The sequence below is a fragment of the Neotabrizicola paludis genome (assembly GCF_044142105.1).
Classification (GTDB): domain Bacteria; phylum Pseudomonadota; class Alphaproteobacteria; order Rhodobacterales; family Rhodobacteraceae; genus Pseudogemmobacter.
The window spans coordinates 1-47,271 of the sequence record NZ_JBGTYM010000015.1; the positions used below are offsets into that span (position 1 = coordinate 1).

Consider the following 47,271-nt stretch of genomic DNA (forward strand, 5'->3'; position numbering starts at 1 on the left):
CCGCCACAAGCCTCCCTGTGCATAGCGTATATCCAGCGCACAGCGCCACATCAGCAGGGACATGGCTATTCGGCCCAAATAGGACATCCACAGTCCAATCCCAGTTTCGCCCGACCCAGGCAGTCCGAAAACATGGCGCAGGGCCGCGTCCAGGCCAAGAACGAGCAAAATCAGTCCCCAAGGGGGCTCTGGCATACGGCCGATTTGCAAGCCAAGCACCAGCCCGATGGTGTAGAATACGAGGATTTGCGGACGTAGCAGCAGTAGACCACCCGTTCCAACCTCTGCGGGAATCAGGATAAGAAGCAGTATCCCCGCCAAGACGGGCATCTGGCGATAGATTCCAATCACGATAATGCCGATGACAGCCGATACAAAAACATCACGCAAGAAAGCGACAGGGATATTGGCCGGCGGGGCCGTCACGGAAAACAGCGCATTGATCCAGCCCATCACTCCATGCGGCATATCTGCTCCATCCCCCAGGATCAGTGCGCGTGCCAACACAAGAACCAAAACCAGCGCAGACCAAATCACCATCGGCACCAGAAGAGCCCAAGCCTTGCTCCGGATCATTTCCTGTGAAGACTTTCGCCCCAGAGAACGGGTCAAGAGAAAACCCGACACGACGCTGAGCAATGGCACTGATCCGCGGCCCAGGTAATCAATCAGAACCAGATAAAATGCATGAAGCACTGGCCCAACATCAGCGCCCATGACCTCTGAGGCACCAGGCCAGACATGGACGGTGGTCATGAATATGATGCACAGCACCCGCGCCACGCGGATCGCATCCGATGCCTCGCGGCTCAAGCGGCTCCCGCGAAAACTTTGACCTGTGTTGGAAATCGCTCGCATGGCCGGACAAATGGAAAGATTGCTGCGCCGCAGTATAGGACACCTCTGCCAGATGCCCAGACCCTATCGGCCCGCTTTGCGTGATACGGGCGACCAGCGGAACGGATAGGCCTTGGGCCGCACCAGATGCAACAGCGGCGTCAGGGGCAGGCGCAGCACGTATTTGCGGGTCCGCGCATCGTAAAGCCGTCTGATATTGCGGAAATAGAGCCGATAGGCCAGGCCGGGATGACCTGCGGCAAAGGCGGTCCTGATCGAATAGGCGCAGGAATTGGCCAGGAAGCTGGCCACAAGCCCTGCCTGGCCGACATAGCGGCCCGACGGCGCCTGCCCGATCAACCAGCGATAGCCCCGGGCCACCTCCAGGGCATTTCCCGTCAGGCTGTCATGGCCGCTCCGGCGCAGCCCCACCAGGACGGGCGCCGCGACGAACAGGACGCGGCCCGGCACGCGCAGGAAAAGATCGGTATCCTCGGCGCAGCGCAGACTGGGTTCGAACCCGCCCAGATCCAGAAAGGCCCGGCGGCGGATGGCGGCATTGCAGGCCCCATAGCGCGAGGCGGGGTTGCGCTGGACCGCGGTGACGAAATCCTTGTGCAACGCGGTGCTGGTCCTGTCTTCGGAAAGGCCTGCAAGCTCGGTTGGATCGGAGAAGTTGCGTCCGGCCAGGAAGGCGAGATCGACCTCGGGCGCCGCCGCAGAGAGCACATCAAGCACCGCCGGCAGGGTCCAGGGCAGCCAGAGATCGTCGCTGTCGAGAAAGACCAGCCATTCGCCCCGCGCGGCCTGGGCGGCCCGGTTCCTCGCCGCACTGGGCCCGGCATTCTGCTGTTCGATCAGCGTCACCCGGTCAGCAATACCCAAGCGCGCGGCCGTCTCACCGACCTTCGCGACCGAAGCATCCGTCGAGCCGTCATCGACGATGACAAGCTCGGCCCCTTCCCTGCCCAGACTGATGCTTTCCAGACAGGCTTCGATACACCAGGCCCGGTTGTAAAGCGGCATGATGATGGAGATCCGGGGGCTGGTCACGGCCCGCTCCTGTCCTGATGGCCACATCCCGGAACCCGGCAAATGTTTCGCATGCGAAACATCAAGCCTCCCTTCCCGGCAGGCGGCGCTTGCCCACGGGCTGGGCCGGATTGCCCGCCATGATCGTGAAGGGCTCCACCTTGCCGCGCACCACGGCCCCCGCGCCGATGATCGCGCCCTCGCCGATCTCGGCCCCGGCCAGGATCACCGCGCCATAGGCGATCCAGACATCGCGGCCAATCAGGATATCGGCTTCCTTCATCGCCTGATCGGTGACGGGGCTCCCGTCGTTGAAGCGGTAGTTCGAGGCCGACATCATCACATGCGGCCCCAGCATCACATCCTCGGCCAATACGATCCGCCCCGCGCCGGGACCGGCCCAGAGATAGCAATTCGCCGCGATCCGGCAGCGGTCGCCCAGGGTGATGTTCTGGCCATTGGCGAAATTGGCCAGCGGGCTGATCACCACCTTCCGGCCTCGGGTCACTTTGCGCAATTCGGCGACATGGGTGTAATTGAAATAGTTCACCACCTTGACCGCATGGGCCCAGGCCCGGGGATCGAGGAAGGACAGGATCAGCCGGCGAAACCGCTGGGCGCGGCTCAGCCGGATCTTGTGGACATGCTCCTCGGTCATCCCTCCCGCCCCTTCACCGTTTTACCCGCCGCGCGCCCATGGCCCAGAGCATCCGGCCGAAGGGCAGGAAGCGGCGGCGATCCACCCCCATCTCCAGCAGGATATAGGCCAGGATGCCAAGGGGAACCCCGATGGCAAGCCGCAGGTAATGACTCGCGCCCGCGCCCGCCAGCCAGAGATCCATGGCCCAGACGATCCCCGCCATGCAAGCCGCCGAGACAAGAGGCGGCAGGGTGACAAGAAGCCGGTCCTTCAGCGGCATCTGCACCAGCCGCACCGCGAACCAGCTGTTGACCGGCACCAGAACCAGGGTCAGGGCCAGTCGGGCCGCCGCCATGGCGACGATCCCGGAGGAGACCGTCAGAAGCAGCACCGCGACATTGGCCAGAAGCGAGACGACGGACCACAGGAACTGGAACCGCGCATGGCCGCGGGCCGAAAAGATGATGGCATTCACATCCGTGTAGACGGTGAACAGCGCCGTCAGCGTCGCATAGCCCATCAGGGCCGCGGCAGGCTCCCATCCCGGGCCAAGAAGAAGCCGCACGATCGGCCAGGCCAGCGCCCAGAGACCGAAACAGACCGGTGCCATCACGACGACCATGCCATATTGCACTTCCAGCAGGCCACGGCGCATCCGCTCCAGATCGTCCTGGATCGAGGCCATGATCGGGAACATCACCCGCCGCACCATCGTCACCACGATGCGCATCGGCACCACGACCATCTGATAGACGACCGAGACATAGCCGACATCCGCAGCACTCAGCCGATTGCCAATGATCGGCCGGTCGATCGACGTGGCGAAGAATTGCAGCATGGCCGAGGCCGTCACATAGCGGCCATAGGCGAGAAGCGGCCGCAGCGCCGCCATGCTGAACTGCGCCTTGGGCCACCAGCCGGAGAACAGGATCGACAGGCCCGCCCCGAGCACAGCCGTCACCATTTGCTGGGCGATCAGCGCCTCAAGCCGCCAGCCCGCCACGGCCATGCCGACCGCCACCAGGGCGCCTGCCAGGCTGGACAGGATCTCGATGGCCGCGATGCGCGAAAAGGCGAAACGTCGCTCCAGCATGGTCGTTGGCAGACCCTGCATCGCCACGACAAGAAAGATCGGCGCCACCCAGCGCAGGGGGGCCGCGACAGTGGCATCGCCCAGAAGCGCCGCCATCGGCTCGGCAAAGATCAGGGTGATGGCGGTCGCCACGATTCCAAGCGCGATGTTCGACCAGTAGACGCTGTCTTCCTCGATCCGGGTGATCTCCTGGCGCTGCACCAGCGCCACCCTGGTCCCGAAATCCGCAAGCATCTGCGCGAAGGCGATGACAAAGGCGACCAGCGCCGCCGCGCCGAACTCGGCCGGGCCCATGAAGCGCGACAGGATGCCAAGCGCCAGCAGCGACATCACCGTGCGCCCAAGGCGCGCGGCCACCGTCCAGCTTGCACCACGGACCGCTGCGGCCTTCAGGCTCATGCGCTATGTCCCCTCAGAACCCGTGCCGGACCTGGTCCAGCACCGCGCGGTAGCGCGCCTTGGCCGCCTCCAGCGCGGCACGATCCGAAAGCTGCCCCTTCGACCTTGCCAGCGTTCTCAGCCGGGAAACCGCCATCTGCCGTTCCATCGCCATGCGGGCGCGCAGCTTGAACGGCAGCTTGCGGGCCGCCCCGGCAGGGCCGGAACCGGCCTTGGCTTCCGTCGGATGGTCCCCGGCGGCGCGCTTCTTCTTCGGCAAGAGCGCCGAGATCCGATCCATCAGCGGGAACATCGGCTGGACCTGCAGCGCCAGCCCCAGACTGTCGGCCCAGTCCTGCCATTTGCGGGCATGGAAGAGATAGGAGATCGACACTGCCTGCCAGGGCGTGCCGAAGGCATCGGCGATGATCGCGCCATGCATGGATTCCGTCACCACCAGCGGCGCCCCGGCCAGGCGGCGGATCACCTGATGCGCCTCGCCCTCGGGCGAGACATAATCCAGCCCGGCCCGGGCGCAAAGCGCGGCCCAGTCGGCCCGGTCGATCGAGGCGATATGCGGCACGAAGACCGGGCGGCCGCCGCGCGGGATGTTCTGGAACTCGGGCAGGTCGGGCAGCATCACCGCCGGGTCGACAATGCCCTTTTCCGGCGGCAGGCCCAGGATCCGCGCCGAATGCGGCCCGCGCACGGCGGCAAAGGTGCATTCGGCCAGCAGCGCCGCATCCGGCACCGCGCCATAGCCCGCACCCGATCCCATCACCAGCTTCGGCATGCCGCGCGGCAGCTTGTCATTGATGATGGTGCCCACGCCGACCAGAAGATGCCCCGGCATCGCCTCGCGCCAGCCGGGCAGAAGCGCGTCCCAGAGCCAGAGATTCAGGTCATCGCCGAAATTGCCGCGCGGGGCCTGGTAATGATAAAGATCCAATGGCCTGCACTTCTTCCTGCTTCTCTGCGGCGCAGAAGATACCAGCCGCTGGCGGCTCCGTCGATCCCCGCGCGCGGCGTCGCGTTGCGAAACGCTGCTCGACCTGAATGGCCGAGAGCCAGGCCATCGGCAGTGCCAGCGCGAAGGTGAACAGCGTCAGCGCCGCGAGATAGATTTCCCGCGGGAGGCCCGCATGGTTCAGCAAAGACATGCCGAGATAGAGCGGGATCATGTGCAAGAGATACAGCGAGTAGGACAGGCCACCCAGCCATTGGAAAGGCGGGAAGGCCAGCCAGCCGATCGCCACTTGCCCGCGCCCCTGATCGCGCTTCAGGACCAGCCAGCCCAGCACGAAGGTCCAGATCCCCGCCGACATGTCGGCCAGCAGGAAGATCGCCCCGGCAAGCCCCGAGACAAGAAGCGGATTGAGACGGCGCCGGTCGCTCCAGTCCTGCCGCCAGAGGAGGAAGCTCAGGATGCCCAACAGGAAATAGGGCGCATATTGCGCCAGATCCGCCGGATTGGGCCAGTTGCGCAGCAAGACCCAGAGCAAGAGGCAACTGACCGCCACCGCTCCCCGCCGCCAGACCGGCCCGGTCGCAAGGCCCAGGAACAGCAGGGGGGCCACGAGATAGAACTGGGCCTCGGTCGAGACATTCCAGGCCTGGCCCAGGAAGGCATAGGCTGCCGAGGGCAGCCAGTCTTCCGGGATCAGCCCATGCAGAAGGGTCAGATGCGCCAGGATATGCTCCGGCATCCGGGCGAAGCCGTCTTCGAACAGGGTAACGCGCGCGATCAGGCGCGCCCCCTGGAACGGCGCCTCGCGCGCCGCGTCCAAGGCCAGGCCCGCCGTCAGCACAGACAGGGTGAAGGCCAGAAGATAGGCCGGATAGATCCGCCGCAGCCGCCCGGCCAGGAAGGGGCCATAGGCCTCGGGCCGGCGCGATTGCATCAGGAAGATCACGAAGCCGCTGAGGATGCAGAAGATCTGCACCCGCATATGCTCGCCGAACAGGGGGGCGAAGAAGCCGAAGCTCTTGGGCGAGACGCCGACCGAAGCGAGCAGATGCACGCAGACCACCCAGACCGCCAGAAGGCCGCGCAGACCGTCAAGTTCCCGGATTTTGCCCACACCGGTCTCCGGTTGAGGAAGCCGCCGAAAATTCTCGTCACCTCCCCGCTAGCCCGGAAAACCTTAACCACCCGTTAACAAGGCAGATCTCTTCAGAGACAGGCCTGTCTCTGCGGCAGAAACCCCGCCATATCTGCCCGTTTTGCAGTCCCTCTCCCTGCGAAAGGGCTTCAGCCCGCCTGCCCGCGCAGCCAGGCCGCCAGCCGGTCGCGCAGGGCTGCATCCACCGCCTTGCCGGTCAGACGCAGCTCGCCCGACCGGAACTGCAGCGACAGTCCCGGCAATACGTCCTTGATGGGTATAGTGGCCGGGGCAGGGCGGCCACTCCCACGCAGGGCCCGGGACAAAAGCGCCTGTTCCGCCGCGGCATCGGACGGCGGCTCCGCGTCCAGCCGGGCCGCGACCTCGGCCGCAAAGCCGGGCGCCTCGCCGATCCGCATGGCCAGGGCCAGGCCCAGCCGTTCGGGAATGGCGGCGGGAAAGCGCAGCGCCTCTCCCAGCGCCTCATGCAGGGTCAGGAACGAGCCGATCTTCGACCGGCGCGCCCGGCTGGCCTGGGCATAGAGCCTTTGCAGAGCCTGTTTCGGCGTGGCGAAGACCCCGGCCTCGACCGCCTTGGCCGCGATGCGGGCGCGCTCGTAATAGGACAGCCCGGCCCGGATCTCGTTTTCCTCGACCATGGCGACATAGGCATCGCCTGCCGTCTCGGGATGGCGCAGCACCGCAAGGACGGTCGCGAAGCGCGGCTCGCCACTGTCGCGGTGCAGATCGCGCAGCGCGGTGAGGCGTCGCCAGCCGGAGATCAGCCCATAGCGCGGCCGGATCCCGGGTCCGTGATCCACGACCTCGATCGCCATGCGCTGGCCATGGGCCTGCAAAGACTGGCGCAGGGCCGCCAGTTCATCGGCATCGACCGTCAGGCGGTCGCGGACCAGCCAGCCCTCGTCGATCTCCTGCAGCGGCAATTGCTGCGCCAGACGGCCATCGCTGCGGGCCAGATCGATTTCATCGGCCAGTTCCTGCAGGGCCGAAACCGCCGCCGCATCCTGCGTCTCGCGCGAGATCGGCGCCGCCGCGACCCCGAAGGGCCGCATCGCCCCCAGCTCGGCCGCCTCTTCCCGGGGCAGGGCAGGGAAGCGCGTCAGCGGCGCCTGGTCCGACAGGGTCAGTCTCTTGCGTTTGGCCATGCCTTGCTCCCCATGTCTTGCTCCCCGTGCCAAAGTTTCGCGCGCGAAACATCTCGCCGCCCGGACCACAGGCCGCGGCTCATTCCCCGGCCTCGTCCCGCATCGCCAGCTCGTCCCGCCGCCAGGTGCCGATCAGCAGCTTCTTGAAGGCGGCATAGGTCGCATCAAAGGTCTCGCGGCCGCGGATATAGGTGTCGCGGTTGAAGTCGCGGTAATCCGCCTCGTAAATGCCGTTCACCTGCTCGCCGGCCTGGCCGATCAGCGCGGTAAAGCCCTGCCGGGCGGGCGAGAGGGTGCGCCCCAGATAGGCCTGCATCAGCCCGGCCAGTTCCGCCTGCTGCATCCCGTCATAGCGGGTGATCACCGCCCGCACCGCATCCCATTCGAAGGCCAGTTCCGCCCGGCCGAGCGCGCGGGCGGCGATGTTCTCGCTGTCCTCAATGCTGGCGAAGGTCGAATGCAGCATGTCGAAGAACCGGCCCGTCGAATCGAACTCCAGGAAGGAGGCCCCCAGCGGCACCAAGAGAATATCCGCCGCCGCGAGGCCGTTGATCGTCAGATAGCCAAGCGCCGGGGGCGTATCGATGAAGACCAGGTCATAGGCGTCGAGGATGCCGTCTTCGGCCAAGCTGTCGCTCAAGGCATCCCAGAGCTTCCAGCCCCGGCCCTGCATCCGCCAGACCGGGATCTGGAACTCGGCCCAATAGAGGTTCAGCTGCGCCCCGATCAGATCGATATTCGGCCAATGGGTCTTTTGCACCAGGTCGGGCGCCTTGACCTTCAGCGCCTCGGACAGCGTGTCGTCGATCGGCACCGGCGCCTCGCCGCGTTCGATCCGGCCCTGGTTGGTGGCGCGCAGGTGGCGGGCGTAATGGCGGGCCAGAAGCGGAAAGACCGTCTGCCATTCATCCGCGACCGTCCCGCCGAAGATCGAGGTCATCGAACCCTGGCTGTCGAGGTCGATCACCAGCACCCGGTAGCCATCCAAAGCCGCCGACATGGCCAGATGGGCGCAGGTCGAGGTCTTGCCGACCCCGCCCTTGAAATTCGCCACCGCGACGATCTTGGCCGGCAGAGCCTTCGGTCGCCAGGGCAGGTATTCCTTGGCCTTCGATCCTTCGGCGGCAAAGAAGGCGCGCAGGCGCAGCACCTCGTCCAGTGTGAACCATTTTGCCCCGCCCTCGGTTTCCGAGGCGCCCTGCGGCAGGGCCGGGTTCTGTTTCAGCACGCGGCGGAAATGGGCTTGGGCGACCGGGATCAGATAGCGGGTGATTTCCCAGGTCGAGAACAGCCGCAGGCTCTTGCGCCCCTCCTCATTCAGCCCCCGCCCGATCAGATCGGCCCGGCCGCGCCCGCAGGCCTCGGCGATCCGGGCGAAAGCGGCGCTGGTGGCGGGGTCACCCAGATCGGCCAGGGCGGCATCGGGCGAGATGTTGAAATAGGGCGGGGGAAGATCTTCCGACACGGGAATCCTGCCATGAGATGCATTTTTGGCAAGATATCACAAAAGGGATGACATGAAAGATAAAGCAGAACATGTCAGGGCAGAGCCTTGATTATTCTATGCATTTTCTTTGGTCTGGCAGGGGAGCCTGCGCTTTCCGAGGCGGGGCCCTGAAAAATTTTCGCTGTTAGATGATGTTATCTTATTAGTTACGGCTCTAGGGCCTTTCATGAAACCCCTTCTTTGCAAGGCCTTGCGCCGTCGTTTCTGGCATGAAGTGAATCTGATCCCACGTTGCGGCGACTCTGATCCCCCGAAGCTGCGACTCTGATCCCCCGAAGCGGGCGGTGGACGGGACCTGTGGATAACTCTAGGCTGGGCGTCAATGAAACCACGAAACGAGTCGGCCCGCAAAACCGCATGAGCAGGCGGGGGCACGACCGTCATGAGGGCGGGCGAATGGCGGCAGAGGGGATCGCGGGCCGGGCATGGCCGGCAAGGACCAGGGAAGATGCGAAGGGCAGGGGGCTTCTGCCCGACCGCCATCCGACCGCAGATTTCTTCGTCTGCGACATTTTCGATGCGCTGCCGAAGGATGATCTGGCCTCGATGGAACATCCGATGTTCTCGCTGGCGACCCGGCCTGACCTGCGCATCCTGCGCTATGAGCATAATGGCACTGGGATCACCGTCACCCCTTCGGTGCGCGGCCTGGCCACGATTCATGACAAGGACATCCTGATCTATTGCATCAGCCAGCTGATGGCGGCGATCAACATGGGCCGGGCCGTCAGCCGGGTGTTGCATCTCAAGGCACATGACCTGCTGGTCGCCACCAATCGCGAGACATCGGGCGATGGGTATCAGCGCCTGCGCGAAGCCTTCGAGCGGCTGGCCGGCACGCGCATCACCACCAATATCGTCACCGGCGAGGTCGAGACCACCACCGGCTTCGGCCTGATTGAAAGCTGGCAGATCCAGCGCCACAGCCGGGCCGGGCGGATGATCAGCGTGATGGTCACGCTCTCGGACTGGCTGTTCCGGGCGGTGCTGGCGAAATCGGTGCTGACGCTGTCGCGCGATTATTTCCGCCTGCGCAAACCGCTGGAGCGCCGGGTCTATGAACTGGCCCGCAAGCATTGCGGCCGTCAGGCGGAGTGGCGCATCTCGGTCGAGGTGCTGTTGAAGAAATCCGGCTCGGCCAGCCCGCGCCGGGTGTTCCGCAAGATGATCCGCGACATGATCGCGGCCGACAGCCTGCCGGATTACCGGATCGAGGAAGAGCCGGGCGACATCCTGCGCCTCTCGCCGCGCCGCGCGGCCGGCGGGCTGATCGAAGGCGCGCCGCTTCTTTCCGCTGATGCGCTCGAGGCGGCCAAGGCCCTGGCGCCGGGCTGGGATGTCCATGCGCTCGAGGCGGAATGGAAGGCCTGGTGGGCCGGATCGGGCCGGGCGAAGCTGCGTTCGGCCGACCGGGCTTTCCTCGGCTGGGTCAAGGTGCGGGTGGGGTGATGCGGACATTCGGCTGGGCCCTGATCGCGGCGGGGCTGGGGCTTGCCGCGATCTATGGCCTGCAGCGCGGGATGGGGTTGGCGCTGCTGGGTCTGGCTGTCGAGCCCGCGACGGTGATCGCCGCCGCCCGGGCCCCGGCCCCGGTTCCGGCGGAGCGCCCTTTCCGGCTTCTCCTCCTGGGCACCAGCCTGAGCGCCCAGGGGCAGTGGCCGCGCGAGCTGGAGCGGCGCCTTTCGGCCTGCCGGCCGGGGGGCGTGACGCTTGAGCGTCTGGCCCGTTCGGGGGCGAACAGCGCCTGGGGCGCTTCGGCGCTGGCCGCGCGCCTCGGGGCTGGGGCTGCTGACCGGCCGCCGCCCGATCTGATCCTGGCGGAATTCTCGATCAACGACACGTCGCTCTGGCGCGGGATGCGCCTGGCGCAAAGCCGGGCCCGCCATGACGAGATCCTGGCCACGGCCGGGCAGGTGCCGGTCTGGCTGGTGACGATGAGCCCGGCCTTCGGACGCGACGCCTGGGAGCGCCCGGGCCAGGTCGCCTATCGCGCGCTCTATGCCGATCTGGCCCGGGAACGGGGGGCTGGCGTGATTCCCACCATCGCGCCCTGGCTGGCGCTGCCGCCAGCCGAACGCCGCATTTCGATGCCGGACAACCTGCATCCGACCGATGCGGCGGTCATCGCGCTGACCGTTCCTCTGCTGGAACAGGCGCTGCGCCCGGTGATCTGCCCGGATTGAAGGCAGCTTTCCGCGGCTGGCCATTTGCTGCCAAGCAGAAACGCGCCATTCGCGCGCGGAATCCGGCGGGTTTTCGCACGGGAATTTCCCGATCCGCATGAATATGCAGAAATTTTAAGCGATTGTTTCCAAATCCGGCGGGAACCTGCTGGCACCCTGCCGAATTGATAATGGCCAGGCCATGCTGCATGTGCTAATCAACCTGAGACATTGTTTTTCCTCAATCGCGGGACGCTCCCATGATGCTCTTCAAGTCTCTTGCGGTCGCCGCCGCTCTGGCGCTTCCGGGGGCCGCTGCTCAGGCCGCAACGATCAACGCCACGGAAGTGGTCAACTACACTCCCGGCACCTTCAAGAAGGTCGAACCCGGTCGCGCAGACGCCTCCTCGGCTCTCGGCGCGGCGGATGGCAGCTTCGTCTCGCTGGGTCTGGGCGGCTCGATCGTGCTGGCTTTCGCCACGCCCTTCCGGGCGATCGGCGAAGTGGTCGAGATCACCTACAACAACAAGAAGAACCATAAGGAATCGGCCGATATCTTCGCTTCGGTCGATGGCATCACCTGGACCCTGATCGCTTCGGTGAAGAACTATCTCAGCACCGGCTTCAGCGCCTCGGGCGTCTATTCCTTCCTGAAGATCGTCGATACGACCGGGCCCAAGGGCGCCTCCTTCGACGGTTTCGACATCGACTCCGTCTCGGTCACCCCGGTTCCTGTCCCGGCCGCGGGCCTGCTGCTGGGCGGCGCGCTTCTCGGCCTGGGCTCGCTGCGCCGTCGCAAGACCGCGGCCTGATCCCCTTCACGGACTGTTGGGTTTTCTAAGGGGGCGCCTGTAGGGGCGCCCTTTTTCCTTTTCGTTCCAACCATCTATGCGCCATGATGGGAGAACAATGGCAGCGCGCCCTGCCGGGTTTTCAAGCTGTGGGCCTGCGGCTCCGGCCACGATTTATCGAGTCGTCGCAAGATCGCGGTTTGAAAGCTTCGCAAAATGTGGAGTTTTCTAAGCATGCCGTGCAGAGGCGTGCCTGTTTTCTATTTTGGTGCCAAGCGCTTATAGGCCGCCAGCAGCGGCGCGACCGAAGCACCCCAATGCAGGTCGTTCGAGACGCGGGCCTTGCCATAGGCGCCCATGCGCTTGCGCCGTTCAGGATCGTCCAGCAACTCTTCCAGTTTTGCGGCGAAATCCTGCGTGTCATTGGCTCGGGCATAAAGCGAGGCATCGCCCGCGCTGACCCGTCCCTCGGTGACCTCGAACTGGACGATGGGTTTTTCCAGCGCCATGTATTCGAGAATCTTGTTCATGGTCGACTTGTCGTTCATCGGGTTCACCCGGTCCGGGTTCACGCAGATATCCGACGTCGACAGGACCTCGAGCAACAGCTGGTCCGGTGCCCGGCCGGTGAAGGTGACGTAATCGGCCAGGCCCATGCGCCGCGACAGGGCGCGCAGATTGTCGAGTGCGGGTCCGCCGCCCACCAGAACGAACTGGATGTCTTCGCGGCCCCGATCGACCAGATGGCGCACGCTTTCAAGGAGCAGGTCGATGCCTTCCTGCTCGCCCATGACCCCGACATAACCGATCAGATGGCGGCGACCGTTCTTCAGGCTTTCATTCGGCGGCACGGCGCGGATCCGCGACAGATCCGGGCCCGAGCGGACGACGAAGACATCCTCTGGCCGCTTGCCGCCGCGCTCGATCGCGATCTGACGATAGCTTTCATTGGTCGAGATCACCACCCGCGCCGCCTTGAAGTTCAGCCATTCGGCCCAGAGCAGCATTCTCCAGAAGAAGCCGCGCTTGCCGAATTTCGCCTCGAACAGCTCGGGGTTGATGTCGTGATGGTCGAAGAGATAACGCCGCCCCAAGAGCTTGAAGGGCAGAGCAACCAGAAAGACCAGATCGGGCGGGTTGCAGCCATGAATCGTGTCGAAGCCATGCCGGAAGAAGATCTTCCAGGCCAGCCGGGTTTCATGGAACAGAGCGGCGGCATATTCCTTGAGATATCCCGCAGCGCCTTTGCCCTCGGCAAGGGGGTGGCGGTAGATATGGATGCCGTTCAGCTCTTCGTAACGGGATTCATAATCCTTACCGGTCGGGCAGATGATGGCGACCTCGGCCCCTGCGGCCTTCAGGGTCTGGGCCTCCTGCCAGACCCGGCGGTCGAAGGGCAGGGGCAGGTTCTCGACGATGATCAGGATCTTCCGCCCCGCCAGGGCGGAGGGGTCGATCCCGAAACGTGCGCCATAATTGCTCATCTGAACCGCGGCATCCGTCATTCTTCTTCCTCAGCTCAGGCTTCCGAGGTTCACGATGTCCTGCCCCGGGGCCAGCTGTAGCTTGTTGCCGGTGGCATTGGTAACGATCACCCGGTCCCAGGTGCCGGCTTCTGCGGCTTCCTTGGTCACAAAGAGCCGGTTCAGCTCCGGCAGGGTCGAGAAGGCATAGCCCAAGTTTGCCCCGACCAGATTCTTCGGCTCGACCGCAGGGTCGAAGACAGAAAGCTGATAACCTTCGCGCAGAAGGTTGCGCGCGAGATCGATGTTCGGGCTTTCGCGCAGATCGTCCGTATCGGCCTTGAAGGCGATCCCCGCCAGCAGGATCTTTGCCCCCGGTTGCAGGCCGCGCGCCGCCAGCTGGAACAGCCGGTATTTGTGCGAGGCGTTCGAGTTCAGAAGCGAATTGATCAGCTGGGTATTCGCCCCCGCATCATTGGCGATGTATTGCATCGCGCGCACGTCCTTGGGCAGGCAGGAGCCGCCGAAGGCGCCGCCCGGGCGCAGGTAATAGGGCGAGATGTTCAGCTTGGTGTCTGAGACGAAGATCTCGTGCACCGTCTTCGCCGAGAGGCCCAGCTGCAGGCAGATGCGGCCGATCTCGTTGGCATAGGCGACCTTGACCGCATGCCAGGTGTTGTCGACGAATTTGGTGATCTGCGCCTCGGCGAAGGGGACGTTGAAAACCGGCGCGCCCAGCCCGTCATTCAGCTGGTCCATCCGGGCCGAGGGGCTGCCATCCCTTGTGCCCACCACGATCTTAGGCGGGTGGAAGTAATCTTGGATGGCCGTACCTTCGCGCAGGAATTCTGGATTATAGACCAGCTCGACCTGGGCCGCAAAACGCTCGGCGCCCATGATGGATTCGAAGATCGGCGAGATCAGGTGCTCCATCGAGCCGGGCCGGATGGTTGACCGATAGGCCACCGTGATCCTGCGGTCGCTGACCGGCAGGGCGGCGGCGATCTGGCGCGACACTTCAGCGATATAGGACATGTTGTGCGACCCGTCCGGCGCCGAGGGCGTGCCGACGCAGACGATGGCCATGTCGCAATCGGCCAGATGATTGCCGATCGAGGTCTGGGCCGAGATCAGCCCCTTGGCCAGGCCCGCGCGATGCAATTCGCCGATCCCCGGTTCCGTGATCGGCGGACGGCCTGCATTGATGGCATCGACCTTGGGCGAGGAGACGTCAAACCCCACAACCTCATGTCCTTGGCTGGCCATGCAGCACATGCCGGTAAAGCCCACATAGCCCAGGCCAAAAACCGCGATCTTCATCAGTCGTCCTTTCCGCACCCAGGCGGTCAGCCGCGGGCGTAAATGTCTTCGTAGCGGATGATGTCGTCTTCGCCCAGATAGGCACCCGTCTGCACCTCGATCAGCACCATGGGCACCCGGCCGGGATTCTCCATCCGGTGCACGGCGCCCAGCGGGATATAGACCGACTGGTTCTCGGTCAGCAGGCGCACCTCCTCATTCACCGTGACCTTCGCCGTGCCGGAGACGACGATCCAGTGTTCGGAGCGGTGGAAATGGCTTTGCAGCGACAGCGAGGCGCCGGGATGCACCACGATGCGCTTGACCTGGAACCGATCCGACAGGGCCAGCGTCTCGAACCAGCCCCAGGGCCGGTGGTCGCGCGGAAAGGTTTCCGCCTGCCGGGCCTTGCGCGCCTTCAGGGCCGCCACGGCCTGCTTGACCTCCTGCGCGCGGGCGCGGTCGGCCACCAGAACCGCATCGGGCATGGCCACGACCAGCATGTTCTGCAACCCGATCCCCACAACCTCCAGATCCGGGGATTCCGAGCGCAGCAACGTGTCGGTGCAATTGAGCGCCGTGGCCGGGCCGCTGGTCGCAACGCCGCTTTCATCCGGCCCCATCTCGCGCCAGACCGCGTCCCAGCCGCCCAGATCCGACCAGCCGCCCGAGAAGGGCACGACAGTCAGGTTGTCGGCCTTTTCCATCACCGCATAATCGATCGAGATGTCGGGCGCCTTGGCAAAGGCGGCCGGGTCCAGCCGCAGGAAGCCCAGATCCGGCTTGGCCGCGGCCAGGGCGGCGCGCATGGAGGCAAGCACTTCGGGGGCGTGCAATTCGAAGGCGGCGATCAGGCGCGCGGGGGTGAAGAGGAAGATCCCCGCATTCCACAGGAAAGTGCCGGCTTCCAGCATGGCCTCGGCCCGCGCCGCATCGGGCTTTTCGACGAATTGCGCCAGCGCCACCGGTGCCCCCTCCGAAGGCGCGGCCAGTTCCAGCCAGCCATAGCCGGTCTCGGCATGGCTGGGCGTGATGCCGAAGGTCACCAGCCGACCCGCCAGCGCCGGTTCAAGCCCGCGCTGCACCGCTGCGGCAAAGGCCGTGCCATCGGGGATCACATGGTCCGAGGGCGCAACGAGCATCGGCTGATCCGGGGCGGTCTCGGCCAGATGCAGGGCGGCGGCCAGAACGGCGGGCGCGGTGTTGCGGGCCTGGGGTTCGATCAGGATCGTGCCCGGATCGACGCCGATCGCGGCCATCTGCTCGGTGACGATGAAACGGAAATCCGCGCCGGTCACCACAACGGGCGCGGCAAAGCCCGCCCCGGTCAGGCGCTGGACCGAGGCCTGGAACAGCGAGGTCTCGCCGGTCAGGGGGACGAATTGCTTGGGATAGCTCTTGCGGGACAGGGGCCAGAGCCGGGTGCCAGCGCCACCGCAGAGCAGAACGGGAGTGATCATCGACAAGGCCTCGGAGAAACGGAGCGTAAGGATCGGGCTAAGACTATGACAGCGGGTTTGGGAAAAGATATGGCAGACATGGGGTTGCATTCGGCTTGCCAGAGGGCGGGGGTTCTGCTGCGCTGCGGCGAGGGGGAGATTGCACAAGTTCGGCGGGGGAGGGAAGGGAAATGTCCCAAGCGACTGCCCGCCATAGGCGAAGCTCTGCTCCCGATCCCTTCTTGTCGGCGCTTGGGAACTACAGGGCGAAGCGCATCGGAAGGGTGGCCAATCCCGCGCGCCTGGGGCAGGGCATCAGACCTGCACAACTCTGTTTCGCTGCGGCGCAACCACGTTTCATACCGCTCTCTGGCGAGGTGCAGACCCTCCCGGGTCAATCTGCATGCCTTGGCCATTTTGAAGTTAACGTTCCTATTTCTTGCCAAGATCGTACAAGCCCGCCGACTCCCAGCACAAGCGGAGTTGGCGACAAGGGCTTGTACGCCTTTTTACAACCGCGCCGTAGGGGCGGTTTGACGTCCTCTGCGAAACGTGGTGCGCATCGCGCCCTCTGGACTGCGTTTTCGGCAGAGGGCTGGATGTCATCTGCTTCCCGCATCGCGTTTGGTGTTTCCGGTCCCCTGCGTCCCGCATCCCGCCCCGTGCCTCGCGCCATGTGGCAAGCGGGGAATGCCGCCCGTCTTCTGGGGCCTGCATCGGGAAACCCGGATAACGTCTTCCGCTTCCCGTCTTGTGCCTGCTGCAGGATGCGCCGCGCCCCGTGCATCGTGGCTCTCGTGTTCCGCGTCTTCCGCGAAAAACACCTGTTTCTCGTGAGTGACGCGCCGCGGCAGAGACGCTTGGGTTTTTCCCAGCCCAAATTCATGAAAAACCCGCAATAATCATTTGCCGACAACATATGCGCCGAATAGGTTTATCGTGACATGAGGGGCGATTGACCATGGGCCTGATCGGCTATGCGCGGATTTCCACGGTCGAGGGCGCGCAGATCCTGGACCGCCAGCTCGATGCCCTGAAGGCCGCGGGCTGCGAGCGCATCTTCGAGGATCGCGCCTCGGGCGCGCGGAATGACCGGCCCGGTCTGGCCGCCTGTCTCGATTTCCTGCGTAAGGGCGATGTGCTGGTGGTGCTGGATCTCGACCGGCTCGGCCGTCTCGCGGCCGAGCTGATCATGCTGATCGACCAGCTCGAGAGCCGGGGTATCGCCTTCCGCGCGCTCAACGCGCCGATGGACACGACCACGCCCTCGGGCCGCGCCTTCCTGCAGATCCAGGCCGCCTTTGCCGAGATGGAGCGCAACATCATCCGCCAGCGGGTGAGCGAGGGGCTGGCCGCTGCAAGGGCGCGGGGCAGGCGGGGCGGGCGGCCGCGGGTGATGACGCCTGACAAGCTGCGCTATGCCCGCCATCTCATGGCCGACCGCGCCCGCTCGATCCCGGAGATCTGCAAGGAGCTGGGCGGGATACGGTCCTCGACCCTTTACCACTATCTGCATGCGGACGGCAGCCTGAAGGCGGCCGGCCGCGAGCTGCTGGAAAAGACGGGACTTGACGGCAAGGCCCCCTGAGGCGGCCTTGCCGATCTTCAGCGGCCGGTCATCCGCACCACGACCCGGGCCGTGCCCATCAACAGCCTGACATCCTGGCCCAGGGAGGCGTTGTCGTAATAGCCCTCGTCAAAGCGGATCCGGTCGACGAAACGGGTGGCCGAACGGCCATAGACCTGCCATTCGCCGGTGACGCCGGGGCGCATCAGGAAATAGGCGCGGCCGCCGGCGCGGGTGTAGAGGTCTTGCTGCTCGGGCAGAAAGGGGCGGGGGCCGACGATCGACATGTCGCCCACCAGGATGTTCCACAGCTGCGGCAGTTCATCGAGGCTCGACTTGCGCAGGAACTGGCCGATCCGGGTGATGCGCGGATCATTGGCCAGTTTCTGGTTCTCGGCCCATTCGCGGGCGATCTTGGGATCGGCCTCGCACAGCTCGCGCAGGCGCTCTTCGGCATTGACCGCCATGCTGCGCAGCTTCCAGCAGCGGAAGGTCCGCCCGTCACGGCCGATGCGCGGCTGGCTGTAGAAGCCGGGTCCGCCGTCCAGCCGCACCAGAAGCCACATCAGGGCGACGACCGGCAGCGCGACCGGAATCATCATCGCCACCAGAAGCAGGTCGAAGACCCGCTTGCGCAGCCCGAAATACCTGTTGGGCCGGACCGGCGCCTGCGCTTTTGCAAGCTTGGAGGGGAAGCCGACGAGGGTCGCCGGCGAGCTTGATTCATAGGCCATCAGAGATCTCTGCGCCGGGGGGAAGGCAGCTGAGTTGCCTGCCAAACACTCTTAAAATCAGACATATTCATGACTAGACCCGGCTAAATTATACCGCAAGCGCAAAGGTTATGCTGCAGGTGCGAATGCATCCCATATGGCCCCGGAATGTGCGGCCTGCCGCCGAAACATAAGGCGGCTGGCGAAACTTCGCTAGTCTTCTGTGCATAATGTTCATTTTTCATCAAAGGTTTACGAGAATCATCCTGATTGTCGCCGCCGCGGCGTCGCGGGTCAGCTTTCGGGAAAATTCCCCCTGCAGGGGGCTTGGGCGCTTCGGGGGTATTCTGCGCGGGCACAGTGATGGCGCGGGGCGGGTATTGTTTCCAGAACGGCCGACAATCTGGCGGCAACCGAGCCGGATCGCAGCCTGTCAGCCGGTGATGGAGCGAATCTTGGGTGGGGATCCGGCCGGATTTTCCCGGTCCTCGCGGGTCTGGATGAAGAGATTGTCGGCCAGGACTTCGCGCACCGTCTCATTCGTGACCACGGGCCGTGATTCGGTTGCGGCATAAATCAGGCACAATTCGCCGATCTTGTTGATCATCCGCGGGATGCCCTGGGACATTTCATGGATCGCCGTGACGGCGCGGGCGGTGAACTCCTGGCCGGTGCCGCCGGCATGGCGCATCCGGTGGGCGATATAGGCGCCGGTGCCTTCCTCATCCATGCCGGTCAGATGGAAGCTCGCCGTCACCCGCTGGGCGAACTGGCGCAGCTCGGGCTTTTCCACCATCTCGCGCAGCTCGGGCTGGCCGATCAGGATGAGCTGCAAGAGCTCGTCCTTGTTCGAGTTGATGTTGGTCAGCATGCGCAGCTCTTCCAGCGCCTCGAAGGACAGGTTCTGCGCCTCGTCGATGACGATGACGGCATGGCGGCCGGCGGCATATTCGGCCAGGAGGAAATTCTGCAGCTCCTGGAACAGCCCGACATAGTCGAGCGTGCGGTCATGCGCGACGCCAAAGGCGTTCAGCGCCCAGCGAAGCAATTCGCCCCGGCCGCCCTGCGCATTGGAGATCAGGCCGATCGTGGCCGTGTCTTCCATGGATTTCAGGAGATGCTGCAGGAGCGTGGTCTTGCCCACCCCCACTTCGCCGGTGATGACGGTGATCGGCGCGCGCGACAGGATGCCGTATTCCAGCACCGTATAGGCGCGGCGATGCGGCTTGGTCCAATACAGGAAATCGGGATCGGGCAGCAGCGTGAAGGGCCGCTCGCGCAGATTGAATACCGTGGCGTAAAGACCGATGATCGACAAAGTACATCCCTGTTTCCGAGGGCGGCGGCCCTCCTTCATCCGATCTTCCGCCGCGGATCGCAACGGCTTTGCCCGGCAGGCGGGCGCGGCGGGGCCAGCTTCGGCCATGACGCGGGCAAGGGCAAGTCACGCGGCAGAGAAGACGGATCCGGCTCCATTCTCTGCATCAGTTCCGCCGCAAGCGTGACGAGATAATGGCATTTTCACGCAATGTTGCGAAGGCCTGGCCCGGGGCAGGGCAGGGGCTCAGTCAACCTCCTTCAGCCGCAGGGCCAGGATCCAGCCCGCGACGAAGCCGCCGAGATGGGTTTCCCAGGCCAGCTGGCCGTTCATCGCCCACCATAGCACAAGATTGAGCGCCACCAGCCCAAGCAGCGCGCGCCAGACCGGGGTCAGGCTTTCCGCGCTGGCGCGGCGGATGCGCCAGTTCAATCCGACATGCGCCCCCGCCAGCCCGAACAGCGCCCCGGAGGCGCCGACCATGGGCAGGGGCTGCGAGGACAGAAGCGCGAAACCCGCCGCGCCGCCCACGGTCGAGACGGCATAGAGCAGGATCAGCCGTGCCGGGCCGAAGCGCTCGCCCAGGGGCGGGCCCAGCGAGAAGAGCGTCATCATGTTCACCGCGAAATGCACCGCCCCCGCATGCAGGAAGCCGTAGGTCAGGAACATGGTCCAGGGTTGCAGCGCATAGTTCGGGCGCCAGTTGTGCAAGAGGCCCGACCAGAAGCCGGCATTCTGAAGCGCGAGGTTGCGCCAGCGCGGCGTGCCCCAGAGCCCCCAATCGGCGCCCGAGAGCAGCAGTTCCGGCAGAAGGCAGAGCAGGAAGATGCCGATCACCACCGGGTCGCACCACAGGGGACGCGCCATGGCATCCTCGGGCAGGTCTTTCTCTGCGCTCCGCCGTGGATCGTCTTCTGTCGCCTCGCCCACGCCGTCCCCCCTTGCCCCTGCCGGGTCCGAAGATATCGCGACAGGGACCCCGCTGTGCAACAGTGGACCCTCAGCCGCGGGTCACGCCGGGTTGCGGATCACAGCGGCACATAGCGCGGCAGCACCGGCAGAAGGTCGCGCATCAGCCGCTGCAGGCGCGCCTCGGCCTCGGCCTCGGTCTCGTTGGTGTTGATCGGCGTGGTGAAGCGCACCAGCGCGCCATCGGTGCGGCCGATGGCGATGCCATCCCAGATCACGCTGGCCTTGGCCATGTAATCATTGGTCATCCGCTTGCCGCGCTGCTCGAACCAGTAATAGACCAGCTGCTTGGTCATGCCCTTCTGGATCACCGCGCGGTTCACCTCGAAACTGCCATAGGGCGTGTCGGGCATGTCGATGCGCTTCTGCTCCAAGGAGAAGATCTCCCAGCCGCCGACCGGCAGGCAGACCTCGGGCGAATGGATGCCATCGCCATTGGTCTGGTTGGAATAGAAGGCCGAGAAGAAATGCACGAAGTCGCGCTCATCCGGGGCCTTGAAGGCGACATTGGCATAATCCGTGGCGGCGAGGACCCGTTCGATATCGGGTTCCAGCGCCGAGCCCGAGCCCTCCCAGAGACCGACCTTGCGCGGAAAGACATTGAAGCTTTCGCGGGCGATCGGAACAGCCTCGCCCACGCCGCGCCAGGTGACGAAGCCCGAGAAGGCCACGGTCAGCGCCACCGCCACCGCCAGCGCCCGCGAGGGCGAAATCGTGAGGATCCGCCCGAAGATTCCGCCCAGGCCGCGGGTATCAAGATCGATCGCCTCGACCAGCGACAGCGGATTGGGTTGCAGCCGTTGCAGCACGACCGCCATCAGCGCGAGGATGCCGATGCACATCAGGAAGATCACCCAGCCCTCGAAGACATGCAGGAAACCCTCGGCCTGTTCGGTGCCGTAGGAATTGACCAGGATGCCGATCACCCCGATGCGGAACGAGTTCATCAGCACGGTCAGCGGCACGGCCGAGAGCATCAGCACCGCCTTGTGCCAGAAGGGGCCGCGATAGAGGATCGCCGTCAGATAGGTGAAGGACAGGATCGGGAAGAGGTAGCGCAGGCCCGAACAGGCCTCGGCCACCTGCAGCTTGTAGACGCCCAGGTCGATGATATTGCCTTCCAGGAAGACCGGCACCCCGGCCAGGCGCACGAACCAGACGCCGATGATCGAGGAAATCTCCTGCAGGAAGATGTTCATCTTCCAGTAGACGACCTGGGGCAGGGGCAGCATGAAGACCAGGTGGATCACCGGCAGCTGGTGGCGGATGCCGCGCTTCCAGCCGAAGACGGTCAGGACGACGCCGCCGATCCACAGGATCATGGCATAGGTGACGATATCGGGCACCCGCGCCATATTGCCCAGAAGCGCCACAACCAGCGCGACGGCGATCACCACAACGCCGCCGCGGCGGTCATGCGGCTCTTCGCGCGCGGGCGGCGCATGGCGCAGTTCGCGCAGGAAGAGATAGAGCGAGATGAAGGGGATCAGCGGGCCATGGCTGTATTCCGGTGTCGACCAGGCCTCGGCCAGCGAGACGAGGCCGATCCAGAACAGCGGCAGCGATCCCGCCACCAGGGCCGCGAACCAGAATAGTCCCGGCGCGTTGAAGCTGCGCTCCAGGGAGAGGTCCAGTCCGTTGGTTGCCGACATTGCCCTTCTGTCCCTTTCACCACAAACCCTGGGACCGTGGCGTCCCTGAAAATCACCGTTCCGCCCTGGGGCAAACCCAGCCAAGCCTAGCTTGCAGCCGCAGAAAAGGCGACGGCGAATCCAGCCGACGCACCGTGCAGGGCTGCGCTTTCACCGGCTTGTGAGCAGGAATGGTGGCAAACTCATGTCGCTTGCGGGGCCAAGGGCCCGGCCTGCGCTCAGGGCGAGAAGGTGATCGCTTTCTGCAGCGTCAGGAACACGGAATTCGACCGGGCCGTGGCTTCGCCCTCGCGATCGCTCTCGGTCAGGGCATAGCCGCCGCGCAGCTGCCAGTCCTGGCCCAGGTCATGGCTGTAGGTCAGGCTCAGCCGGCTGCGGCTGCGGTCGGCACCGGCCCTGTCGCTGTCCGTGTCGAGATAGTCGATGTCGAGGCTGAGGTTGCTGAGCGGGGTCAGCGCATGGGACAGGCCCAGGCCCAGACGCATCGTGTCGCGCGTGGAATCGTCGCTCGAGCTGATCTTGCGGCTGGCCGACAGGCTGAAGGCGCCCCGCGGCAATTCGCGGTCAAAGGCCAGCGTGCCCACGACGCCGGTCTCGCCCTCGCGGAAGCTCGGGCCCAGCGAGACCGAAAGCGCGCCATTGGGCAGCTCCATGTCGCGGCTGAGCAGCAGATCGGTCCAGGCCTCGCCATCGACGGTGATGTCATGGCTGAGCGACAGCCCGATCGAGCCATTGGCCAGGGCGCGGCTCAGGCCCAGGCTGGCATTCAGCCCGTCCTCCGAACTGCTGACCCGGCCAAGGCCAAGGCCTTCTTCGCTGTCGATCCAGGTCTTGCCGACCGAGAAGGACAGCGAGGTCGCCGGATCCAGCGCATAGCTGCCCCCGACCGAGGCGCGCCTTGTGCTGCGTTCGGTCTGCGGGGCATCCTTGGCGCTGTAATCGGTCTGCGACAGGCTCAGCCGCAGCGACAGCCGCTCATTGGGGCGCAGCGTCGCGCCCAGCGAAAGCGTGTCGCGGGTGGTGTCGTAGTAATCGGGATCGGTCGTGTCCTGATAGTCGCGGCCGTAATGGCTGGCGGCAATGTCAAAGCCCAGCGGCCCGGCGATCCCGGTCTCGAAGCGCAGGGATGCGCTGGTGGTCCTCCGGCTGCCGTCATCGCCGGCGGTCAGGTCGCCCTCGTCGATCGGGGTGCTCGGGTCATCGACCAGGCGCAGCGGATCGAAAAAGGCGATGTCCGAGCGGTTGATGCGGCCGTTCAGCGTCAGGCGGCTGTTGGCGCCCTCGCGGCTATAGGACAGGGCGGCGGTCTGGTCGTCGAAATCGCTGCCGCCGCCCGCGCCCGGAATATCCGACAGGCGCCAGACGCCGCTGGCATCGAAGGCCAGCGCGCTGGTGGCGGTCTCGGTGGCATAGGACAGGCCAAACCGGTTGTCGATCCAGCTGCTGGTTCCGGCCGAGACCGGGTCGAGATCCAGATTGTCATTGGCGGTGAAGGTCGAGCCGAAGCTGAAGGTCAGTGCCGGGTTCGGCGCATCCTGCGCCCCGGCCATGCCTGCGGCCAGCAGCGCAATGCCACAGACCCCCGCCCCTGTCAGGCTGAGGGCAGTCCGCCGCCGGGACGGGGCGCGCGGGACGGGCGCAGGGCTCATCGCGGCGGCCCTTATTCGAAGAGCTTGCGCTGGGGCACCACGACGACATCGCCAGCGCCCAGCTGGGTCATGCCGCTGATCCGGCCGGGGCCTCCGCCGACAGAGTTGAGGTCGAAGAGATAGACCGTCTCCCCGCCCGAACCGTCCTTGCGATGCAGTTCGATCCGCTTGGTGGCCGCGAATTTCGACAGGGCGCCGGCCTGGGCCAGGAACTGCAGCAGGTTGGTGTCAGGCTTGACCGTCTTCAGCCCGGGCGCGGCGACCTCGCCCATGACATAGACATCCATGCCCGCCGGGGCGGCGGCAACGCCGCCGCTGCTGACCTTGGGCTCGGCGACGCGGTCGACCGAGACATAGACGGTCGGCGGCGAGGCGAAGCTCGGGGCAAGCGCCGATGCCAGGGCTGCGGCCAGCTGGTCGGGCGTCCGCCCGCCGGCCTTGAGCGTTCCCGCTTCGGGGAAGTTGATCGAGCCATTCGGCAGAACGAGGGTCGACCGGCTCAGGCTCGGATCTTCGAGCACTTCGATCTTGATCACGTCGCCCGCGCGCAGCGCATAGCCCGCATCCTGGGCGAGCACCGGGCTCGACAGCAGCGCCAGGGCGGCGAAGAGGCTGGCGGCGACGGCTGACAAAAATTTCGCCATGGGGTCCTGTCCATGCAAAGGATTCCGGCACAGCATCGAAAAATTACCCCGGCGCTGCAAGCCCGTCTGGATCGCCAAGCGGCGACTGCGGCGTTTCTGTCGCGCTTTCCGCCCGGTCGAACCCCTGTTTTTCGCTCGTTTTCCCCGCGCGCAGCGCCCTGCGCGCGGAATCGGGTCGCTTGTCCGGCCCCATGGGCGGAAATCCGCGTCGCACCCCCGCCGCGGATCAGTTGTTGCCCTGCGGGGGCAGGGCCTCGATCCGGGCGATCTCGGCCTTGACCTGATCGACCAGCACCTGCGGCGGGGCCGGAACCTGGGCCTCGATCCCGCGCAGAAGCGCCAGCGCCTCATCGCGCCGGTCCAGCGCGCCATAGGTCATGGCCAGGTGATATTGCACCGTCGGGTCCTTGGGCAGGCCCTTGGCGGCGGCTTCCAGATGGGGCAGCGCCTCGTCGAGATTGCCGCGGCGGAAGGCGATCCAGCCATAGGTGTCCTGGAAGGCGGGTTCGGTGCTGTCGCGCAGGCGACGAGCGATCACATGGGCGCGTTCCAGGCTCTCGGCATCGCTCTTGCTGTTGGCCAAGAGGCTCGCCAGGTTGTTGGCGATCACCGTCATGTTGCTGTTCTCGGCGTAAAGCGCCTCATAGACCGCGATCGCGCCGTCGACATCGCCGGATTTCTCCAGAACGCCGGCCTGGGACCAGCGCAGCATCATGCTCTTGGGCAAGGCGGCCAGCGCCTTGTCCAGCGTCGCGGCCGCCGCCGCCGAATCCCCGGACTGGGTCTGCATGCTGATCAGCGCCAGCCAGGCCTGTTCGAAAGCCGGGGTCTTGGCGGTCAGCGCCTCGAGCCGCGCCAGGGCCTCGGGGTGCTTGCCCACGGTTTCCAGCAAGAGCGCGTGGAAAAGACCGGCCTGCGGATCCTCGGGATATTTCGTGTCCAGCGCCGCAGCCTGGGCCAGCGCCTCGTCCTGCTTGCCCTGGTTCAGCATGTCGCGCACCAGAAGGATCTCGGCGCCAAGCCCCTCGGTCTCGGTGCTGAGCTGCTGGAGGAATTGCGACAGCTCCTCCTCCTTTCCGCTGGCGGAAAGAAGACGCGCCTGAAGCTCGCGGCCCATCTGCCGGGCCGCGTCGGTCTTGCCGTCATTCAGCGTGCGCACGACGTGATCGGCCCGCGCCCAGTCCTTCATCTGGAGGTAAAGCCCGCCAAGCGCGCCCAGAAGCTGGGGATTGTCGGGCTGGCGGCGCAGCGCGTTGACGAGCACATCCTCGGCCGGCAAGAGCTTGCCCTGGCTTTGCAAGAGGGCGGCATAGCGCAGGGATTCGCCCGGGGCCTGGCCCGAGACGATGACCGCCTGCGACAGCATCTCGGCCATGAGATCGGTATTGCCCTCGCGCTCATGCACGCGGGCCATCAGGGTCAGGATCTCGGGATCGTTCGGGCTCTGCTCCATCGCGCTGCGCAGCGCGATCAGCGCATCGCCGGTCTTATCATCCTCGATCAGCCATTGCGCCTTGATCTTCAACGCCTCGGCATTGGTGGGCTCGTCGGTCAGGATCTGCTCGATCGTGGCGCGCGCGCCCACCTCATTGCCGACCGTTGACATCATCCGGGCCAGCGCGACCTTGATCTTGTTCAGCTCGGGCGCCTCGGGATGGTCGGCGATGACCTTTTCCATCTCGGCAATGGCGGCGTCGCGCTTGCCATCCTCGAAGTCGAAGCCCGCGAGCATCGAACGGTAAAGGGCGGCATGGGCCGAATCCGGCCGCGCCTCGAGGAGCGCGGAGATCTCGGCCCGGGCGGCCGCGGCCCCCTTGACCTCCATGAGGAACTGGATCAGTCGGCCCTCGGCCTCGAAATCCTCCTTGGCGGGGTCGATCTGCGCCCGCAGTTCGGCTTCGGCCGAAGCGGTGTCATTCTGCACGACATACCAGCCGATCAGCATGTTGCGCGTGGTCTGATCCTCGGGCTTGCGGGCGACCATGGCCTTGAGCTGCTTGGTGATCTCGGCGGTCTGGCCCAGCTCGTAGAGCACGGCCAGGCGCACGGGATAGAAATCGTCATATTCCGGGTTGAGGGCGATCCCCTCATCGACCAGGGCCAGCGCGGCCTTGTAATCCTGCTGGCGCATCGCCTCGTCCATCAGGAACTTGCGCAGCAGCGGCAGCCCGGGCGTCGCTTTCAGAAGGGCCCGCGCCTCATCGATGATCTTGGCCATCTTCGCATCGTCCTTGGCGGTCAGGGCGCTGCGGTAATCGACGATCATCACCAGGGTCTTGGCCTCGGGATTGGCCGGATCGGTCTCGGCCGCGCGGCGGGCATAGGTGGTGGCATCATCCCAGCCGCCATTGCGCATCGCCATCTCGGCCAGGGCCAGATTGCCCTCGAGATCGTCAGGATATTGCTCGACCAGGCGCAGATACTGGCCATAGGCCTCGCGCAGATCGCCCCGCTCGCGCATGATGCGGGCATAGGTCTGGCGCGCTTCGCGATGCTGGCCGTTCAGCTGGAAGACATTGCGGAACTCGACCAGGGCGCGGTCGGTATCGCCCTTTTCCAGAAGCTCCATCCCCGCCTTGTAATGCTCTTCGGCCTTTTCCTCGGAAGACTGGCAGGCCGCCAATCCGCTGATGACAAGGGCCGAGACCGCGGCGAGAACAAGACGTCTGATCATAATCTACCATCCAATATTCATCGCCCGCGACGCGGGCGCAGATTTTTGCCGACAGTATCACAGCGATCTGCCCTGCGCATGACGAAGCGGACCCTGTCGGTCAAAATCGACAAAACCATGGCGAAGCTGTCGTGCCACCAAGGCAATCTGCCGCATCGGGCGCGGCTCTGCTCTTCACAAGATTGCGACAGGGGACAGGACCCCGCCTGTTGTATGATCCCCGGGCGTGCGAGGCCGGTGGACAAGATGCTGCGAATGCACAATCATGCCGCGATGCAGATCTGCGCGTATGGAGGCGCCGGGCTTTCCGCCCCGGCCGGACAGCCGGAGGCGGGCGACCGGTGAACGCCATAATTGCGCCTTACATTTTCACGACCTGCAAGGATAAATCTGCCAGAACATCTTGCCGGGGCCTGCGGCCCGATCTGGACAGCGCGCCTCGCATGCGGGGCCGGGAACAACGAGTGGAGCCTGAAACGGGTCTGACATGGAACGACGACATCGCGCCAGTTCCCCCCGTGGAGTATATTGCCTGAGATGAAATATTACCTGACCCTCTTCCTGCGCCGCCTGCCGCTTTTCCTTCTGGTGGCGATGGTGATCTCGGTCATCTCCTTCGGCGTGGCGCTGTCGCTGCCGCCGACCTATGTCTCGCAGGCGCGTTTCCTCCTGGAATCCTCGCAGATCCCCAGTGAACTTGCCCCCCCCACCGTCAAGACCCCCGACCGCGAGCAGCTGCAGCTTTTCGAGCAGATGCTGCGCAGCCGGTCCAATCTTCTCGACATCGCGCGACGGCTCGACGTGTTCGACAACATCGGCCGGATGACCCCGGACGAGATCGTCGCCCAGATGAACGAGAAGACCAAGGTCGGGATCAGCATCACCAAGGATGGCGCCTCGATCATGACGGTCAGTTTCGAGGCCCGCTTCGGCAAGACGGCCGGGGCGGTGATGAATGAATACATGACCCTGATCCAGCGCGCCGATGCGGAGAACCGCACCGGCCGCGCCGGCCAGACGCTCGACTTCTTCCAGCAGGAGGTCGACCGGCTTTCGGCCGAGATGAGCGCGCTCTCGACCAAGCTGGTGGAGTTCAAGACCGCCAATGCCGATGCCCTGCCCGATGGCCAGGCCTATCGGCTGAACCAGCAGGCCATCCTGCAGGAACGTCTCTCCCAGGCCGAGCGCGAGATCGCGACGCTGAAGACCCAGCGCGACCGCACGGTCGAGATCTACAAGGCCACCGGCCAGATCGATGGCCTCGCCGATGCCCAGCAGACGCCCGAACAGAAACAGCTCGCCACCCTGCGCCAGGAGCTTGACCAGGCGCTGACGGTCTATGCGCCGGGCAATCCGCGCATCAAGGTGCTCGAGGGCCAGATCAAGAAGCTCGAGGAGGTCGTGGCGAAACAGGTGGGCGGCCAGGCCGGTACCGTCTCACCGCTGGATCTGGCGCTGGCGCAGATCGATGCCCGCATCCAGGCCTTGCAGGAACAGAATGCCCAGACCCAGACCGAGCTTGACAAGATCAATGACGCGATCCGCCGCAGCGCCGCCAATGAAGGCCAGCTGAACGCCATGGAGCGCGACTATGCCAATGTCCAGGCGCAGTACAACAATGCCGTGGCGGCGCTGTCCAAGGCCAGCACCGGCGAGCGGATCGAGATCCTTCAGCGCGGCCAGCGCCTGACCATCCTGGAACAGCCCACCGTCCCCAACTCTCCCACCCGGCCCAACCGGGTGCTGATGGCCGGGGGCGGCACGCTCTTCGGCATTCTGGCCGGGCTTGGCCTGATCGTGCTGATCGAGAAGCTGAACAGCGCGCCCCGCCGCCCCGAGGCGATCGTGCGCAAGCTTGGCATCACGCCCCTGGCCACCCTGCCCTATATCCAGTCGCATCGCGAAGTCTCGCGCCAGCGCCGGATGCGCATCCTCGTCCTTCTGGCGATCGTGATCGGCGTGCCGCTTCTGGTCTGGGCGCTGCACAGCTATTACATGCCGCTCGACATCCTGGCCCAGAGGGTGGGCAAGAAGCTGGGGATCGACTGGTGATCCCGGCCCTGCAGGCCCATCGCGGGATATCGGCACAGAAGACGGCCCGACCGGCCGGGAGGCAATGATGGAACGGCTTCAATCAGCGATCGAGAAGGCCCGCGGACAGCGGAGCGTGCCGCCCGCCCCCGCGGCGACTGCGGCACAGGCTCCGGCCCCGGCGGCACGGGCCGCCGTTCCGCCCGCCGATGATCTGGCGACCCGCTGGCAGGCCCTGCGCCAGCTGGATGCCGGGGCGCTGTCGCGCAGCAACCCGCAGATCGTCACCCTGCGCCCCGGCGGAACGGCGGCGGCGGCCTTCGACATCTTGCGCACCAGGATCAGCCAGCAGGCACAGATCAACGGCTGGAAGAAGATCGCGGTGATCTCGCCGCATAGCGGCTGCGGCAAGACGCTGACCTGCGCCAATCTCGCCTTCAGCTTCGGCCGTCAGGCCGAGCTGCGCACCATGATCATCGATTTCGACATGCGCCGCGCCGCCCTGGCCAAGGTCCTGGGCCAGAAGCCGCAGCATACGATGGGCGATGTGCTGGAAGGCCGCGTCGCCTTTGGCGATCATGCGATGCGCCATGGCAACAATGTCGCCATCGGGCTGAACAGCGGCCCGGTCGACAAATCCGCCGAGCTGCTGCAAAGCAACCTCGCCCGCGATGCGCTGGCCGCCATCGCCGAGACCTATCGCCCCGATCTCATGCTTTTCGATGTGCCGCCGCTGCGCGCCACCGATGACAGTATCGGCTTCCTGCGCCAGGTCGATGCCGCGCTGATCATCGTGGCGGCCGAGGAAACCCCGATGAGCCAGATCGATATCGCCGAGCGGCAGGTGGCCGAACTGACCAATGTCATGGGCATCGTCCTGAACAAGTGCCGGATCATGGACGGGGACTATGGCTATGACAGCTACGGCTATACCGCCTGATCTGGCCGTCATCATTCCGCATTACAATGATGTCGCGCGTCTGGCGCGCTGTCTGGCGGCGCTGCGCGCCCAGCTGACACCCGGCACCGAACTGGTCGTGGTCGACAATGGCTCGACCGAGAGCCTTGATCCCGCCCGCGCCGCCCTGCCCGGCGTCCATATCGTGACCGAACCCGCCAAGGGGGCGGCGCTTGCCCGCAACCGCGGCGTGGCCGAGACCACCGCCCCGACCCTGGTCTTTCTCGACAGCGATTGCCTGCCCGCGGCGGACTGGCTGGCCATGGCCCGCGCCACCGCGGCCCGGAGCGATGGCGATCTCTTCGGCGGGCGGATCGATGTCTTCGACGAGACCCCTGCCCCACGTTCGGGGGCCGAGGCTTTCGAGGCGGTCTTCGCCTTCGACTGGCAAGGCTATGTCGAGAAGAAGGGCTTCACTGTCACCGCCAATCTGGTGACGCGCCGCGATGTCTTTGCTGCGACCGGCCCCTTCATCAACGGTGTCTCCGAGGATCTGGACTGGTGCCAGCGCGCCACGGCCAGAGGCTTCCGCCTGCGCACCGCCCCGGATCTGCGCGTCGGCCACCCGTCGCGATCCGACTGGCCGGCCCTGCGCAAGAAATGGCTGCGCATGACACACGAAGCCTATGAGCTGAATGGGGCCCGGTCACGGCCTGCCTGGGCGCTGAAGGCCTTGGCCATGCCGCTCAGCATCCTGGCGCATCTGCCGAAACTCCTGGTCTCGCCGCGCCTGTCCGGCGCTGGAGAAAGGTTCCGCGGGGCTGCGGTGCTGGCCCGCCTCCGGTTGCAGCGCATGGTCTGGATGCTGCGCCAGGCTTTGGGGCGCGAGATCTGATCCGGTTCTGACGGTCAGTACGCAAAAGGGCGGCCCGAAGGCCGCCCTTTGTTCAGAAGAACCGAAGCCTCAGGCTCAGGCGGCTTTCTTGGCGCGGCGGCGCAGGGCGCCCAGGCCGAGCAGACCACCCGCCAGCATCAGGCCTGCGGCCGGAACCGGAACCGGCGAGAAGCTGATTTCCGCAACGTCAAAGCCATCGCGGCCAGCAACGACCGGGCTGGTGTCGACGATCTTCAGATAGCGGAAGGGGGTCGAGACGAGGAAGGAATAGCCGCCGCCGGTTTCTTGGGCCTCGAAGTTGCCGACCGATGCGACCTTCGGATCCGTGAAGTTGGTGTCATTGCTGACGAAGATGTCCGCGGTTTCCAGGTAATAAGCCAGCTTGAAGGTCACTTCGATGATCGTGCCCATGCCATAAAGCGACGAGCCGAAGTCGAGGACCAGATTGCCGCCAAGGCCCAGCGAGTAGAACTGGTCACCATCGGTATAGGCGTCGAAAAGCACGTAGGGGTTCGAACGGTCGGCGGCAACATTGGTGCCGTTCTGATCGGCCGAAACGACATCGACGGGATAAACCGGGGCGGCGTTCGCCTGGCCGACAAACGCGGCGGTTGCGAGCGCGAGGCCCAAAAATGCTTTCTTCATGAGCTTTCATCCTTTGATATGAGAAAACCGGCCCCGGGAGACCGGCGGAACAAGAGGTACTCATGAGCGATATCAACCTAAAAACGCTCACCTGCTTCGTCAGCATAGCCGCAGAGCGCATTTCAGACAAGATTGGCGCTGGTGAATTAAGGAAAAATTAAGGCTTTTACGGGGATTACTCTGGGTAATCAGACGGCAAGAATAAGTCAATCTTGGGTTGTATTTTAGGCTGATCGTTTCCAATATCGCCGCAATATCGCCATCTCGGGCATTTTAACCTAAGCAGCGGAAACGTAAGGTTTTCCGGACCCTGTCCCAGCCAGAAATGCCGATGAAACCCGGCCGGGTGTCCGGGCCCCGCAGCCGAGACCTTCCCGCCCTCGCGCATCCGTGATTCGCCGCAGCCTGCGGTCACAGCCTCTGGTTTCCCCCGGGCCCATTCGGTGTATGCTGCATCCGCTTCCGGCCGGACGGCTGCGGATCCCGATAGCCCTGTAGAAAGGCCGCCCTTGTCAGAAAGCGCTTCTCCCTCTCCCGCCGCCCGGCGCTACCCGCAGGCGCAGGACAGCAAGACCCCGCTCATCATCATCCTGCTCCTGATCCTCGTGATCATGGTGCCGATCGAGCTTGGCTTCAACATCGGGCCGCTCTTCTTTACTTGGTCCCGGTTTTTCCTCGTGATCATGGCCTTCGTAATCCTGCCAAAGCTCTGGACATTGGAGCTTCGCCTCCATGACTGGTTTTTCATCGGCCATGTGGCCTGGACCTGCATCGCCTTTGCCCATGTCTATGGCCTGGGGAATTCGATTGAGCGCTCAGGGACCTATGTGCTTGAGTTTCTTATCGTCTATCTGACCGCGCGGATCTACCTGCAGCATCTTGAACAGATGCGGGCAGTTTTCGGCACCCTGTTCATCATGGTGATCGTCTCAGCTATCGCAGCCTTTCCCGAGGCCATGACCGGCATCCGCTACGTGCATGACTTCGCGACATCCCTCACCGGGACGACCTACAAATACAATTCCGAAATCCGCATGGGCATCACCCGGGCCACCTCCTTCTTTGAACATCCCATCCTTTACGGCGTCTTCTGTTCGTCTCTGTTCAGCCTGATGTGGTTCACAAGCAGCGTGTCGCAACGGATTTTCAAGACGCCAATCATCGCCCTGGCCACCTGGCTCTCCGCCTCTTCGGCCCCCATCCTGATCCTGCTTTTGCAAGCCTTCCTTGTCCTCGTGGAGCGTGTGACACGCACAGTGCAGAACCGTCTGCTGATCGTGACAGGTATTGCCTTCACACTGGTGACCATTGCTCAAGCCGCCACAGGGCGGGGCTTCGCTGGGATTCTTGCGATGGTCACGCTCAACCCCGGCACCACCTATGTGCGGCGGATGCAATGGAATTTTGCAATCCAAGATGTCTTGCGCCACCCTTTACTCGGCTTCGAACCCTCGACTTGGACCCGCCCCTTCTGGCTGGCCCCCAGCATCGACAATTACTGGCTACTGATGATGATGCGCTCGGGTATCCCCTCACTGATCCTGCTGGCGCTCTGCGTCTTCTTCATCTGGCGCAACATGGTCCGGCGCCAGAACATGCCGCAGCTCTATGATCAGATCCGCATTGGCTGGGGCCTGATGATGGTCGCGCTCATCATCGGCGCCGCAACCGTCGCCTTCTTCGGCAAGCTCCAGCCGCTCATGGCCTTCTATCTCGGCCTCGGCTCTGCCTTGGTAAGCTGCCGCGTCCCCGAGGCGAAGGATGCCTCTGCCCCGGCAGAAGCACCGCCCGGCGGGATAAGATACAGCCGCTTCGCCCATAACAGAAAGCCGCCAGCTCCCGCAGCGCGGCCCAACCCCTATGCCAGATCCGGTGATAAATGATCGGGCACGGCAAAAGATGATGATCACCCTTGGCACCGTGGCCCGCGGCCGGGACAACAATCTCAACCTGATCCGGATGATCGCGGCCACCGCCGTGCTGGTGTCGCATGCCTGGCCGATCAATCTGGGTCCCCGCGTCGAGGAGCCGCTGAAACAAGTGTTCGGCCAATCCTTGGGCACGCTGGCCGTCTATGTCTTCTTCGCCATCTCAGGCTTTCTCATCACGGCAAGCTTCCAGCGCACGGCCCGGACCAAGCGCTTCGTCGCGGCCCGCATGCTGCGGCTCTTTCCGGGACTGGCCGTCTCGCTTCTTCTGGTGGCGCTTCTTCTTGGCCCGCTGGTCACGGTGCTGCCGCTGGACGTCTATTTCAGCCTGCGCGAGACTTGGAGCTTCCTCTTCGCCAATGTGACGCTGGCCTTTCCCCAGTTCACCCTGCCCGGTGTCTTCTCAGACAACCCCTTCCCTGCGGTCGAAGGGTCAATCTGGACGCTGATTCATGAGGCTCTGTGCTATGTCATGGTGCTTGTGGTCGGGCTCTGCGGCCTGCTCACTGGGCGCAGGATCTGGATCTTCCTTGGTCTCTACGCCCTCGGCTGGGCGGCCACCGTGCTTTTCCCCAGCCTGTTCCCTCCCCGCCTCCTGACCCTGCAGAACCTGTCCCTGCCCTTCGTTCTGGGCATGATGGGCTGGCTGTGGCGTGATCGTATCGTGCTGTCGCTCTGGGGGGTGGTGGTGCTGATCTTTGCCTGGGCGTTGCTGCGGACCACCCCGGCCGGCTTGCCTGCCCTGTGCCTGATGATCGCCTATGGCGTGGCCTGGCTTGCCTATGTGCCGGGCGGCTGGCTGCGCGCCTATAACCGCCTCGGCGACTATTCCTATGGCGTCTATATCTACGCCTTTCCGATCCAGGGCCTGGTGGTCTGGCTTTTCGGGCCGCTGAGCCCGGCCCTGCATGTCGCCCTGGCCCTGCCCCCGACGCTCCTCGTGTCAATCCTGTCTTGGCATCTCGTCGAGAAGCCGGCCATGGGCTGGCTCAACCGCCCTGCCAAAGCTGCCGCCCAGGCCTGATCACTCCTCGCGGAAGGCCTGCATCAGCTGATGCGTCATCGGGGCCAGGAGGTAGCTCAGCGCAGAGCGCTCGCCGGTCTGCAGATAGGCGTCGACCGGCATGCCCGGCAGGATCTCGATCCCGCCCAGCCGCGCAAGCTCGGAGGGTTCCACCGCCAATGTCACGCGGTAGAAGGGCGCCATGGTCTGCGGATCGGTGACCGCTGCCGGGGACACGGTCGCCACCTTGGCCGCCAGCCGCGGCGTGCTGCGTGGGTCAAGCGTGGGCAGGACGAGCTGCGCCTCCTGGCCGACATGCACCCGCTCCAGATCCTTGGCCGGCAGTTTCAGCTCGAACTCGATCCCGGTGCCCTGGGGCACGATCTGCATGATCGTGGCGCCGGGCGGCACCACGGCGCCCAGGGTCGTCACCTGCAGCTCATGCACCATCCCGGCGACGGGGGCGCGGATATCCACCCGTGCCAGCTGGTCCTGCAGCGTGACGATCTCGAGGATCACTTCCTCGATCTGGGTCACGGTCGTGCGCAGATCGGTCGCGACCTGTTCGAGAAAGGCACGATCAGCCTGGTCCGCCGCGATCTGCGCATCGCGGATGCTGTTCTCGAGACGGGCCCGTTCGGCCTGATCGCCGGCGATCTCGCCCAGAAGCCCCGCCTTGTTGCGCTGCAACTCAAGCAGATCGCTTTCGCGCACCATGCCCTTGTCGAACAGGGTCTGCACATTGGCCAGCTGATGCTCGATCAGGGCAAGCTGTTCGCTGCGCGCGGCGATCTGCGCCTCCACGCCCTTGATCTGGTTGCCGATCTGGCCTTCCTGCTCGGCCAGCTGGGCGCGGCGCCCGGCGCGGATCTCGGCCCGGGCCGAGAAGATCTGCATCTGGCCCGCGGCATCACGGCTGATCTCGGGGGCGGCGAAGGGCAGATCGGGCGTTGCGAAATCCGGCGCCTTCAGCCCGGCCTGCTCGGCCTCGAGCCGGGCGCGCAGCGCCAGGCCCGCGGCCAGGCGGTTCATCGCGGCATCCAGCTTGACCTGGATCAGCTTGGGGTCGAGCTGCAGCAGGATCTGCCCCGCTTCGACCTTGTCGCCAGTGGCGACCAGGATCTGCGCCACCATCCCGCCATCCAGGCTTTGCACCACGCGGGGCTTGCCCGGAACCATGGCCTGGCCCGGCGTCACCACCGCGCCGTTGATCGGGGTGAATTGCGCCCAGAGCAGGAAGGTCACCATCATGGCCAGGCTGGCCAGGATGCCGATCCGGGCGGCCGGGCCGATATCAACCCGCGGGCGCGGCGCGCCGTCGCCGAAAGTTTGGGAAGACAGGGTTTCGGTGCTGGCGAAGCTCATACCGCCTCTCCTTCAACAAGGCCCGTGCCGGGGCGGTTCTGGGACTCTGTCCGGCGGCGCAGCGCATTGAGCAGGTTGAGTCTGGAAGAAGAAACAGCGGCGGCCTCGCCCTGATCCGGCGCGAAGATATTGGTCTTGGGGAAGGGCCGGATATTGTCGGGCCCCGCATCAGAGGCTGCGCCGGACGCGGTTGCCGAAGCGGAAGCGGAGGCGGAGGCCGGGGCGGCGACCGCAACCGGGCCCAGCCCTTCCAGCACGGCCTCCCGCAGGCCGTAGCGCGCCGGACGGCCCTGGGCGAGGATCATGATCTTGTCCATCGCGCTCAGGGCACTGATGCGATGGGTCATCATGATGACCGAGGCGCCACGGGATTTCAGCGTGGTGATCGCCGTCATCAGCGCCGCATCGCCCTGGCCGTCGAGATTGGAATTCGGCTCGTCCAGCACCACGATGCGCGGATTGCCATAGATCGCCCGGGCCAGGCCCAGCCGCTGCATCTGGCCGCCCGACAGGGGCTGCAACCCGCCGCCCAGCAGGGTGTTATAGCCTTCCGGCAGGGCGAGGATCATCTCATGCACGCCCGCAAGCTTTGCCGCATCGATCACATCGGCATCGCGTACGGCCGGGTCGAAGCGGCTGATATTGTCGCGCACCGTGCCGGGCAGCATCTCGACCACCTGCGGCAGATAGCCGATATGGCGGCCCAGATCGGCGCTGTCCCATTGCGCGCGGGTGGCGCCATCCAGCCGGATCTCGCCCGCATCCGGGGTCCAGGCGCCGACGATCAGCCGCGCCAGCGTCGATTTGCCCGAGGCGCTGTCACCGATGACCCCCATTCCCTCGCCCGGGGCCAGATCGAAGCTGACCTGCTGGAGCAGGCGCCGCCGCTCGCCCGCCGCGACCGGCGGGCCAAGGCGGGTCAGGCCTGCGGCCGAGATCTGGCCGGTCGGCGCCGGCAGGCGGATCCGGGCGGGATCCTGGGCCTCGCGCTCGAAGAAGGTGGCCAGGCGGCCATGCGCCACCCGCGCCTTCGAGATCGCGCGCCATTGGCCGATGATCTGGTCGGCGGGCGCCATGGCGCGGCCCGACAGGACCGAACAGGCGATGATCATGCCGGCCGACATTTCCTGGCGCAGCACCAGCCAGGCGCCCAGCGACAGGATGGCCGATTGCAGGAACAGCCGGAACGCCTTGGAGAAGGCCGATGTGACCTCGGTCACATCCGAGGCCCCCTGCCCCGCGGCAAGACCCGTGCCCTGCAGCATCCGCCAGCGGGCGATGACGCCGGCCTGCATGCCCATGGCCTCGATCGCCTCGGCCTGGCGCAGACCCTGATCGGCAAAGCTGCGCGACTGCGCTTCGCCCATCATCGCGCGCTCGGTCGCGCCCTTGGTCATCAGATGGTTGACCACCGCGGTCGCGACCCCGATCAGCACGCCGCCGACCGTGAGCCAGCCCAGAAGCGGATGGATCAGGAACAGGATCGCCAGATAGAGCGGCATCCAGGGCAGGTCGAAGATCCCGCCCATGGCCGGACCCGACAGGAAGGCGCGCAGCAGTTCCAGATCGCGCAGGGGCTGGGTCTGGCCGCGCTCCTGGCCAGCATTCGGGCGCAGCCAGGCGCGGAAAGTGGCCGGGCCGACCTGCTGGTTCAGCCGCATCGCAGCGCGCGACAAGATGCGCGAGCGGAGGAATTCGTAAAAGCCGTAGAAGGCATAGGCCAGGGTCACGATGACCAGAAGCCCCTGCAGGGTCGCCACAGAGCCCGAGGCCAGCACCCGGTCATAGACCTGCAGCATGTAAAGCGAACCGGTCAGCATCAGCACATTGATCAGCGCGCTGAACAGCCCCGCCCCGACAAAGGCCCCGCGCAGCGCGCGCAGCACCTGGCGATAGGCATTGCCGCTCAGGACCGGCGCCGTCTCGGCCGTTTCGGCCCGCTTGCCGGTCGGTTGCGCCGTTTCGCGTTTCTGGACCATCTGCCCGCCCCTTCCTTCCCGATCTGCCAGCCTGTTTGTCAGGTCTCTGCGCAGGCGCCGCAGCGGGTGGGGGCCTCTGGAAGCTGCGCCGCAGCAAACCGTTGTACCCCGGGCCCGTTCCGGCGATACTGCGGACAAGACAGTCCAATCAGGGCGAATTGATGACTATTTGTGTCCAGCCCGGTGGCTCAATGCACAATATCGAAACAATTGTACCGAAGGTTTCGATCCTCGTTGTCAGCTTCAACACGCGCGAGATGACGCTGGATTGCCTGCGCTCGATCGCGGCGGAGACGCGGATCCCGCATGAGGTGATCCTGGTCGACAATGCCTCGAAAGACGGGTCGGCCGAGGCCGTGGCCCAGGCCTTTCCCGAGGTCCGGCTGATGGCCGAGACCGAGAACCACGGTTTCGCCAAGGCCAATAACATCGCTGCGGAGCGGGCCCGGGGCGAGTATGTGCTGCTCTTGAACCCCGATACCGTGGTGCTGGACGGGGCGATCGACAGGCTGGTGGCCTTCGCCGAGGCGACCCCCCAGGCGATGATCTGGGGCGGACGCACGCTTTACGGCGACGGGCGGCTGAACCCGACCTGCTGCTGGCGACGGATGACGCTGTGGAATGTCTTCTGCCGCACCACCGGCCTGTCGGGCACCTTCCCGAAAAGCGAGTTCTTCAATTCGGAATCCTATGGGGACTGGCAGCGCGACCAGGAACGCGAGGTCGACATCGTCTGCGGCGCTTTCCTTCTGATCCGGCGGGCGTTCTGGCAAAAGTTGGGCGGCTTCGACCTGCGCTATGTGATGTATGGCGAAGAGGCCGATCTCTGCCTGCGCGCCCGCGACTTGGGCGCGCGGCCACGCATGACGCCCGAGGCGCAGATCATCCATTATGTCGGGGCCTCGGAACAGCTGCGCGGCACCAAGGTGGTGATGGTGCTGAAGGCGAAGATCCGCCTGATCCGCGACCATTTCCCCGCCTGGCAGCGCGCCCCCGCCGCCTGGCTGTTCCGGCTCTGGCCGCTCACGCGCTACGGGGCGACGGCAGCGCTTGCCCGGGTGAAGGGCAGCGAGCGGCTGCGCGACCGGGCCGAGGGCTGGCGCGAGGTCTGGTCGCGCCGCGCCGAATGGTGGAACGGCTGGGCATGAGCGCCGATATGCCTGCCGCCGCCCCCCGCGTCTCGGTGATCCTGCCGGCCTATAACCGCGAGACGCTGGTCGCCCGCGCCATCGACAGCGTGCTGGCCCAGACCTTCACGGATTTCGAGCTGATCATCGTCGATGACGCCTCCAAGGACGGCACCCGCGCGGTGCTGGAAACCTATCGCGATCATCCGAAGGTGCGGCTGATCCTGTCGGATGTGAACCGCGGCGGCTCCGGCGCGCGCAATCTCGGGATCGAGGCGGCCCGGGGCGCGCTGATCGCCTTCCAGGACAGCGACGATGTCTGGCTGCCGCACAAGCTGGCCGCCCAGGTCGCCGCGCTGGACGCGACCCCGCGGGCCGGCCTGTGCTACTGCGCCTCGCTCTTCTATGGCGAGGGGCGCAGCTATTATATCCCCGAGCCGGTCTTCGAGCGTTTCGAGGGCGACATGTCGGCCGAGATTCTGCGCCGCAACACCACCAGCACCCAGGTCCTGCTCGTCCGCCGCGACGTGCTGGAGCGCTCGGGCCCCTTCGATGCCAGCCTGAAGCGGTTCCAGGACTGGGATCTGATGATCCGCATCGCGCAGGTGACGGAATTCGTCTTCCTGCCCGAACCGATGGCGATCATCTTCGCCACGCCGGGCAATATCTCGTCCTTCGTGGCCAATGACGCGATCAGCCGCGCGGCAATCCTGACAAAATACGAACACCTGTTCATAAATAATCCCGCCCATGCCGCCCGGAACCATTACATCACGGCCCGGGTCTGGCAGAAGCTGGGAGAACAGGCCAAGGCGCGCCCGCATCTGCAGGCGGCGATGCGGCTGAAGCCGGGCCTGAAGACCGCCCTGCAGCAGATCCGCAGCCGGCTACCCTGAGGCCTGATCAGGCCCCCCGCCCCACCCGGATCGCGGTGACCTGGGCGCCGGTCGTCGAGGTCCAGGCCGTACTGCCGGCGCCAAGCCGCAGGCCCAAGCCATTGCCCAGGATGCCAAGCCCGCTGTCCGGCTCGGTCGTGGTCAGCAGAAGAACGCCGTTGCGATAGAGGCGCTGCGCCCCGGCTTCGACCTCGAAGCGCAGCACCGGGGTCGCCCCGATGGCCTCGGTCAGGCTGTAGGTGCCCAGAACCGTGGTCGCACCCGCGACATATTTCAGGATGCGCCAGGCCGAGCCGTTATAGCCTGCGGCCAGGAAGGTCAGGCTGTCCGCAGCGCAGCGCGCCACCGCATAGCTGGTCAGCTGCGCCGAATTCGAGCGGATCAGGACATCCATCTCGACAAAGACCTTTGTCGCCAGCACCTCGTCATCGATCGTGCCGACGATGAATTGCGAGGTTGTGCCCGGTCCGCGCAGCGCATCGCCCGTGGAGGCGATCGATGCCTGTCCCGTACTCAGGCTGTGGCGGCTCCAGGCCCCGAGGGCCGGTGTCAGATCGGTGAGAAGCGCGCCGGATGTGCCGGTGAAGGCCTGCTGGCCGGTCACGACATCGCCGCCGCCCGAGGCCGTCACCACCAGCGCTGCGGGCCAGAAGGACCAGGGGCCGGTCCCATCGGCAAAGACCGCCCGGACCCGCGCGTAATAGCTGCCCGCCGCGACCCCTGTTGCCGAGGCGGAAGTGACGGTGACAGTCTGGCGGTTGCCATAGGCATAGGAGCCGGCGATGCCATATTCCACCTCATATCCGGTCGCGCCCGAGGTGGCGGTCCAGGCCAGGGTCAGAATGCCTACCCCGCCCGAGGCCGTCCCCGGGATCACCGTAGCGCGAAGATTGTTCGGGGCCGCGGTCAGGAAGGCATGGGCGATCACCTGATGGCCGGCATCGTTGCAATGCAGCCCGTCCGCGCTCATCAGCGCCGTGCCGCCCAGATCGCGCATCTTCGCATAGACATCGGCATAGGCCAGGCCATATTCGGCGGCGATAAAGCCGCATTCGGCGACATAGCTTTCATGGATCGTGCGGTTCGACCCGGTAAATCCCGTCGAACCCACGCTGTAGGTCGCATCCGGGTACCAGTTGGGCGAGCCGAGGATGATCTGGTCGCGGCTATAGCCGCCCATCAAAAGCCCGTTCAGCACCTCGCGCATGTCCGTGGCGAAGCCGGCAAGGTTGAAGGTCGCGGGCGCCCCGGTATAGCGCAGGTCATTCGCACCATAGAGCAGGTACAGCCGGGCCGACCGGTTCGCGCCCAGAAGATCCGCCGCGAACCGGTCGCGGCCATTGTCGGCACGCGGCGCAAGGCTCGCATCTGGGCTGTTCTGCAGCACGGTGCCGGAGAGCCCCTTGTTGCGGATCGTGCCCGCCCCCAATGTCGCGGCGATAAGGTCCAGCGCCCGCGCTGCCGCAACGCTGGCATTGTCGCCCTCCATGGTCGAGGAGCCGAAGCCGATCACCGAGGTCGCGCTTGGGCCTGCGGCCACGCTGCCCGACAGGCTTGCCCCTGCCGTCCCCGCGCTTGTCGTGATCGAGGCCGAAAGTGCCAGCGCGCCCGGGCGGGCGACGAAACTTCGCACCAGCCCTGCCCCGGCCAGTTGCAGCGCCGTGCCGCCGATCGTGGCGGTCAGGCTGGCGAAATCGGTGGCAAGCGGCGTTCCCCCTGCGATCCCGGTCAGGGTCACCAGATCACCGGGACCCGGGGATGCGGGCGAGAGCGCCAGCGACAGTGTCGGCCCCGTCTCCGGGGCCGAGGTGCCCGCGACGTCCGCCGGGGCGCCCAGCCCGATGCCGATCCCGATGCGCATCAGACCCAGCCCGTGATCCCGGTGGCGCTGGTGCCGGTGGCATGGATGCGCACCGCCGACAGGGCATAGGAGCCGGCGGGCAGCGCGGCGGTGGTGTTGACCGCGCCGTCGCGGCCGGTCCAACGCAGGGTTCCGCCCGCGTTCAGCGTGACCTGGCGCACCGGTTCGGCCAGATCGGTGCTGTCGCTGGGGGTGATGGCGAAAGCCGCGATGGCCGGCGCATTGGCGCCGCCGCTGGTGTTCTGGAATCTGTCGGCCATGGTCGTCCTTCGGGATCCGGGGCGCCGGAAGACAGCGCGGTTCATCGCGCCAGAAAGCCGGGAAAACCCTTAAAATCCGTCAGAACACCGTACGCCGCCTAATTCTCCAGCCAGTCGGGCCCCAGCCGGGCACGGCCATCGGCGAGCTCCTGCAGAAATTCCCGCGCGCCCATGCCTGATTTCTCCGCAGCCGAACCAGCTGCTGGTAGGAAATCCTGCCAGCGATCACCGCGCCCCGAGAAGAGACGCGCCAAGGCTGCATTGCGGCCAAAGAAATAGTTTCGTTGGATCTTCGACTTCTGGGTCTCATCCTTCAGGAGTTTGGCGATGTTGCCGCTCACCATGGTACCGGAATTATTGAAGCCCTTGAAACCTGACAGGCGGATGATCGCCCCGCCATCGGCTTTCGTGGGGATCAAGGTATTGTTGCGGATAATGACCTTTTCTTGCCCCCCTCCGATGAAGATTGTATTGGCCGAACCCGTATAGAGCAGGTTCTGCTCCAGCAGGATATTGCGATAGCCGCTCGTTCCCCCGCCTGCCATGAATATCCCTTGGGCCACGACGCCGCCTGTTTCTGGGTCATCATAGATCAAATTAGCGCGGATAGTGATGTCGCTGGGCGTACCACCATCCGCAGAAAAGGTCTGAATCATATCCGGATGGGTGGGTCTCTGGGCAATCGTATCGGCAAGGATATTGTATTCGACCAAACCACGTCGACTGTCCCCGGTGATGCGCATGACATCTTCGGTCACGCCTCCAATCTGGCTGTGGCGAATCTCGAAGTCGGAAACCGTATTGAAAAGAACCCCGAAACGCTCGCCCGTCACGTCGCAATGCGCGACCTTCAAGCGCTTTACCTTACGGAAATAGAGCATATTCCCAATCTGACAGCCGCTGATCACCAGATCCGTGCTGCGATCCACCCTGAATTTCGAATGGGTAGCCAGATCGATGAACTGCAGGTTCGCGCTATCGGCAAGCAAGATCTCGTTGAAAACCGCCCGTCGCGGCACTTCGGACTTGAGGACAACCGGGGTGTCATAGCGACGCTTGGACAGCTGCAGATCGCCATAATCGCCAGGGGCCAACAGGATTATCCCGCCTGTCGAGCTGGCAAGTGCCTGTCGCAACTCGTCGGGGGTGGAGACTTTCTGGTCCTGCGCAATCCCTGGCGCGGACCAGAGACAAAGCACAAGTGTCAAAAGGGCGGCCAGAGCGGACGGGCCGGAGAAGATCATTTTTCTGGACATAAAGGAGACTAACACATCGTCCATAGCGCATCCTTCACAAGTGCGTCGGTGGGCTGGGATCTGCGCGGCGCTCCCGTTAGCTGCGCCGCTCGGTCACCGGCCGCTCCCGCAACTGCTCGGCAGCTTCAGGGTCAGTGACCCGCTTGGGCGGCCGGGCCGGATCAACCCGGCCATAGCTGAGCAGATGCACGTCGGTGTACAGGATCTGCGCGGGATTGCCGGCAACGATGCAGTTCGGCGGCACCGAGCGGGTCACCACCGACCCTGCCCCCACAATGCAACTGTCGCCGATCGCGACCCCCGGCAGGATCAGCGATCGCCCGCCGATGAAGCAGTTGCGCCCGATGCGCGTATGCGCTCGGATGTTGCGCGGCATGTCATGCGACAATATCCGCGCCTCAAAGGCGATGTAACTGTAGGCGCCGACATGGATGCCTTGGGGATAGGTCAGGTCGAACTTGGCCGAGAGCGACATCTGCACGGTGGGATCCAGATCCAGCCCCCAGACCCTGCGCAGCCACAAGCGGCGGATGGCCACGAGCAATCCCCTGATCTTTCTCAGCTTGTTCAGGCTCACCCGTCACCCCCCGTATCCGCCCCGGCCATCGCTCGCGACGCCCACCTTGCTCCGCCGCAGAACCCAAGCATGGCTTGCGCAGGCCCGCACCACAATGCGGACCGGGCAAATTGAGCCTCAGGATCACAGAATCGCCATGTGAAAGCCCGGCCCATCGCAGATATGCCCTTATCCGGCCTGAAACAAATGGTTGGGTTGCGAACAGTCTTCATAGCTGCCGCAAGGATCCCTTCTCATGGCAACAATCCGCGTTACGACCCAGGCCGAACTTCTTTCCGCCCTCAAGACCGCGACGGGAGGAGACACGCTCCTTCTCGCGGATGGCGATTATGGCCAGATCACGCTGAAGAACACCTTCGGTTCGCCTGTGACCATCAAGGCCGAGAACGACCAGGGCGCAAGCTTCACCAAGATCTCGCTCAGCGGCGCCAGCAACCTGTCCTTCGACGGGCTGCATCTGGACGGCGGCTTCAATGCGAGCAACTACACCTCGAATATCTCTCTGACGAACATCGACAGCGACAATCTCCTTTATTTCCGCAATGTCAGCAATCTGGCCGTCGACAATGTCACGGCCAAGGGCGGCCAGTTCAGCATCCTGCTGAATTCTGTGCAGAATTTTTCGGTCACCAACAGCACTTTCGGTGGCGTAACCGAGGATGTGATGCGCATCACCGGCAACAGCTACAACGGCCTGATCGAGAACAATGTCCTTGCCGATACGGTCGCCGTCAAACCCACCCATCCCGACCTGATCCAGATCTTCGGCTATGACGGCTACACACCGCATGACATCACCATCCGCGGCAACCTGATCTATGACGATCCTGCGACAGGAGAGACCGCAGCCCAGGGCATCTTCCTGGCCGGAGCCGGCCCGGATGGGTATTCGAACATGCTGATCGAAGACAACCTGATCTATACCGGTTCGAGCAACACCATCTTCATCGGCGGAGGGCAGGAAAATGTAGTTGTCCAGAATAATACCCTCATGTCTAGCTCCGGCGACGGAGGCGCGATCATCCGGCTCTCCTCGTTCAAGGGCTTCGACAACTCGGGCACCACAGTGACTGGCAATATCGCCAAGCTGATCCTGGACGAAACCGGCGCTTCTGACATCAGCCACAACTATGTCTACGGCCGCAATGCAGACCTTGCCTCTCTGTTTCATGGAGCGGATGGCATGAGCTGGGAAAACTTCCTGCCGGTGGCAGGTTCGTTAATCGATTTCGGCTCGGGCTATGGCGCCACGGACCGCCTGGCCGATCTCGTTACCAGCCTCCGTCCTCCGGTCATCGAAGCCCCCCAGGTCCCTGCCGTGCTGGTAGAGGAAATCGACCCGGTCTCGGTGGTTCTGGGCCTTGATGGCGCCCATGAATTCTCGGGCAGGAAAGCCGGCATCCAGGTACTGGATCAGGACAGCGCGCTTGGCCTGGACGCAGGCTCCATCTCGCTGTCTTTCAACGCGGACACCGTCTCCGGCAATCGCGGCCTCTTTTCCAAGGGCGCCGCAGGCTATGACGATGACATCTCGGCCTGGATCTCGAAGGGCAAGCTCGTGGTTTGCGTCGAGAATGATGCGGGTCAGCAGATGCGCGTGACCCAAGGCGGGATCAAGGCCAATACCGATTACGATCTTCTGGTCACCTTTGGCGATGACACGGTCAAGGTCTGGCTGAACGGCACCCTCGTCAAGGAAACCGCCTTCGACTTCGATCTGACCGACAATACCGAGGATCTCGTGATCGGCGGCATAAACGGGTCCAGCACCCGGGGCACGATCAACAAGGTCGGATCGTTCTTCGATGGCACCATCTCGAATGTCGCCGTCTTCGACCATGCCCTGACCCCCAGCGAACTCAGCACCTATGACGCGTTGCATCACGCGGCGGATCTGCAACTGGTCAGCTGAGCAAACACCACCGCACAAACGATGAAGCAGGCCTGAAGCTTAAGAAACCGCATCAATGTCCCGTGATGCGGTTTCTCAATTTGCGGACCGGGGCCTCTACAAATCTGGACAGGGCCGCCGCATAGATCAGCGCCAGCGCTCCGACCAGCAGCGCGGCCGCAAGCGGCAGGCTGGGCAGAAGGCCATGGGTCTCAAGCCAGATCAGCAGCACATAGTGGATCAGGTAAAGCGAGTAGGACAGGCTGCCCACCAGCGCCACCGGATGCCAATTCAGCGGCCGGAACAGCAGAAGATCGGGCCTTCGCACCGCGTAATGGAAGAAGGGCATCAACGCGATTCCCTGCAACGTGTAGCGCCAGGTCTCGCGAAAGGCTGGATCGCGCAGGATGAAGCAGAACAGGATCACCACCGTCGCCGCCAGCAGGATCATCGCGCGGGGCAAGGGGCGGTCAGGGAACAGTCGGTCGGCCCGACCATTGCCCTGTAGCAAGGCCAGAAAACAGCCCCAGAGGATGGAATCGAACCGTGTATCCGACCGCATGTAAATATCGTTCGCTTCGACTGCGAAAACATGCCACTGCACCAGCCGCCAGGCGCAAAACCCCGCCAGAATGATCAGGATATGGCCCGTCCGCACGACATTCTTCAGCCAGAGCAGGAAGAGAAGCGGGAAGATAAGGTAGAAATGCTCCTCCACCGCCAGAGACCATAACACATTGAAGCCATGCGCGCCCTCGATCGGATCGGCGGACCATGCGGCATAGTAGTTATAGACATAGAAGATCTGCGACAGGATGGGAGCGGGGTCGAGTTTCCCCGGATGCAAGCCCAGAGCGACGGCCAGATAGACAAGGGCCATGGTGACAAAAAGCGGCGGCGATAGCCGCAGGAGGCGCCGGATATAGAAGGCCTTCAGCGACACCGCCCCGTAGCGCCCCGCCTCACGCAGGAAAAGCGTGGTGATCAGGAGGCCTGACAGGAAGAAGAAGATCGTGACGCCAAACCCGCCAGGAATGAGCTGGGAGACCCGCGCATGGCCGAACAGCACGATGGTGACGGCCAGCGCCCGGATCCCGTCCAGCGAAGGGATGGGTTGGTGGGTGCCGTGGCCGACATCGACGGGATCACTCATCGCATCTCCTTAATCTGCGTACCGCGCCATATCAGCAGGCCCGCGCGGATATGCCCACAGCCCCCTTCGATTTGGGCCCAGAGAGAATTGCTTACAGTCAGCTTCCTCGCTTCCCTGCAGCAAGCGCCAGCAAACGGGGAGCATATTTCTGGCCAGCCTTCGAAAGAGCAACGCCAACCAAAACGAGCAGAGCGAGTTGACCAAGAAAAATCAATGGATAGACCACATCCTCTGGAGAAAGCCCCAGGCGGCGGCAAAAAAAGGCGACGATCAGGACCGTCAGCATGTGACTGCAGAAAACAACGAAGATGTGTGGTTCCAGCCCTTTGGCCAGCCGCCACAAGCCTCCCTGTGCATAGCGTATATCCAGCGCACAGCGCCACATCAGCAGGGACATGGCTATTCGGCCCA

Annotated in this window: 39 protein-coding genes; 12 read left to right on the forward strand and 27 right to left on the reverse strand. The window is 64.7% G+C overall.

What is annotated here, in order from left to right:
* From ACED67_RS20830 to ACED67_RS20865, 8 genes are all read right to left on the reverse strand, one after another.
* Positions 1–813: acyltransferase family protein (locus ACED67_RS20830; RefSeq protein ID WP_395543662.1), on the reverse strand; the 813-nt coding region annotated here is incomplete at its 3' end.
* Positions 814–921: 108 nt separating this feature from the next.
* Positions 922–1,890 carry a glycosyltransferase family 2 protein gene (locus ACED67_RS20835; RefSeq protein ID WP_395543663.1) on the reverse strand — a complete coding sequence of 323 codons (969 nt, stop codon included), beginning with the start codon at positions 1,888–1,890 and terminating at the stop codon, positions 922–924.
* A 61-nt stretch (positions 1,891–1,951) separates the two neighbouring features.
* A complete protein-coding gene (locus ACED67_RS20840) occupies positions 1,952–2,527 on the reverse strand; it encodes an acyltransferase (RefSeq protein ID WP_395543664.1) in 576 nt (191 codons plus the stop codon).
* A 13-nt stretch (positions 2,528–2,540) separates the two neighbouring features.
* Entirely contained in the window at positions 2,541–4,001 is a 1,461-nt protein-coding gene (locus ACED67_RS20845; protein ID WP_395543665.1) for a lipopolysaccharide biosynthesis protein, read from the reverse strand.
* 13 nt (positions 4,002–4,014) lie between these two features.
* Complete coding sequence (locus ACED67_RS20850; protein ID WP_395543666.1) at positions 4,015–4,929, reverse strand: polysaccharide pyruvyl transferase family protein; 915 nt, start codon at positions 4,927–4,929, stop codon at positions 4,015–4,017.
* Complete coding sequence (locus ACED67_RS20855) at positions 4,883–6,061, reverse strand: acyltransferase family protein (protein ID WP_395543667.1); 1,179 nt, start codon at positions 6,059–6,061, stop codon at positions 4,883–4,885. Before ACED67_RS20855 ends, ACED67_RS20850 begins: the two co-directional genes overlap by 47 nt.
* A gap of 170 nt (positions 6,062–6,231) precedes the next feature.
* Positions 6,232–7,248, reverse strand: coding sequence for a ParB N-terminal domain-containing protein (locus tag ACED67_RS20860; protein WP_395543668.1), 1,017 nt, complete (start codon positions 7,246–7,248; stop codon positions 6,232–6,234).
* A 79-nt stretch (positions 7,249–7,327) separates the two neighbouring features.
* Entirely contained in the window at positions 7,328–8,713 is a 1,386-nt protein-coding gene (locus ACED67_RS20865; RefSeq protein WP_395543669.1) for an AAA family ATPase, read from the reverse strand.
* 438 nt (positions 8,714–9,151) lie between these two features.
* Here ACED67_RS20865 and ACED67_RS20870 point away from each other — a divergent pair, with 438 nt between their 5' ends.
* The 3 genes from ACED67_RS20870 to ACED67_RS20880 all read left to right on the forward strand — a co-directional run bounded on the left by ACED67_RS20870 (position 9,152) and on the right by ACED67_RS20880 (position 11,729).
* Positions 9,152–10,204 (forward strand): replication initiator protein A, encoded by a 1,053-nt coding sequence (locus ACED67_RS20870; RefSeq protein ID WP_395543670.1) that lies wholly within the window; start codon positions 9,152–9,154, stop codon positions 10,202–10,204.
* Positions 10,204–10,938 (forward strand): SGNH/GDSL hydrolase family protein, encoded by a 735-nt coding sequence (locus ACED67_RS20875; RefSeq protein ID WP_395543699.1) that lies wholly within the window; start codon positions 10,204–10,206, stop codon positions 10,936–10,938. The genes ACED67_RS20870 and ACED67_RS20875 overlap by 1 nt, the downstream gene beginning before the upstream one ends.
* 239 nt (positions 10,939–11,177) lie before the next feature.
* Positions 11,178–11,729: a VPLPA-CTERM sorting domain-containing protein gene (locus ACED67_RS20880; protein WP_395543671.1), complete on the forward strand. Its 552-nt coding sequence runs from the start codon at positions 11,178–11,180 to the stop codon at positions 11,727–11,729.
* A gap of 239 nt (positions 11,730–11,968) precedes the next feature.
* On the opposite strand, the gene ACED67_RS20885 is transcribed toward ACED67_RS20880, so the two are convergent.
* The 3 genes from ACED67_RS20885 to ACED67_RS20895 are packed head-to-tail and all read right to left on the reverse strand — an operon-like array spanning position 11,969 to position 15,930.
* Positions 11,969–13,213 (reverse strand): glycosyltransferase family 4 protein, encoded by a 1,245-nt coding sequence (locus ACED67_RS20885; RefSeq protein ID WP_395543672.1) that lies wholly within the window; start codon positions 13,211–13,213, stop codon positions 11,969–11,971.
* A gap of 9 nt (positions 13,214–13,222) precedes the next feature.
* Positions 13,223–14,491, reverse strand: a complete 1,269-nt coding sequence (locus ACED67_RS20890) for a nucleotide sugar dehydrogenase (RefSeq protein WP_395543673.1) — start codon at positions 14,489–14,491, stop codon at positions 13,223–13,225.
* 26 nt (positions 14,492–14,517) lie between these two features.
* On the reverse strand, positions 14,518–15,930 hold the full coding sequence (locus ACED67_RS20895) for a mannose-1-phosphate guanylyltransferase/mannose-6-phosphate isomerase (RefSeq protein ID WP_395543674.1): 1,413 nt from the start codon (positions 15,928–15,930) through the stop codon (positions 14,518–14,520).
* Between the two features lie 940 nt (positions 15,931–16,870).
* On the opposite strand from ACED67_RS20895, the gene ACED67_RS20900 reads away from it, so the two are divergent.
* Positions 16,871–17,497: a recombinase family protein gene (locus tag ACED67_RS20900; RefSeq protein WP_395543700.1), complete on the forward strand. Its 627-nt coding sequence runs from the start codon at positions 16,871–16,873 to the stop codon at positions 17,495–17,497.
* A 17-nt stretch (positions 17,498–17,514) separates the two neighbouring features.
* Here ACED67_RS20900 and ACED67_RS20905 read toward each other — a convergent pair whose 3' ends face one another.
* The 7 genes from ACED67_RS20905 to ACED67_RS20935 all read right to left on the reverse strand — a co-directional run bounded on the left by ACED67_RS20905 (position 17,515) and on the right by ACED67_RS20935 (position 27,095).
* Positions 17,515–18,210 carry a sugar transferase gene (locus ACED67_RS20905; RefSeq protein ID WP_395543675.1) on the reverse strand — a complete coding sequence of 232 codons (696 nt, stop codon included), beginning with the start codon at positions 18,208–18,210 and terminating at the stop codon, positions 17,515–17,517.
* Between the two features lie 412 nt (positions 18,211–18,622).
* Positions 18,623–19,507 carry an ExeA family protein gene (locus ACED67_RS20910; protein WP_395543676.1) on the reverse strand — a complete coding sequence of 295 codons (885 nt, stop codon included), beginning with the start codon at positions 19,505–19,507 and terminating at the stop codon, positions 18,623–18,625.
* A 246-nt stretch (positions 19,508–19,753) separates the two neighbouring features.
* Complete coding sequence (locus ACED67_RS20915; RefSeq protein ID WP_395543677.1) at positions 19,754–20,437, reverse strand: rhomboid family intramembrane serine protease; 684 nt, start codon at positions 20,435–20,437, stop codon at positions 19,754–19,756.
* Positions 20,438–20,535: 98 nt separating this feature from the next.
* Positions 20,536–22,128, reverse strand: a complete 1,593-nt coding sequence (gene xrtD / locus ACED67_RS20920; protein WP_395543678.1) for a VPLPA-CTERM-specific exosortase XrtD — start codon at positions 22,126–22,128, stop codon at positions 20,536–20,538.
* A gap of 218 nt (positions 22,129–22,346) precedes the next feature.
* On the reverse strand, positions 22,347–23,777 hold the full coding sequence (locus tag ACED67_RS20925) for a TonB-dependent receptor (RefSeq protein ID WP_395543679.1): 1,431 nt from the start codon (positions 23,775–23,777) through the stop codon (positions 22,347–22,349).
* A gap of 11 nt (positions 23,778–23,788) precedes the next feature.
* Complete coding sequence (locus ACED67_RS20930) at positions 23,789–24,421, reverse strand: polysaccharide biosynthesis/export family protein (protein WP_395543680.1); 633 nt, start codon at positions 24,419–24,421, stop codon at positions 23,789–23,791.
* Positions 24,422–24,647: 226 nt separating this feature from the next.
* Positions 24,648–27,095, reverse strand: coding sequence for a tetratricopeptide repeat protein (locus ACED67_RS20935; protein WP_395543681.1), 2,448 nt, complete (start codon positions 27,093–27,095; stop codon positions 24,648–24,650).
* A 537-nt stretch (positions 27,096–27,632) separates the two neighbouring features.
* On the opposite strand from ACED67_RS20935, the gene ACED67_RS20940 reads away from it, so the two are divergent.
* The 3 genes from ACED67_RS20940 to ACED67_RS20950 all read left to right on the forward strand — a co-directional run bounded on the left by ACED67_RS20940 (position 27,633) and on the right by ACED67_RS20950 (position 30,919).
* Entirely contained in the window at positions 27,633–29,147 is a 1,515-nt protein-coding gene (locus tag ACED67_RS20940; RefSeq protein ID WP_395543682.1) for a GumC family protein, read from the forward strand.
* Positions 29,148–29,214: 67 nt separating this feature from the next.
* Positions 29,215–30,066, forward strand: coding sequence for a CpsD/CapB family tyrosine-protein kinase (locus tag ACED67_RS20945; RefSeq protein ID WP_395543683.1), 852 nt, complete (start codon positions 29,215–29,217; stop codon positions 30,064–30,066).
* Positions 30,035–30,919 (forward strand): glycosyltransferase family 2 protein, encoded by an 885-nt coding sequence (locus ACED67_RS20950; protein WP_395543684.1) that lies wholly within the window; start codon positions 30,035–30,037, stop codon positions 30,917–30,919. Before ACED67_RS20945 ends, ACED67_RS20950 begins: the two co-directional genes overlap by 32 nt.
* Positions 30,920–30,994: 75 nt before the next feature.
* On the opposite strand, the gene ACED67_RS20955 is transcribed toward ACED67_RS20950, so the two are convergent.
* Positions 30,995–31,564 (reverse strand): VPLPA-CTERM sorting domain-containing protein, encoded by a 570-nt coding sequence (locus ACED67_RS20955; RefSeq protein ID WP_395543685.1) that lies wholly within the window; start codon positions 31,562–31,564, stop codon positions 30,995–30,997.
* Positions 31,565–32,073: 509 nt separating this feature from the next.
* On the opposite strand from ACED67_RS20955, the gene ACED67_RS20960 reads away from it, so the two are divergent.
* Both ACED67_RS20960 and ACED67_RS20965 read left to right on the forward strand, forming a co-directional pair.
* Positions 32,074–33,447: an O-antigen ligase family protein gene (locus ACED67_RS20960; RefSeq protein ID WP_395543686.1), complete on the forward strand. Its 1,374-nt coding sequence runs from the start codon at positions 32,074–32,076 to the stop codon at positions 33,445–33,447.
* Between the two features lie 16 nt (positions 33,448–33,463).
* Positions 33,464–34,516: an acyltransferase family protein gene (locus ACED67_RS20965; RefSeq protein ID WP_395543687.1), complete on the forward strand. Its 1,053-nt coding sequence runs from the start codon at positions 33,464–33,466 to the stop codon at positions 34,514–34,516.
* On the opposite strand, the gene ACED67_RS20970 is transcribed toward ACED67_RS20965, so the two are convergent.
* Both ACED67_RS20970 and ACED67_RS20975 read right to left on the reverse strand, forming a co-directional pair.
* Complete coding sequence (locus tag ACED67_RS20970; protein ID WP_395543688.1) at positions 34,517–35,860, reverse strand: HlyD family type I secretion periplasmic adaptor subunit; 1,344 nt, start codon at positions 35,858–35,860, stop codon at positions 34,517–34,519.
* The gene (locus tag ACED67_RS20975) at positions 35,857–37,839 is read right to left on the reverse strand and encodes a type I secretion system permease/ATPase (RefSeq protein ID WP_395543689.1); all 1,983 of its coding nucleotides are present in this window, start codon (positions 37,837–37,839) and stop codon (positions 35,857–35,859) included. Before ACED67_RS20975 ends, ACED67_RS20970 begins: the two co-directional genes overlap by 4 nt.
* Positions 37,840–38,030: 191 nt before the next feature.
* Here ACED67_RS20975 and ACED67_RS20980 point away from each other — a divergent pair, with 191 nt between their 5' ends.
* Together ACED67_RS20980 and ACED67_RS20985 are read left to right on the forward strand one after the other, a co-directional pair.
* On the forward strand, positions 38,031–38,987 hold the full coding sequence (locus tag ACED67_RS20980; RefSeq protein WP_395543690.1) for a glycosyltransferase family 2 protein: 957 nt from the start codon (positions 38,031–38,033) through the stop codon (positions 38,985–38,987).
* Positions 38,984–39,862 (forward strand): glycosyltransferase family 2 protein, encoded by an 879-nt coding sequence (locus ACED67_RS20985; RefSeq protein ID WP_395543691.1) that lies wholly within the window; start codon positions 38,984–38,986, stop codon positions 39,860–39,862. Before ACED67_RS20980 ends, ACED67_RS20985 begins: the two co-directional genes overlap by 4 nt.
* Before the next feature lie 7 nt (positions 39,863–39,869).
* Here ACED67_RS20985 and ACED67_RS20990 read toward each other — a convergent pair whose 3' ends face one another.
* The 4 genes from ACED67_RS20990 to ACED67_RS21005 all read right to left on the reverse strand — a co-directional run bounded on the left by ACED67_RS20990 (position 39,870) and on the right by ACED67_RS21005 (position 43,777).
* A complete protein-coding gene (locus ACED67_RS20990; protein WP_395543692.1) occupies positions 39,870–41,723 on the reverse strand; it encodes a GDSL-type esterase/lipase family protein in 1,854 nt (617 codons plus the stop codon).
* Positions 41,723–41,983, reverse strand: coding sequence for a spike base protein, RCAP_Rcc01079 family (locus ACED67_RS20995; protein WP_395543693.1), 261 nt, complete (start codon positions 41,981–41,983; stop codon positions 41,723–41,725). Before ACED67_RS20995 ends, ACED67_RS20990 begins: the two co-directional genes overlap by 1 nt.
* Positions 41,984–42,081: 98 nt before the next feature.
* Positions 42,082–43,263 (reverse strand): right-handed parallel beta-helix repeat-containing protein, encoded by a 1,182-nt coding sequence (locus ACED67_RS21000; protein WP_395543694.1) that lies wholly within the window; start codon positions 43,261–43,263, stop codon positions 42,082–42,084.
* A gap of 52 nt (positions 43,264–43,315) precedes the next feature.
* A complete protein-coding gene (locus ACED67_RS21005) occupies positions 43,316–43,777 on the reverse strand; it encodes an acyltransferase (RefSeq protein ID WP_395543695.1) in 462 nt (153 codons plus the stop codon).
* A 274-nt stretch (positions 43,778–44,051) separates the two neighbouring features.
* Between ACED67_RS21005 and ACED67_RS21010 the strand changes: the two genes are divergently transcribed.
* A complete protein-coding gene (locus tag ACED67_RS21010; RefSeq protein WP_395543696.1) occupies positions 44,052–45,728 on the forward strand; it encodes a LamG-like jellyroll fold domain-containing protein in 1,677 nt (558 codons plus the stop codon).
* Between the two features lie 52 nt (positions 45,729–45,780).
* On the opposite strand, the gene ACED67_RS21015 is transcribed toward ACED67_RS21010, so the two are convergent.
* Positions 45,781–46,860 (reverse strand): acyltransferase family protein, encoded by a 1,080-nt coding sequence (locus ACED67_RS21015; protein ID WP_395543697.1) that lies wholly within the window; start codon positions 46,858–46,860, stop codon positions 45,781–45,783.
* 97 nt (positions 46,861–46,957) lie between these two features.
* On the reverse strand, positions 46,958–47,271 hold a 314-nt coding region (locus ACED67_RS21020; RefSeq protein WP_395543698.1), incomplete at its 5' end, for a hypothetical protein.

Excerpts from the sequence above, each read along its gene's own strand:
- xrtD (WP_395543678.1), bottom strand. The coding sequence starts at position 22,128 with ATGTCGGCAACCAACGGACTGGACCTCTCCCTGGAGCGCAGCTTCAAC.
- ACED67_RS21010 (WP_395543696.1), top strand. The coding sequence starts at position 44,052 with ATGGCAACAATCCGCGTTACGACCCAGGCCGAACTTCTTTCCGCCCTC.
- ACED67_RS20890 (WP_395543673.1), bottom strand. The coding sequence starts at position 14,491 with ATGAAGATCGCGGTTTTTGGCCTGGGCTATGTGGGCTTTACCGGCATG.
- ACED67_RS20875 (WP_395543699.1), top strand. The coding sequence starts at position 10,204 with ATGCGGACATTCGGCTGGGCCCTGATCGCGGCGGGGCTGGGGCTTGCC.
- ACED67_RS20990 (WP_395543692.1), bottom strand. The coding sequence starts at position 41,723 with ATGCGCATCGGGATCGGCATCGGGCTGGGCGCCCCGGCGGACGTCGCG.
- ACED67_RS20840 (WP_395543664.1), bottom strand. The coding sequence starts at position 2,527 with ATGACCGAGGAGCATGTCCACAAGATCCGGCTGAGCCGCGCCCAGCGG.
- ACED67_RS20970 (WP_395543688.1), bottom strand. The coding sequence starts at position 35,860 with ATGAGCTTCGCCAGCACCGAAACCCTGTCTTCCCAAACTTTCGGCGAC.
- ACED67_RS20965 (WP_395543687.1), top strand. The coding sequence starts at position 33,464 with ATGATGATCACCCTTGGCACCGTGGCCCGCGGCCGGGACAACAATCTC.
- ACED67_RS20995 (WP_395543693.1), bottom strand. The coding sequence starts at position 41,983 with ATGGCCGACAGATTCCAGAACACCAGCGGCGGCGCCAATGCGCCGGCC.
- ACED67_RS20935 (WP_395543681.1), bottom strand. The coding sequence starts at position 27,095 with ATGATCAGACGTCTTGTTCTCGCCGCGGTCTCGGCCCTTGTCATCAGC.
- ACED67_RS20870 (WP_395543670.1), top strand. The coding sequence starts at position 9,152 with ATGGCGGCAGAGGGGATCGCGGGCCGGGCATGGCCGGCAAGGACCAGG.
- ACED67_RS20880 (WP_395543671.1), top strand. The coding sequence starts at position 11,178 with ATGATGCTCTTCAAGTCTCTTGCGGTCGCCGCCGCTCTGGCGCTTCCG.
- ACED67_RS20950 (WP_395543684.1), top strand. The coding sequence starts at position 30,035 with ATGGCTATGACAGCTACGGCTATACCGCCTGATCTGGCCGTCATCATT.
- ACED67_RS20905 (WP_395543675.1), bottom strand. The coding sequence starts at position 18,210 with ATGGCCTATGAATCAAGCTCGCCGGCGACCCTCGTCGGCTTCCCCTCC.
- ACED67_RS20860 (WP_395543668.1), bottom strand. The coding sequence starts at position 7,248 with ATGGCCAAACGCAAGAGACTGACCCTGTCGGACCAGGCGCCGCTGACG.
- ACED67_RS20985 (WP_395543691.1), top strand. The coding sequence starts at position 38,984 with ATGAGCGCCGATATGCCTGCCGCCGCCCCCCGCGTCTCGGTGATCCTG.
- ACED67_RS21000 (WP_395543694.1), bottom strand. The coding sequence starts at position 43,263 with ATGGACGATGTGTTAGTCTCCTTTATGTCCAGAAAAATGATCTTCTCC.
- ACED67_RS20900 (WP_395543700.1), top strand. The coding sequence starts at position 16,871 with ATGGGCCTGATCGGCTATGCGCGGATTTCCACGGTCGAGGGCGCGCAG.
- ACED67_RS20980 (WP_395543690.1), top strand. The coding sequence starts at position 38,031 with ATGCACAATATCGAAACAATTGTACCGAAGGTTTCGATCCTCGTTGTC.
- ACED67_RS20930 (WP_395543680.1), bottom strand. The coding sequence starts at position 24,421 with ATGGCGAAATTTTTGTCAGCCGTCGCCGCCAGCCTCTTCGCCGCCCTG.
- ACED67_RS20940 (WP_395543682.1), top strand. The coding sequence starts at position 27,633 with ATGAAATATTACCTGACCCTCTTCCTGCGCCGCCTGCCGCTTTTCCTT.
- ACED67_RS20925 (WP_395543679.1), bottom strand. The coding sequence starts at position 23,777 with ATGAGCCCTGCGCCCGTCCCGCGCGCCCCGTCCCGGCGGCGGACTGCC.
- ACED67_RS20885 (WP_395543672.1), bottom strand. The coding sequence starts at position 13,213 with ATGACGGATGCCGCGGTTCAGATGAGCAATTATGGCGCACGTTTCGGG.
- ACED67_RS20975 (WP_395543689.1), bottom strand. The coding sequence starts at position 37,839 with ATGGTCCAGAAACGCGAAACGGCGCAACCGACCGGCAAGCGGGCCGAA.
- ACED67_RS20945 (WP_395543683.1), top strand. The coding sequence starts at position 29,215 with ATGGAACGGCTTCAATCAGCGATCGAGAAGGCCCGCGGACAGCGGAGC.
- ACED67_RS21015 (WP_395543697.1), bottom strand. The coding sequence starts at position 46,860 with ATGAGTGATCCCGTCGATGTCGGCCACGGCACCCACCAACCCATCCCT.
- ACED67_RS20955 (WP_395543685.1), bottom strand. The coding sequence starts at position 31,564 with ATGAAGAAAGCATTTTTGGGCCTCGCGCTCGCAACCGCCGCGTTTGTC.
- ACED67_RS20895 (WP_395543674.1), bottom strand. The coding sequence starts at position 15,930 with ATGATCACTCCCGTTCTGCTCTGCGGTGGCGCTGGCACCCGGCTCTGG.
- ACED67_RS20845 (WP_395543665.1), bottom strand. The coding sequence starts at position 4,001 with ATGAGCCTGAAGGCCGCAGCGGTCCGTGGTGCAAGCTGGACGGTGGCC.